41 protein-coding genes (1 of these 41 running past the window's edge) are annotated in these 46,903 nt (G+C 38.3%); 25 read left to right on the top strand and 16 right to left on the bottom strand.

Annotated elements, in window-relative coordinates; all coding sequences use genetic code 11:
• On the top strand, nucleotides 1-171 hold a 171-nt coding region (locus ACSC97_RS01690; RefSeq protein WP_436659000.1), incomplete at its 5' end, for a transposase.
• A gap of 118 nt (nucleotides 172-289) precedes the next feature.
• Here ACSC97_RS01690 and ACSC97_RS01685 read toward each other — a convergent pair.
• On the bottom strand, nucleotides 290-1,450 hold the full coding sequence (locus ACSC97_RS01685; RefSeq protein WP_436658998.1) for a JmjC domain-containing protein: 1,161 nt from the start codon (nucleotides 1,448-1,450) through the stop codon (nucleotides 290-292).
• A 197-nt stretch (nucleotides 1,451-1,647) separates the two neighbouring features.
• Here ACSC97_RS01685 and dnaX point away from each other — a divergent pair, with 197 nt between their 5' ends.
• Nucleotides 1,648-3,669: a DNA polymerase III subunit gamma/tau gene (gene dnaX, locus ACSC97_RS01680; protein ID WP_436658993.1), complete on the top strand. Its 2,022-nt coding sequence runs from the start codon at nucleotides 1,648-1,650 to the stop codon at nucleotides 3,667-3,669.
• Nucleotides 3,670-3,708: 39 nt separating this feature from the next.
• Here the strand turns inward: dnaX and ACSC97_RS01675 are convergent, their stop codons facing one another.
• Nucleotides 3,709-4,149, bottom strand: a complete 441-nt coding sequence (locus ACSC97_RS01675; RefSeq protein ID WP_039047860.1) for an acyl-CoA thioesterase — start codon at nucleotides 4,147-4,149, stop codon at nucleotides 3,709-3,711.
• Entirely contained in the window at nucleotides 4,146-5,306 is a 1,161-nt protein-coding gene (locus tag ACSC97_RS01670) for an iron-containing alcohol dehydrogenase (protein ID WP_004954669.1), read from the bottom strand. The genes ACSC97_RS01675 and ACSC97_RS01670 overlap by 4 nt, the downstream gene beginning before the upstream one ends.
• Before the next feature lie 117 nt (nucleotides 5,307-5,423).
• On the opposite strand from ACSC97_RS01670, the gene ACSC97_RS01665 reads away from it, so the two are divergent.
• From ACSC97_RS01665 to ACSC97_RS01635, 7 genes are all read left to right on the top strand, one after another.
• Nucleotides 5,424-5,936 (top strand): low molecular weight protein-tyrosine-phosphatase, encoded by a 513-nt coding sequence (locus ACSC97_RS01665; RefSeq protein ID WP_004954667.1) that lies wholly within the window; start codon nucleotides 5,424-5,426, stop codon nucleotides 5,934-5,936.
• Nucleotides 5,937-5,940: 4 nt separating this feature from the next.
• Nucleotides 5,941-6,987, top strand: coding sequence for a UDP-N-acetylmuramate dehydrogenase (murB, locus tag ACSC97_RS01660; protein ID WP_336948861.1), 1,047 nt, complete (start codon nucleotides 5,941-5,943; stop codon nucleotides 6,985-6,987).
• Nucleotides 6,988-6,994: 7 nt separating this feature from the next.
• On the top strand, nucleotides 6,995-8,131 hold the full coding sequence (locus ACSC97_RS01655) for a YdcF family protein (RefSeq protein WP_436658990.1): 1,137 nt from the start codon (nucleotides 6,995-6,997) through the stop codon (nucleotides 8,129-8,131).
• Nucleotides 8,131-9,159 carry an alpha/beta hydrolase gene (locus ACSC97_RS01650; RefSeq protein ID WP_004954660.1) on the top strand — a complete coding sequence of 343 codons (1,029 nt, stop codon included), beginning with the start codon at nucleotides 8,131-8,133 and terminating at the stop codon, nucleotides 9,157-9,159. Before ACSC97_RS01655 ends, ACSC97_RS01650 begins: the two co-directional genes overlap by 1 nt.
• Nucleotides 9,160-9,240: 81 nt before the next feature.
• On the top strand, nucleotides 9,241-9,765 hold the full coding sequence (locus tag ACSC97_RS01645) for a DUF4124 domain-containing protein (RefSeq protein ID WP_125298631.1): 525 nt from the start codon (nucleotides 9,241-9,243) through the stop codon (nucleotides 9,763-9,765).
• 46 nt (nucleotides 9,766-9,811) lie between these two features.
• Nucleotides 9,812-10,540: a hypothetical protein gene (locus ACSC97_RS01640; protein WP_436658987.1), complete on the top strand. Its 729-nt coding sequence runs from the start codon at nucleotides 9,812-9,814 to the stop codon at nucleotides 10,538-10,540.
• A gap of 17 nt (nucleotides 10,541-10,557) precedes the next feature.
• Nucleotides 10,558-11,196 carry a hypothetical protein gene (locus tag ACSC97_RS01635; protein WP_436658985.1) on the top strand — a complete coding sequence of 213 codons (639 nt, stop codon included), beginning with the start codon at nucleotides 10,558-10,560 and terminating at the stop codon, nucleotides 11,194-11,196.
• 46 nt (nucleotides 11,197-11,242) lie between these two features.
• Here the strand turns inward: ACSC97_RS01635 and ACSC97_RS01630 are convergent, their stop codons facing one another.
• Nucleotides 11,243-12,913, bottom strand: coding sequence for an FMN-binding glutamate synthase family protein (locus tag ACSC97_RS01630; RefSeq protein WP_436658983.1), 1,671 nt, complete (start codon nucleotides 12,911-12,913; stop codon nucleotides 11,243-11,245).
• A 512-nt stretch (nucleotides 12,914-13,425) separates the two neighbouring features.
• Between ACSC97_RS01630 and hppD the strand changes: the two genes are divergently transcribed.
• Nucleotides 13,426-14,481 carry a 4-hydroxyphenylpyruvate dioxygenase gene (hppD, locus tag ACSC97_RS01625; RefSeq protein ID WP_004954650.1) on the top strand — a complete coding sequence of 352 codons (1,056 nt, stop codon included), beginning with the start codon at nucleotides 13,426-13,428 and terminating at the stop codon, nucleotides 14,479-14,481.
• Nucleotides 14,482-14,531: 50 nt separating this feature from the next.
• Here the strand turns inward: hppD and ACSC97_RS01620 are convergent, their stop codons facing one another.
• The 4 genes from ACSC97_RS01620 to fahA all read right to left on the bottom strand — a co-directional run bounded on the left by ACSC97_RS01620 (nucleotide 14,532) and on the right by fahA (nucleotide 18,124).
• The gene (locus tag ACSC97_RS01620; protein WP_125318121.1) at nucleotides 14,532-15,311 is read right to left on the bottom strand and encodes an IclR family transcriptional regulator; all 780 of its coding nucleotides are present in this window, start codon (nucleotides 15,309-15,311) and stop codon (nucleotides 14,532-14,534) included.
• Between the two features lie 318 nt (nucleotides 15,312-15,629).
• Nucleotides 15,630-16,178: a VOC family protein gene (locus ACSC97_RS01615; protein ID WP_004954640.1), complete on the bottom strand. Its 549-nt coding sequence runs from the start codon at nucleotides 16,176-16,178 to the stop codon at nucleotides 15,630-15,632.
• Between the two features lie 19 nt (nucleotides 16,179-16,197).
• Nucleotides 16,198-16,830 carry a maleylacetoacetate isomerase gene (gene maiA, locus ACSC97_RS01610; protein ID WP_436658980.1) on the bottom strand — a complete coding sequence of 211 codons (633 nt, stop codon included), beginning with the start codon at nucleotides 16,828-16,830 and terminating at the stop codon, nucleotides 16,198-16,200.
• The gene (fahA, locus tag ACSC97_RS01605) at nucleotides 16,817-18,124 is read right to left on the bottom strand and encodes a fumarylacetoacetase (RefSeq protein ID WP_436658978.1); all 1,308 of its coding nucleotides are present in this window, start codon (nucleotides 18,122-18,124) and stop codon (nucleotides 16,817-16,819) included. The genes maiA and fahA overlap by 14 nt, the downstream gene beginning before the upstream one ends.
• Before the next feature lie 355 nt (nucleotides 18,125-18,479).
• Here fahA and ACSC97_RS01600 point away from each other — a divergent pair, with 355 nt between their 5' ends.
• Complete coding sequence (locus ACSC97_RS01600; RefSeq protein WP_004954630.1) at nucleotides 18,480-19,868, top strand: amino acid permease; 1,389 nt, start codon at nucleotides 18,480-18,482, stop codon at nucleotides 19,866-19,868.
• Between the two features lie 180 nt (nucleotides 19,869-20,048).
• Nucleotides 20,049-21,221: an MFS transporter gene (locus ACSC97_RS01595; protein ID WP_436658976.1), complete on the top strand. Its 1,173-nt coding sequence runs from the start codon at nucleotides 20,049-20,051 to the stop codon at nucleotides 21,219-21,221.
• Nucleotide 21,222: 1 nt separating this feature from the next.
• On the opposite strand, the gene ACSC97_RS01590 is transcribed toward ACSC97_RS01595, so the two are convergent.
• Nucleotides 21,223-22,713 carry an amidase gene (locus tag ACSC97_RS01590; protein WP_436658974.1) on the bottom strand — a complete coding sequence of 497 codons (1,491 nt, stop codon included), beginning with the start codon at nucleotides 22,711-22,713 and terminating at the stop codon, nucleotides 21,223-21,225.
• Nucleotides 22,714-22,917: 204 nt separating this feature from the next.
• On the opposite strand from ACSC97_RS01590, the gene ACSC97_RS01585 reads away from it, so the two are divergent.
• A complete protein-coding gene (locus ACSC97_RS01585; protein ID WP_004915526.1) occupies nucleotides 22,918-23,394 on the top strand; it encodes a hypothetical protein in 477 nt (158 codons plus the stop codon).
• Nucleotides 23,395-23,443: 49 nt separating this feature from the next.
• Here the strand turns inward: ACSC97_RS01585 and accC are convergent, their stop codons facing one another.
• From accC to ACSC97_RS01560, 5 genes are all read right to left on the bottom strand, one after another.
• Nucleotides 23,444-24,808, bottom strand: coding sequence for an acetyl-CoA carboxylase biotin carboxylase subunit (accC, locus tag ACSC97_RS01580; RefSeq protein ID WP_436658972.1), 1,365 nt, complete (start codon nucleotides 24,806-24,808; stop codon nucleotides 23,444-23,446).
• A 16-nt stretch (nucleotides 24,809-24,824) separates the two neighbouring features.
• Entirely contained in the window at nucleotides 24,825-25,247 is a 423-nt protein-coding gene (gene accB / locus ACSC97_RS01575; protein ID WP_004915532.1) for an acetyl-CoA carboxylase biotin carboxyl carrier protein, read from the bottom strand.
• 26 nt (nucleotides 25,248-25,273) lie between these two features.
• Complete coding sequence (gene aroQ, locus ACSC97_RS01570; RefSeq protein WP_075696438.1) at nucleotides 25,274-25,723, bottom strand: type II 3-dehydroquinate dehydratase; 450 nt, start codon at nucleotides 25,721-25,723, stop codon at nucleotides 25,274-25,276.
• A 703-nt stretch (nucleotides 25,724-26,426) separates the two neighbouring features.
• A complete protein-coding gene (locus ACSC97_RS01565; protein ID WP_436658969.1) occupies nucleotides 26,427-27,440 on the bottom strand; it encodes an ABC transporter substrate-binding protein in 1,014 nt (337 codons plus the stop codon).
• Nucleotides 27,441-28,031 carry an ANTAR domain-containing response regulator gene (locus ACSC97_RS01560; RefSeq protein WP_004915545.1) on the bottom strand — a complete coding sequence of 197 codons (591 nt, stop codon included), beginning with the start codon at nucleotides 28,029-28,031 and terminating at the stop codon, nucleotides 27,441-27,443. It lies immediately after the preceding gene.
• A 528-nt stretch (nucleotides 28,032-28,559) separates the two neighbouring features.
• Here ACSC97_RS01560 and ACSC97_RS01555 point away from each other — a divergent pair.
• From ACSC97_RS01555 to mobA, 5 genes are all read left to right on the top strand, one after another.
• Complete coding sequence (locus tag ACSC97_RS01555; RefSeq protein ID WP_004915549.1) at nucleotides 28,560-29,912, top strand: MFS transporter; 1,353 nt, start codon at nucleotides 28,560-28,562, stop codon at nucleotides 29,910-29,912.
• A gap of 28 nt (nucleotides 29,913-29,940) precedes the next feature.
• Entirely contained in the window at nucleotides 29,941-32,487 is a 2,547-nt protein-coding gene (nirB, locus tag ACSC97_RS01550) for a nitrite reductase large subunit NirB (RefSeq protein WP_005402691.1), read from the top strand.
• An 11-nt stretch (nucleotides 32,488-32,498) separates the two neighbouring features.
• Nucleotides 32,499-34,118: a nitrite reductase small subunit NirD gene (gene nirD, locus ACSC97_RS01545; RefSeq protein WP_436658965.1), complete on the top strand. Its 1,620-nt coding sequence runs from the start codon at nucleotides 32,499-32,501 to the stop codon at nucleotides 34,116-34,118.
• Between the two features lie 86 nt (nucleotides 34,119-34,204).
• Complete coding sequence (locus ACSC97_RS01540; protein WP_436658963.1) at nucleotides 34,205-36,985, top strand: molybdopterin-dependent oxidoreductase; 2,781 nt, start codon at nucleotides 34,205-34,207, stop codon at nucleotides 36,983-36,985.
• Nucleotides 36,982-37,611, top strand: coding sequence for a molybdenum cofactor guanylyltransferase (mobA, locus tag ACSC97_RS01535; RefSeq protein WP_436658961.1), 630 nt, complete (start codon nucleotides 36,982-36,984; stop codon nucleotides 37,609-37,611). The genes ACSC97_RS01540 and mobA overlap by 4 nt, the downstream gene beginning before the upstream one ends.
• A gap of 42 nt (nucleotides 37,612-37,653) precedes the next feature.
• Here the strand turns inward: mobA and dsdA are convergent, their stop codons facing one another.
• Nucleotides 37,654-38,985, bottom strand: a complete 1,332-nt coding sequence (gene dsdA, locus ACSC97_RS01530; protein WP_436658959.1) for a D-serine ammonia-lyase — start codon at nucleotides 38,983-38,985, stop codon at nucleotides 37,654-37,656.
• Nucleotides 38,986-39,391: 406 nt separating this feature from the next.
• Here dsdA and ACSC97_RS01525 point away from each other — a divergent pair, with 406 nt between their 5' ends.
• The 7 genes from ACSC97_RS01525 (at nucleotide 39,392) to ACSC97_RS01495 (ending at nucleotide 46,630) form a co-directional block, all read left to right on the top strand.
• Nucleotides 39,392-41,674 carry a molybdopterin-dependent oxidoreductase gene (locus ACSC97_RS01525; protein ID WP_436658957.1) on the top strand — a complete coding sequence of 761 codons (2,283 nt, stop codon included), beginning with the start codon at nucleotides 39,392-39,394 and terminating at the stop codon, nucleotides 41,672-41,674.
• A 271-nt stretch (nucleotides 41,675-41,945) separates the two neighbouring features.
• Nucleotides 41,946-42,983 carry a GTP 3',8-cyclase MoaA gene (moaA, locus tag ACSC97_RS01520; protein WP_418133844.1) on the top strand — a complete coding sequence of 346 codons (1,038 nt, stop codon included), beginning with the start codon at nucleotides 41,946-41,948 and terminating at the stop codon, nucleotides 42,981-42,983.
• A 21-nt stretch (nucleotides 42,984-43,004) separates the two neighbouring features.
• Entirely contained in the window at nucleotides 43,005-43,256 is a 252-nt protein-coding gene (locus ACSC97_RS01515; protein ID WP_004638937.1) for a MoaD/ThiS family protein, read from the top strand.
• Nucleotides 43,257-43,258: 2 nt separating this feature from the next.
• Nucleotides 43,259-43,801 carry a molybdenum cofactor biosynthesis protein MoaE gene (locus ACSC97_RS01510; RefSeq protein ID WP_075696445.1) on the top strand — a complete coding sequence of 181 codons (543 nt, stop codon included), beginning with the start codon at nucleotides 43,259-43,261 and terminating at the stop codon, nucleotides 43,799-43,801.
• Between the two features lie 15 nt (nucleotides 43,802-43,816).
• Nucleotides 43,817-44,740 (top strand): bifunctional molybdenum cofactor biosynthesis protein MoaC/MoaB, encoded by a 924-nt coding sequence (moaCB, locus tag ACSC97_RS01505; protein WP_075696446.1) that lies wholly within the window; start codon nucleotides 43,817-43,819, stop codon nucleotides 44,738-44,740.
• On the top strand, nucleotides 44,740-45,969 hold the full coding sequence (locus ACSC97_RS01500; RefSeq protein ID WP_436658953.1) for a molybdopterin molybdotransferase MoeA: 1,230 nt from the start codon (nucleotides 44,740-44,742) through the stop codon (nucleotides 45,967-45,969). The genes moaCB and ACSC97_RS01500 overlap by 1 nt, the downstream gene beginning before the upstream one ends.
• Nucleotides 45,970-46,147: 178 nt before the next feature.
• A complete protein-coding gene (locus ACSC97_RS01495; protein WP_436658951.1) occupies nucleotides 46,148-46,630 on the top strand; it encodes a winged helix-turn-helix transcriptional regulator in 483 nt (160 codons plus the stop codon).
• Between the two features lies 1 nt (nucleotide 46,631).
• On the opposite strand, the gene ACSC97_RS01490 is transcribed toward ACSC97_RS01495, so the two are convergent.
• Nucleotides 46,632-46,903, bottom strand: partial view of a PLP-dependent aminotransferase family protein gene (locus tag ACSC97_RS01490; RefSeq protein ID WP_436658949.1) — the final stretch only. 1,129 nt of this gene lie beyond the right edge of the window; the window shows 272 of its 1,401 coding nt (coding positions 1,130-1,401); the start codon falls outside the window, past its right edge; it ends in the stop codon at nucleotides 46,632-46,634.

The raw sequence follows: 46,903 nt of genomic DNA, 5'->3' as shown, positions 1-46,903 counted from the left end.
AAGCAAATAAATCGGGAAATTAGTAAACGTCGTATTCGAATTGAACACGTCAATGGAAAATTAAAGACCTTTAGAATTCTGGCTACACGTTATCGAAATAGGCGTAAACGCATTGGTTTACGTCTGAATTTAATTGCTGCAATTTACAACATGGAGTTGGTTAAAAAATGATTTTTGCAAGAGGTCTAATAATTTTTACCTTCTAGAAGAAATTATATGATCGTAATCAAGTATTTAAACTTTTGGAATTTTTCCGATCAATATAATCTCATCTAGAGGCGCTGATAGATTAATTTGGAGGGAGCAACATCACAACAGCATTATTTAAAAGTTCAGCAATATCTTCTAAATATTCTGGTTGATTTAGATTTTCATCAAATGCAATGCTTTGTCCATCAGCAATTTGTTTTAGCTGGTTTTCAAATGACTTGGAAATACAAACATTTTCACCATTTGCCCAAAAATCTAAACCATCAGCTTGAGTTCTGTAGAGTAGCTTTGAGGCTGGTTCAAGCATGAGTTGATAACCTGTACCGATAATTTCAATTAAATCTTCTGCTGCGATTTCATCAGGTTCAGGAATGCTATTTGGATAATTTGACTGACTCATATACGACATAATCGCCGCATCAAACTCAGGTGCTTGAGAGAGGTAGTTCAATAATTCAGCTTTTAAATAAGAAAATTCAGTCGAATTTATTTCACCGATATTCGCGGTTTGTTGGCGAGCTACATCTACTAAAGGATTTTTTAATAGTGCATTTTCAGCAAATTTATCACTCACCTGATCAATCATTTCTGAAAGATTTGGCATGCGAAAGCCAAAAGAATACGTTAAACAGTCATCTTCTGCGACACCGTAGTGTGCGAGACCAGGTGGAACGTAAAGTAAGTCACCAGGAGATAGGATTTCATCAAACTGAACATCCATGTCAGCCAATAACTTTAATGGTTGATCAGGAATAAATTGAGTTGATTCATCACACATTTGACCAAGCTGCCAACGACGATGTCCATAGCCTTGAACGAGAAAAACATCATAAAAATCGAAATGTTTACCTACAGATCCACCTCTTGGTGCATAAGACACCATGATGTCATCACGACGCCATTGTGGAATAAATGGAAATTTTTTCCATAATTCAGCAACATCAAAAGAATAGTGATCTACAGCTTGTACTAAGATCGTCCAAAGATTAGGTAGCTTTTGAAAATCACCTTTGGTTAGGGGAGATGATTTGACATGCCATTCATTTGGATCTTTATTTTTTTGTCGAATGAGTCGAGCACTCACATCCTCTTCAAGTGCTAACTCTTTAACATCATCTGGTTCTAATAATCCTATGATTTCTGGTAAGGCATTACGTACCAATAACGGTTTTTTTTGCCAATATTCAGTTAAAAATTGTTCTGCGGTGATACCACCTAAAACATCTAAAGCGTGTGACATAGGATTGAAAGCCAAATCTACAAAAGATGTATATTGTCCTTTGAGTTGATTTTGGTTGCAAGCTTTGATGCGCATGATTGTTTTAACTCAGTAAGACGTGGGGTATGATCAAACTATTTAATCTTGATCAAACAGTTTTGTATTCATTCACAGCGTTTCAAAAACAAAGTATGCTAAAGACGCAATAAGGAGCATACATGTATCAAGTACTGGCAAGAAAATACCGTCCACGTAATTTCAATGAGTTAGTGGGGCAAAACCATGTTTCTCGCGCTTTAACAAGTGCATTAGAACGTGGACGTTTGCATCATGCTTATTTATTTACAGGTACTCGTGGTGTCGGTAAAACCACGATTGCACGTATTTTAGCCAAGTGTTTGAATTGTGAGACAGGTGTGACTTCAACCCCTTGTGAAGTTTGCGCAACATGTCGAGCTGTGAACGAGGGCCGTTTTATTGATTTAATTGAAATTGATGCGGCATCAAGAACGAAAGTTGAAGATACACGTGAGTTGCTTGATAACGTTCCTTATGCACCAACACAAGGTCGTTTTAAAGTTTATCTTATCGATGAAGTGCATATGCTTTCGACGCATTCGTTTAATGCATTGTTAAAAACATTAGAAGAGCCGCCAGAACATGTAAAATTTCTTTTTGCGACAACTGATCCGCAAAAATTACCAATTACAGTTATTTCTCGTTGTCTTCAGTTTACGCTCAGACCTTTGGCTGTCGATGAGATTACAACGCATTTAACAACAATTTTAGATAAAGAAAGTATCAATGCTGATCGAGATGCAATTTGGCAAATTGCTGAGTCTGCTCAAGGTTCTTTACGTGACGCATTATCTTTGACAGATCAAGCGATTGCGTACGGTCAGGGTGCTGTCCATCATCAAGATGTTAAAGAAATGCTTGGTCTAATTGATCGTACGATTATCTATGATCTGATTTTAGCCATTCATCAGAATCAACAAGCTCGTGTCAGTCAGCTATTATTGCAATTTAGACAGCAAGCCCTAGATGTATCATTGGTCTTAGATCAATTGGTTTCTACCTTGCATGAGTTGGCTTTATTACAATATCTGCCTGATTTGGCTCTGAAATATAGTGAAGAAATCAATCGAAAGATTTTGCAACTTTCAAAATTAATTTCGGCGCAAGATTTACAACTTTATTATCAAATTGCATGTAAAGGTCGTTCAGATATTCAACTTGCTGTTACACAAGAGCAAGGTTTCGAAATGATTGTTCTACGTTTGCTCGCATTTAGACCGATGCAATTAAACGAAGTGACAGTCACGACAACCTCTGCCACGCAAATTTTGATAAATGAAACTCAACAGTTCTCAGAAAATGTAAAAGTTGAGAGCCTACTTGCTGTTCAGTCAGAAGTGGTTAATGTTGAACCTGAACCTGAACCTGAACCTGAACCTGAACCTGAACCTGAACCTGAACCTGAACCTGAACCTGAACCTGAACCTGAACCTGCTGAGGTTAGTGGTGTCATGGTATTTGATGCTGCTGAGGGTCAGTTGATAGGGTTAGAAACAACATCGCCTTTAGAAAAACCTGTATCAAATTCAGGCTTAAGTGAAGCTGAAGATTTTCTTGTATTTCCAGTATCACCAGATGAAGCAGCACAAGATTCTTCAGTTTCAGATTTGGATATAAATACTCAAATAACTCATGATTTAGAATTGTTTGAAAATACACCGGTTGTTGAAGATGTTGAGCCTTACAACACAGTAATTGCCACAACAAAGCAGTCCCATGAAAATGAGCCAATATCTAATTTATCTCCTCAAGACATTTTAAAACTTAAAGAACAATCTCTAGAGGGAGAATGGAATTTAGAAAAGTGGGAATATTGGTTTAGAAATAGTGAATTGTCACCTGCTGTTCAAGAACTCGCACAGCATGGATTAATGACTGGTGAGATTAATGGCAAGTCTGTATTTCATATTCCTCAAGAATACGAGGGAATGCTAACTCAGCTTCAACATGCATTAGAAGATGCTTTGAAATCGCAATGGATCAATACGCTATTTTCTGTGCAATATAGGAAGATGGATTCCGTGACGCCTTTCGTTATGCAAGCAACACGGAAACAAAAAGCATTTGATCGGGCCGTGGAACTACTCAATCAAGAGCCTACAATTAAAAGTTTGATAGAAACTTTTGATGCAGAGTTAGCCAATGTTCAGCTCAAGCCCTAATTCAGAAAGTAATAACTAAAGTAAAAATCGCTTTAGTTATTAACTAATAAGTTGATATTGTTCAAGTACGTTTCTCATTTCTACTGAAATAGCCGTACTTTTTCTGCTTTTACGGTCAACGAATACATGCACAAAATGTCCTTGGGCTGCTGCTTCATCCTGATTTTGTTTAAAAATTGCAAGTTCATATCTGAGCGATGAATTACCGATTTTGCCAATCGCAACACCGACTTCGATAATTTCTGGGAAAGAAAGTTCCTGTTGAAAGCTACAGGCTGAATCCACCACTAAACCTATGATTTCACTGTTATGGATATCGAAACCTGTTTTTTGAATCAGTAATGAATTCGCAGCGGTGTCAAAATAACTGTAATAAGTCACGTTATTGACGTGTCCATAAATATCATTGTCCGCCCAACGGGTTTGTATTGGGAAAAAGAACTTGAATTGGTCACGTCGTTTTAAAGTCGGTTTGCTCATGCATAGATCGCCTGATAAATATTGAGTGCATCTTGTTCAGTCATCTCTCTTGGATTGTTCTGTAAGAGTCTTGTTTGAAGCATCGCATCCTTGGCAAGTTGTGGAAGTTTAGCTTCTGGAATGTTCAATTCATTAAGTTTTAAGGTTAAACCGCTTTGGTCAAGATGGTTTTGCATATGATCGATAAATAGATCACATAGGCCATCCGTACAACCTGTACTGCGAGGGTCGAGCAATTGCATTAATTCAGCATAGTGTTGCTTCGCATTAGGTGCATTGAATTTAAGTACTTCAACTAAAACTAAAGCATTTGTATGCCCGTGTGATAAATGAAAATGTCCACCCAATGGGTAGGCAAGTGCATGAACTGCACCGACTGGTGCGTTTGCAAATGCTTGTCCCGCAAGCATTGAGCCAACCAACATGTTTTGGCGTGCTTCCATATCTGAACCATTTTTTAGGACTTTGGCTAAATTTTGATTGAGGAGTTTTAATGCGTTCTTTGCCAGCATATCTGCGTAGAAATTTTTTTTAATATTTGATGTATATGCCTCTATTGCATGCACCATTGCATCAATACCTGTTGCTGCTGTGATGTGTGCAGGTAGACCTTGAGTGAATGTTGCATCCAGAATAGCAACATCTGCGTATAGGATTGGGGAAACAACGCCCATTTTTGTGGTAGCGCCAGTGGTCACAATAGAAATAGGTGTGACTTCAGAGCCTGTTCCAGCAGTGGTAGGTACAAGAATAAGTGCTAAACGTGGTGATTTTGCTTGGTTGATACCATATATCTCACCTAAATTTTGTTGTTGATTCGGATGTGCAAGTAAAGCGATGATTTTTGCAACATCCATGGAGCTACCACCACCGAATCCGATCACAACATCTACTTTTTCTTGTCGCGCAAAATCCACAGCTTCTAACACGATATGTTCAGGGGGATCTGCTTGAATATCTGAATAGATGACAAAGTCCAGACCAAGTTGATCTAAGATGGTTAATATCGGTAAATGAAGTTTATGTTGCAACATGCCAGCATCAGTAACCAATAAAACTTTATGGTACTGATGTTGAGATAGAACATTTTTTAGCTCTTGTATTGAACCTAGCCCTGCAATGATGTTTGGGACAGTTTGAAATTGGAAATGGTTCATACATATATCCTTATTTTTTCATAATAAATACAACATTTTTATATGTGGTGGCTATAGGTTTCAGGACTTAAATAAATTAACATAAGACGCTTGTTAAAGTGTACCAATGAGGTGATTATGCCATCCAAAACGCCATATAAGGTGTTGTGTGTCTGTTTAGGAAATATTTGCCGTTCTCCAACAGCAGAAGCGATTCTCAGACATTATTGTGATGTGCATGGTTTAGATGTGATTGTCGATTCTGCTGGAACTAGCAATTACCATCCAAATAAAGCTCCAGATTTACGCAGCCAACAGCATGCAAGTAAACGCGGTTACGATCTATCGACTATACGTGCTAGACAAATTACATTGAATGATTTTCTTGATTTCGATTTGATCTTGGCAATGGATCATGAGAATTTCAAAGATGTGCAACACTTGAAGACTCAGGCAATTTATCAGTTTGGTTCCAATCAAGTACGTTCAAAAATTGCATTAATGAGTGAGCATGATCCTCAATTTACGCGGCAAGCCATACCTGATCCTTATTATGGGGGAGCGGAAGGCTTTGATCGCGTACTTAATCAGTGCGAATCAAGTAGTTTGGCTTGGGTCAACATTTTAAAAAATCAAATCAGTGCAGGGTAATAGGATTCAACACAATATGCATATACAAGAGCACATTCAGCTTAAATCATTGAATACCCTGAACTTAGATTCTACAGCATCACACTATGTGCAAATCAATCATGCCAACGAAGTCGTTGAAGCTTTAGATTTTGCTAAACAGAATAATCTCAATGTTTTAGTGTTATCTGGAGGGAGCAATATGTTGTTGCCTCAGTATATTCAAGCTCTTGTACTGCACTTAAATATTCAAGGTGTTGAGGTTGTTCGCGAAGATAATCACACAGTTACTGTAAATGTTGGTGCAGGGCAGTCTTGGCATGATTTCGTTTTATATACAACAAAGCAGCAATGGTTTGGTTTACAAAATCTTGCGTTAATTCCTGGGTTAGTTGGGGCCTCACCTGTACAAAATATTGGTGCTTATGGTGTTGAAGTTGGTGAATTTATTGAGTCTGTTCAAGTCTATGATCGTGAGTTAGGGCAATTTACCTCTATTTCCTCTGAGGATTGTAAATTCGCATATCGACATAGTATTTTTAAAGATTTTCCGAATCGTTATATTATCGTTGCTGTCACCTTTAAGCTATTGAAACAAGCTGATTTAAAACTGAATTATGGTGATCTAAAACAAGCTGTTGGTGATGAGCAAAGCGCTGAAAACTTACAAAAGCAAGTTATCTTGATTCGACAAAGTAAGTTGCCTGATCCTAAAGAGTATCCAAATGTGGGGAGTTTTTTTAAGAATCCTGTTCTCAGTCAAATGAGCTTTGACAAAATTGCACAACAATTTCCAAACATTCCTCATTATCCACAAGCAAATGGTAGTGTTAAAGTTGCCGCTGGATGGTTGATCGATCAAACAGGTTGGAAAGGTAAACAATTAGGTTCTGTTGGAATGTTTCACAAACAAGCCTTAGTTTTAGTCAATTATGCTGATGCAACTTTGACTGATGTAAAAAATGCATATAAAGCCGTGCAACATGACGTAAAGCAAAAATTCAGTATAAGTTTAGAACCTGAACCAGTGCTGTATGACGAGCAAGGTTTGATCCAACCACACGGTGAATGAGGAGAATATGGCGAAAGTACATTGGATGGTGAGTTTAGTACGAGTATTTACAATACTTTTTGTACTATTAGGCTGTTTTGTACTTTTTTTATATTCACCATTTTATTCTCAGTTAATTGTCAAAGGATTAAATTACTTTGTTCCTGTAGAAGTTAATCAAGTTGCAGCACAAAGCCAAAAATCTGCTGCGTTGAGTGAGCATGAAACTTTAGAGCCTGGTTCAGATCTATGGATTGCAAGACAAGCTTATTTAAAGCTTATGGAAAAGACCTTTCAATCAGAAAAACCTGAGGATTTGGGTCTAATTCAAGCGCGTTATAAAGTGTTGCAACAGTTAATATTAGAAGAGCAAGAAAAAGAAAATGCTGAAGAACCCAAGCAGGAAATTCCTCTGTTAGCTCAGGCAGTATCATCGGTTCAAGAACAAGAAAATTCTGCAAGCGCAGCAAGTACACCTTTCGATTTTTTGCAATCGGATACAGCCAATACCAAAATACAAATGGAAAAGTATTTAGACTTTTTACAAAGCTATCCTATTGATTTATCTGCTTCTGAGGATTCAGCTGAGCAAACAAATACAGATTTGCTCGAGTTGAAAAAAAATAAAGTTGAGACTAAGACTTCAAGAAATAGCTCTGAGCCTTATGCGATTGTTGTATTGGGGGGTGGATTGACACTAGGCGCAAATGGCAAAGATATTGTGGTAAATAATTACACTCGTTTGCGCTTGGAAAAGACATTAGAAATAGAGAGAAAATATGATTTGCCGATTGTGCTGAGTGGTGTTGAAGCACCGTATATGCAAGCTTGGTTAAATGAACGAGGCATTGAAGCAAAATTACTTGAAAAAAGAAGTATGAATACCTGCGAAAACTCTCGGTTTAGTTCTTTGTTATTACAAAAAAAAGGCGGGGCACCAACGGTACTTTTGATCACGGATGAATACCACATGCCTCGCACACGTCGTTTATTTGCATTAAATGGTATTGAGACTGTTCCAGTGATTGCGCCTATGCCGACGCAATTAACGAAATGGCGTCCTAGTGAGCAAAATTATGATCATAGTCGACGAGCAAACTATGAGATGTTAGCTACAATTCGTGATATGTTGTTTGGCTCTAGTGATTGTCGGGAGATACCATAATGTCAAATATTCCATTTCTAAATCCCACGATCTTAAAGCAACTTGATTTACCTATTCCAAATCGAGAAACCACCCCTCAAGTTCTTGAACCACTAGATTTGACAGTAAGTTTTGAACCAACTAAGCCATTACAAGCATATCGTAAGCTGTATGGTTTGCATTTGTTGGAATGTGAGCATTGGCAAGGTTATGTAGAAATGCCATTGTTTCGTTTACATGTACAGGTCTTTCAACCCAAAATAGAAAAAATTCAGGGTACTGTGTGTTTATTACATGGTTATCTAGAACATAGTGGCATTTACCAACCGATTATCAAAGAAATCTTGGATCAAGGGTTTAGTGTAATTACCTATGATCTTCCTGGTCACGGTTTAAGTAATGGTTCACCTGCTAGTATTCAGAACTTTGATCATTACCAACAGGTTCTTAATGCTGTTTATGATGCAGTTCATCATGCAAAACAATTGCCACGTCCGTGGTTGGGAATCGGGCAAAGTACTGGCGGTGCAATATGGATGCATCATCTATTAGAATTTGCCGAGCGACGTGAAGATCCAATAGTTGATCGTGTATTGTTATTATCACCATTAATACGTCCAGCGAAAACGGCTTGGTGGCATAACTCTGTTGGGTTAGGGATTATACGCCGTATAAAAAGCCAAGTCCCTCGACACTTTCGTCGCAATAATCATAATCCTGAATTTTTGCGATTTGTGCGTTTAAAAGATCCATTGCAACCAAGAATGATGGGAATGGATTGGATTCTTGCGATGTCGAAATGGATGTTGGAAATGGAACAACGTCCAGCTTGTCGTATTCCTGTTTGGCTAGCACAGGGTGCGCTCGATCAAACTGTAGATTGGCGCTATAACATTGAATATATACGTCGTAAATTTAGACTACAAACCTTGTTGATGCTAGAAGAAGGTTCACATCAATTAATCAATGAACGTGCAGATATTCGTGCTGCATTAACAGGTTTAATTCCAGCTTTTTTACATGCTAAGCCAAATCATTATTATTACTAATATTTCTTTTTTACCAATGATTTAGATGATACAATTTTTAACAATATAAAAAATATGAAAATTTAAATCATAGGGGTATGCATGATAAGGGGTGCATCTTGGAGCTTCTTTAGCTCTATTCTTTTATGTTTTTCTACGTCTGTTTTTGCTCAAGATCTATACAAGTGTGTTTCTCCACAGGGCACAACTTATCAAAGTCATCCTTGTGCTGCGAAAACTACTCAAAAAACGGCGTGTATGGGCTCGATTTCAAATGGCTTTGAGCATGATTGCAGGAAGAGTGAGCTTCAGCGGCAACGCACAACTGAGAATGAAAGAAATGCCTACACTCAAGATTCTGCACTAAATAAAACTAAGGTAGCTATAGATCAGTCTTCTGAGTTTCAACGAGGCATTGTGCAATTTCCTGAATGTAAACAGCGAATAGATACCTTACAACGCTTAGCGCGTTATGCTGGTAGACAGATGCAGATCATCGAGAATAGTCGGCAGATGTATGCAGCAAGAATATGTACGGCTGAAGGTAGTATCTATATGAGTTGTAATGCAATCACAAACACATTACTCACCCAAAAAAGTTCAACGTGTCCATTCAAGCGAACTTAAATATTTAGCAACAAATTTTTTGATACTAAGAATATGGGGATATGCAATGAAAGTTGTTTTTATTGTTATAGGGTTTATTTTTATAATTTTTTTTATGCTTAATCGTTGCTCTCATCAGGAGCTACCTGCAAATACTCAAGATGCAAATAATCCAATTGCGCAACGACAGAATATTCTAGACCAAATCGTTTTGTTGCAACCACTCAAACAATATGCCAGCAAAGATTATGAATCTATACAGCAAACGGCAAATGGTGTCGTAAATGTAAATGAGATTGAAGCAAGCGTGAGCAGTACATTGTGGTGGAAGCTTAGAGAAATAATAGAGAAAAAAGCAGATGATGAGGGGCAACGTTTATGGGCGAATGCTTATCTTCAACAACTGTATGATGCCAAACGGAAAGGCGATTGTTTCCCAATTTCATTCCCTTTATATAGTAAAACTTCACCGCAACAACGCAGAGCTTTATTAAGTCAGAACACTCAGCAGCAGTCTAGGGAAGCATTAACTTATATATTGACTCATAATGGAAAGCGTTCGGTTGTTGATCGTATGCAAGCGCCAGAGGCATGGTCTCAGGTTGCTGATAAACTTAGACAAGACTATGGTGCTGAAGCAGATTTAATCAATTCAGGTGAAACTGCTGAGGATAAGAATAAACAATGTGAAGTTGTGGTGAGGACTTTTGAATACATTCTTTCACTACCGCAAGAACAACAAGGTCCTGTGATACGCTGGTTTTTAGATAAGCATATTTCTGTAGGCATTTTTTAATAAGATTGTAGATAAAAATGATTAAAAATTTATTTCTTAAACAGACAAGTTTAAAGTTTCTAGCTGTTGTATTTATTCTTGTAGGATTGGTGGCATGTGGTAAAACAACGCATGAACCAAAGGTGGGGGAATATGGTGAAGCATTGGTTAATTCAGTGCGTCTGACATCTAGTGAACTAGAGCAGCTAAATCAAGCTGTTATTAATAAACCCAAAGATACGTTTGATCGTCCAAGTGTTGCTATTGGTTTTCTTGGGGAATCGAATAAGAATCCTTATCGGTTTGTGATAGTTGCTAACGGTATTGCACCAAATGAAGGTGAGGTCAATTTAAAGTGGATAGGAGGAGTCCAGAGTGAAACTTCTAATGGATATCAACCGCAAATCTTTCAATCAGATGATAAACATAAGTATGAGATGAATGAACCTGTACTGTTAATTGCCAGTTCAGATCCATTTTCCATCAGTGAACAGAGTAATGGTGTTCACTACGATGTTCATGCTGAATTGATGGAGGCATCGAATATTCAGTTTCAATCTGTAGAAGTTCAAATTTGGCAGGGTAAGGGTAGTCTTTATAGTTGGACGTATTATTTAAAATTCCTTGTGATTTTGATGATTCCAATTTTTGCCATATATCGATTAGTTAGCCGCTAAACCATATTTTTTAAACTTGGGCCACTCAAAGAGTGGCTCAATTTCGTTAGAAACTTTTTGCATTAGCCAATTTCCACATACGATAATAGAAATTCTCATCATCGTTTAAATCAGCTTGTAGTAATTCATTTTCTTTTAAGAAGAAATGAATCTGTGCATAATTTTTGATTTCACGATCATTCATACGCTGAGCGAGATGATGTGCTTTGATATCTGATGGATGTTTGAGTCCTGCCGCAGCGATCATTTCTGATAATGCATGCAATGTATTTTTGTGGAAGTTAAACACTCGTTCAGCTTTACTTGGAACATCAATTGCCTTCTGGCGATCTTTATCTTGCGTTGCAACTCCGACTGGACATTGGTTGGTATGGCAACTTTGAGCTTGAATACAACCAACAGCGAACATAAAACCGCGTGCAGAATTGACCCAGTCTGCACCTAAAGCAAATGTACTTGCAATGTCAAAAGCACTAATGATTTTTCCACTGGCACCAACTTTAACTTGGCTGCGTAGACCTGCGCCTACAAGAGTATTATGAACAAATCGCAATCCTTCTCTTAAGGGTGTGCCAATATAATCACTAAATTCAATCGGTGCTGCACCTGTTCCACCTTCTGAACCATCAACTACTATAAAATCAGGAACAATTTTAGTTTCCAACATGGCCTTAACAATACCCATGAACTGCCATGGTTGACCGATACAAAGTTTAAAACCGACAGGCTTACCACCTGATAAATCTCTTAACTTTTGTATGAAATGCATCATCTCAATAGGCGTATTAAAACTAGGATGCTTCGCAGGCGAGATACAATCATGTTCTCTTGAAACTCCACGTATTTGTGCAATTTCTTCTGTGATTTTATGCTTGGGTAATATACCACCATGCCCAGGCTTAGCACCTTGAGATAGTTTCAACTCGATCATTTTGATTTTAGGATTTTTAGCTTGTTGAGCAAATTTTTCAGGATCGAAAAGTCCTTCCGCTGTTCTACAACCGAAATAACCGCTAGCAATTTGCCAAACGATATCACCACCATGTTCTAGATGATAAGGGCTGAGACTGCCTTCACCTGTATCATGATAAAACTTACCCAATTTGGCACCTTTGTTTAAGGCTCTAATGGCATTTGCGCTTAAGCTACCAAAACTCATAGCGGAAATATTCATGATGGAAGCACTATATGGCTGTTTACATTGGTTATTTCCAATCAGTACACGAAATGTTTCTGTATCTGCAGGTGGGCACGGCGCAATCGAATGTACAATAAATCTATAGTTTGGCTCATATACATCGATAATTGAACCAAAGGGCTTATCAGCATTTTCATTTTTTGCACGTTGATAAACCAAACTTCGCTGCATACGAGAAAAAGGTAAGGCATCCTGATCCGCTTCTATAAAGTATTGGCGAATTTCAGGGCGGACATCTTCGAAAAAGAAACGAAAATGACCAATGATTGGGTAGTTTCTTAAAATGGCATGTTTTTTTTGAAGTAAATCATACAATCCAACCATACTTAACATGCTCGTAACCAACCATAAGCCATTTAATAAAGTGTCAGAAATGAAGTAGTAAATACTATGTGGCGTGTAGATTGTTTTAAACCACGTAATGCTAAGTGCAATAAATATGCAAAGAAACCAAATCGAATGTCTAGAGAAGAATGTATTGAGTAATTTATGTCTTATCGCTTGGGCTGGGCTAGCCATAAACAATCATGCCTTTTAATCATTTTTAATAATAGCACCATGCCAAGAACTGATTATGACCTCAAGTAATGAATTGTTAGATATGAGAATTGTTCTCTAGAATGTTTTAATATTCCATCAAATTTTACGCTTTGAAACTTCTTAAGGATGTTTTGATGTGAAAAAGTATCACCAGCTCGTAGCATTTTAAGTAGATCGAAATGATTTTAAATCATTTATTAGTACTGAAAAAAGCATAAAAATTACATATAACATAATTTAATTATGTATTGCATAAATTAAAGCTTTCTTGTAGCATTAATTCATCGTAGAAAACCAAAACAATTTTGTGTTGTTCTGGCTAGTTTTAGGAACGTGAAAAGAACATGGATGATTGAAAAGAATTCTATCTATCCAACTCTTTGATCGATAGTTCACATGATTTGTTAAAGGTAGTTATTGCAACCGAAAATTAACAAAACATGTTGTACAGTATTAAAAACGGATGAATTTATCTAAATAAGGGAAACTAGATGGACATTTTAGATAACCCATTAGAGCTATGTGGATTTGCTTTTATTGAGTTTGTTTCGACGGAAAATGGATTAGATCAAATCTTTGAAACAATAGGCTTTTCCAAAGTCGCAAAGCATAAATCTAAAAAAGTTTATTTATGGCGCCAAGGTAATATCAATATTATTTTGAATTATCAGCCTGAATCTTATGCTTCATTCTTTTATAAAGAGCATGGACCATCAGCATGTGCGATGGGTTTCAGAACTCGTGATGCAGCCAAAGCTTTCAAGAAAGCAATCGAACTTGGTGCAGAACCGATGTATTCACAAGCAGGTCCAATGGAACTCAATATTCCTGCGATTAAAGGAATTGGTGGTATGCCAATCTTCCTTGTAGATCGTGATATTTACGAAAACGATTTTGTATTCTTTGATGATGTTGAGAAAAATCCAAAGGGTGCAGGTCTCAATGAAATCGACCATTTAACTCATAATGTTTACAAAGGACGTATGGAGTATTGGGCGAATTTCTATGAAAAGATTTTCAACTTCCAAGAGATTCGTTATTTCGATATTAAAGGCGAATACACAGGTCTTACTTCTAAAGCATTGACAGCACCAGATGGTATGATTCGTATCCCTTTAAATGAAGATTCAGATAAAGGAAATGGTCAAATCGCTGAATTCCTCGCTGATTTTAATGGTGAAGGTATTCAACACATCGCATTTATTACAGATGATTTACTTTCTACGTGGGATAAGTTGAAAGGGCTTGGTCTTGAGTTCATGACTCCTCCACCTGAAACGTATTACGAGATGTTGAAAGAGCGTTTACCAGAGCATGGTGAGCCAACTGAAGAGTTGAAAAAGCGTGGTATTTTGCTCGATGGCAACACCAAAGACGGTCAGAAGAAACTACTTCTTCAGATTTTCTCGCAAAATATGCTTGGGCCAGTGTTCTTTGAATTTATTCAACGTAAAGATGATGATGGCTTTGGTGAGGGTAACTTCAAGGCTTTATTTGAATCGATTGAACGTGATCAAATTCGCCGTGGTGTATTAGAAGCGAAGTAATTTGCTGCTATGAACAAAAAAGCCAAGAATCAAATTCTTGGCTTTTTTTACTATCTAGTTTGAATGAATTGATTAATTGCTGCGACTTCATTCTTAAACAGTTCAAGTTTTTCACTGCCTTCGTGTAGCGGTAGAAACATTTCACTGTCTAGTGCCACAATACAAAATTCCATCGCTCGTTGAGCATTGAAAATAGGTAAGCCAACGGCATTGATCCCAACAAGTAAATCTCCTTGAGCGATCGCCATTCCATGATGCAAAATCTTGTCTTTCAAAACTAAAAAATCATTCCATGTTTGTGGTTTGATTGCATAGTGGTTCAGTGCAGCTTTAGTCCATTCTGCATCCATTAATGGTTTCACCACAGCTTCAGGTAAATAAGAAGCAAAAACTCGACCCGCTGCCGAATTGACTAATGGCATGATTGAACCGACTTTGGTTACGATTGAAATGGGATGGTTAGATTCAATTGACTGTACAACCAGTGGCCCCTGAGGCGACCATTTACTGATTTGGATACCACAACCAATTTTACTTTGAAGGTTATAGATCAAGTGCTGAACTAATTGCAAAACATCAGTATGTTGAATGCAACTCAAACCTAAACGCCATGCTTGATCGCCTAGAGCGTATTGACCATCTTCAAGCTGTTTCGCATAATTCATACGAATTAAGCTTACTAAATAGCGGTGAACTTTAGCAGGATGCATATCAAGCTTAGTTGATAAATCCTTTAAAATAATCGGTTTATTATGTTCTAACAGCGCGTTTAATACGGATAAACCGACTTCAAGCGATTGAACCCCACCAGATAATTTTTCTTCAATCATCCAACAACCCTTCATTTAAATTTTATCTAGCAGTAATGGTCAAATCTGTATAAATACATCAGAATTTCGATTAAATAATGCCTGAGCATGATGCAAAATTGAAATCATCTTTTTAAATGACTCAAATTAAAGAATTGTATAAGCATACAGTGGTTTGAGCGTAGATCATATTTGATTTTCAAGATGATAGCATGACATTAAATGAATTAAATTTACTCATTTTATGCATTAAAAATCGGCATTGAGCACTTCTCTCAATACCGATTAGATGTCTATTTAGGTCATTCAGAGTTTGATCAGAATATACCTATCAAATTTTTATGCGCCTAATTCTTCCTCATGTAAGAAATGTGTATGGTGTGGCGCACGTTTGGTACGACTCCATTCCTCAAGCATCTCGACTTTCATTTCTTCTGTGATACGGGCAATTTTTGCATCGGCGTGTACATCGTTATAAGTTAACTCTAAACGATGTCCGTTTGGATCAAAGAAATAAATCGAATGGAAAATACCATGATTCGTTACACCTAAAACTTTGACACCATTTGCTTCTAAGTGCTCTTTAGCACGTAATAAAGTTGCTTGGTCTTCAACTTCGAATGCGATATGTTGAACCCATTGTGGCGTGTTTTCATCACGTCCCATTTCAGGTTGAGTAGGCAATTCAAAAAATGCTAATACATTGCCTTGTCCTGCATCCAAAAATAAATGCATATAAGGATCAAAAGCTTTAGTCGAAGGGACGTGGTCTTCTGCGAATGCTAGGATGAAGTCCATATTGAGCATCTGTTTATACCAATCCACGGTTTCTTTTGCGTCTTTACAACGATAAGCAACGTGATGAATTTTTTTAATTTGGAATGTCATCATTAAACTCCTTTTATCCTTATTCCCAATCTGCTTGTTGTTCTGGCGCAGCATGAAGAAAAGCTGGTAGTGTCAGGCAATATTGATAAATTGATTCGATTTTTGGAAATGCCGTAAGATCAACTTTAAAACGCTTGGCATTGTAAACTTGTGGTATTAAGCAGCAATCTGCAAAGCTAGGACGCTCACCAAAGCAGAACTTTCCATTGGAAGCTTGCAACTGTGCTTCGAGACTATGGAAGCCTTCTAAAATCCAGTGCTTATACCAATGACTTTTTTGTTCATCGTTTAAATCAAGCTCATTTTGTAAATATTTCAAAACCCTTAAGTTATTTAATGGGTGAATATCCGATGCAATGGCTTGTGAAAAAGCACGAACTTTTGCGCGTTTAATTAAGTTTTTTGGAAGTAAGCTAGTATCTGGATAGCGCTCTTCCAAATATTCCAAAATACTCAAAGATTGTAAAAATGCTTGGTCTTCGTCTACAAGTGTAGGTACAAGACAGCTTGGATTTAAAGCTTGATATTCAGTACTGCGTTGTTCATTTTTAACTAAATGAATTGCTTCAGTCTCGTAGCTCAAACCTTTTAGATTCAATGCAATACGGACTCTGAACGCTGCTGAACTACGAAAATAACTATACAGTTTCATACTGTTCAACCTCATGCTCAGCGAACGCAAATGTATGTGCGGCTAATATCGTATTCTCAACATGACCAAAACCAACACGAATGCCATCTTTCTCACAGTAACCTTTCATGATGACGCGATCACCATCTTCAAGGAATCCGCGTTTTTCTCCGTTTGAAAGCGTTAGAGGTTTAGTTGTATTCCATGTTAATTCGAGCAAACTGCCATATGAATTCTCAGTCGGTCCTGAGATTGTGCCAGAACCCATCAAATCACCAACTTGAACATTACACCCTGCAATAGTGTGATGTGTCAGTTGTTGAGCCATCGACCAATACATGTATTTAAAGTTAGTCTCACAAATGAGGTCTGTTTCTTTTGAGCGGGGACTTTGAACTTCTACACTGAGTTTGATGTCAAAACTATTTGCAACATTCTCTTGTAAATAGCAAAGCGGTTTTGGCTCTTGAACAGGTCCTTTGACTTTAAACGGTTCAAGTGCTTCCATCGTCACAACCCATGGTGAAATCGCACTCGCAAAGGTTTTTGCGTTAAAAGGTCCTAACGGTACATACTCCCATTGTTGGATATCTCGTGCAGACCAGTCGTTGAGTAAAACCATACCAAAGATATGATCCCAAGCATTTTCGATTGCAATCGGTTGACCGAGCTGTGTAGGTTTTCCGACGATAAATGCCGTTTCTAATTCGAAATCAAGTTTACGAGTCGCAGAAAAAATAGGGCGTTCGTCATTAGGTAACTTGATTTGTCCTGAAGGGCGAACGATATCCGTACCACTCACAATCACTGAGCTTGCACGGCCATTGTAACCGACTGGAAGCTCGCTCCAATTAGGTAGTAGTGCATTTTTAGGATCACGGAACATGGTACCTACATTGGTTGCATGTTCTTTAGATGAGTAGAAATCTGTATAACCTGGTACATGAATAGGTAAATGTAAAATAACGTTATCTTGTTTGATTAAGACACGTTCTTTAAGTTCAGCATTATCTCGTAATAATGGATTCGCAGCAGATAAAAGAGCTTGTAAAGCTTTACGTACGGATTGCCACGAACTTTTACCTGATTCGATAAACTTATTCAAAGTTGGTTGATTAAAATAATTTTCTTTTCCATTAATTTCTAATAACCCTTGTTCAGCAAGCTCTGCCAAATCAAGTACCCAATCACCGATTGCTACACCGACATGCTTTTCACCCTCAGGTGTTTTACTAAAAATACCGTAAGGTAAATTATGAATTGTGAAATCTGATTGAGGGTCAATTTCAATAAATGAAGTAAGTTTTTGAGCCATCATCTACTTTCCTTGTCTTTAATTTTGCTATGTCGTAGCTAAAAAAATGCATTTGAGTTTGATTAATATTATTAAAAACATAGATATAGAAGTGTTTTTAATGAATTTTGAGTCTTAATCAAACTACTAAAGTTTGCTGAATATCTTCCATCATACTTAAAAATTATAATTACGCAATACATAATTTAATTACTTATTTCATAATTATTGTTATTTCTTTGATTTTCTGCTTAGATGCGCACTTACGAGAAAAGTAGATTAAATATTTTTCGATTTCATATAGGCAATAGTGATTAATTTATGATATACGTAATTTAATACAAGAAAATTACGTGACAAGGATGAGAATAATCATATGTCAAAACTTGAGCAAGGAAACCTGAAACACGGTTTAAGCAATCGGCATATCCAACTTATTGCACTTGGTGGTGCAATTGGTACAGGATTGTTTCTTGGGATCTCACAATCAATCAAGCTAGCAGGACCATCAGTCATCCTGGGGTATGCAATTGCTGGATTTATTGCTTTTTTGATGATGCGACAATTAGGTGAAATGGTTGTACAAGAACCTGTAAGTGGTTCATTCAGTCATTTTGCTTATAAGTACTGGGGTTCATTTGCTGGCTTTATGTCGGGATGGAACTATTGGGTACTCAATATTTTAGTTTGTATGGCTGAATTAAGTGCGATTGGACTTTATATCCAATATTGGTGGCCAGAAATTCCGACATGGGCATCCGCACTGGTGTTTTTCCTTTTAATTAACGGTATCAATTTATTGCATGTTAAGCTTTTTGGTGAAATGGAGTTCTGGTTCTCTATCGTCAAAATTCTAGCTATTTTAGCAATGATTGGCTTTGGATCTTATTTGTTAGCCACAGGTACAGCAGGACCTCAAGCTGGCATTAGTAACCTTTGGGCTCTGGGTGGATTTTTCCCATTTGGCGTTGAAGGTTTAGTAATGGCAATGGCTGTGATTATCTTCGCATTCGGTGGAATTGAATTGTTCGGTATCACAGCTGCTGAAGCTCGTGATCCAGATAAAACATTGCCAAAAGCGGTGAATCAAATTATCTATCGAATTCTGATTTTCTATATTGCGACGCTTTTTGTACTTTTTGCATTATTCCCTTGGAACCAAATGGCAGAAGGCGGTAGCCCATTCGTCATGGTATTTGCGTCATTGGATAGTCAAGGCGTAGCTACGATGCTCAATTTCGTTATTTTGACTGCAGCAGTGTCTGTTTATAACGGTACAAGCTATTGCAGCAGCCGTATGTTATTGGGTTTGGCTCAGCAAGGTAATGCACCGAAGTTCTTAAAGAAAATCAATAAAAATGGTATTCCAACAAACGCCGTATTGGTTTCAGCATTCGTAACAGTATTATGCGTGATCTTGAATTATATTTTCCCTGAAAAAGCATTTGGTTTATTGATGATGCTTGTGGTTGCAGCGATTGTGATCAACTGGATTGTTATTTCATGGACACATTTAAAATTCCGTAAAGCTATGCTGGCGCAAGGTGAAACAACTAAATTCCCAAGTATTGCATATCCATTCAGTAACTATTTGTGCATCGTATTTATGTTGGGTATCTTGGTGGTCATGTCACTGACAGCAGATATGCGTATCGCAGTGATGATGATACCTGCATGGATTTTATGTCTAATGCTTGCGTATGCAGTGAAGTTGCGTAAATTGCGCAATGCTGAACCAAATGTGGTTTTGAATCCAGATGTTTAAATAGTACGTTTCATAATGAATTAAAAAAGGACTGAATGAATTTTCGGTCCTTTTTTTATTTGTATATTTTCCAGTTAGAGTTGTTACATCTATTAAGCAGAAATACGTTAAAATTTGAGCCTTATAAAATGAACATGCTAGTTGTTCATTTCAATCGTTAAATAGCAAAAGGCATTTGCATTGTTCCAGTCTTTAAACATTCAAACCCGACTGGGTGGTTTCTATCTGTTTTACTATTCGATAGTTGGAACATTCATGCCGTATTGGAACTTGTATTTACAAGACCAAGGCTTTAATTATCAAGAAATTGGGATTTTGTCTTCTATCGCAATTATTACGCGTTTTTTTGCGCCATTAATCTGGGGATGGATCGCTGATAAGTCTGGTAAGCGAATGCTATTGGTTCGCATTGCAACTTGGATGGAAGCTTGTATTTGGTTTGCAATTTTTGTGATTCCAAACAGTTTTCAATCCGTTGCTTTGCTGATGCTGATCTTTAGTTTTTTTCAAAATGCGATCTTGGCTCAATTTGAGGGTGTCACTTTATTTTGGTTGGGTGAAAAAAGAGCGGAACTATATGGAAAAGTAAGGAAGTGGGGCTCTGTCGGTTTTATTGTAGGTGTTTTTGTGATTGGTGCGTTGTTGGAAATTATTCCAATTTCTATGTTGCCGATTTTGCTTTTAACTGTTTCATTTCTTGCATTTTTATGGTCTTTTAGTATTAAAGAGCCTATACATGCGCCGAGCTCACAAAGGAAATTAGAGTCACTCATTCCTGTATTAAAAAAGCCGACCGTTGCAGCGTTTTTTACGATTGAGTTTATCTTACTGTTTTCTCAGGCACCTTTTTATAGCTTTTACAGTAATTTCTTAAAAGAAATAGGATTTAGCACGACTCAAATTGGCAGTTTATGGGCAGCAGGTGTGATCGCTGAGATTGTGATGTTTGCTGTAGCGCAAAAGTTGTTCTTCACACGGTTTTCATGGCGTTCATTAGTGGCAGTGTGTCTAATTTTGACCAGTTTGCGCTGGTTTTTGGTTGGTGTTCTTACAACCAATTATTTCGGGCAGTTTCTAGCTCAATGTCTTCATGCATTTAGTTTTGGTTTATTCCATTTAATTGCAATGAAAGTGATTTTCCAAAACTTTTCACCTGAGCAACAAGGTCGCGGGCAGGCACTATACAGTACGATGTGGGGACTTGGAGTAGCTTCAGGAAGTTTACTGGCAGGGCATTATTGGCAACAATTAACTGGCGCAACAATTTTTTTATATGCAAGTGTAGTCGTGTTATTCGGATTATTGCTGATCTATTGGCTGCCGAATCGGGTGGAAACAGCAGCCAAAAGTTAATTTAAATTTTAATATTTTGATACTGAGGCATCCAAGGCTGTGCTTGTTCTAATTGTGCTGCCAGCTGCAGTAATTGATCTTCACGTCCGAAAGGCGCAATAAATTGACTTCCTAAAGGCAAACCATTTTTATTCCAATATAGCGGCACGGACATAGCAGGTAAGCCCGTGACATTTGCTAATTGAGTAAATGGAACCCAGCTCAAATTATCCTGAACCATTTTATCGACGAGTTTTCCTTGTGCTAAATAATGTGCTTTTCCGACTTTGAGCAAAGCTTTTAAAATCGGCTTCTGCCAAGCAGGAGTAACAATTTCTCCATTTTTAGGAGCAACAGATGCTGTTGAGGGGGTTAGATACAGATCATATTGCTCAAAGAACAAGTTCATCTGTGTACTGTAGCTTCCCCAATTATTTAAAGTATGAATATATTCGGTTGCACTCGTTTTTGCTCCAAACGCTGCTAAAGCCACCGAATCAAGTTCGAAATCATCATCGGTGGTATCCGACATTAATTTGATCTGTGCTTGCATGTATGAGAATTGACTGAACCATGTAGTAATAAAATCTTTTGCGAGTTCAAGTCCATTAATTTGTGGTCGATCTTCAACAACAATATGCCCAAGTGATTCTAATAGTTTTGCTGTATGTTCAACGGCTTGAATCGCATCTTTCGATACCTTGGTTCCGATTGGGGATTGGGTATTAAAAGCAATTCTTAATTTCTTAGGAGCTTGTTGAATAATATCTATATATTTTTGTTCAGGTGATTGAATCCTAAACAGAGAGCTTTGTTCTGGCCCATGTACAGCATCAAGCATTGCTGCGCTATCTCGGACTGATTTAGACAAAACATGCTGCATTGCAGCACCATGCATCGCTTCACTGTATTGAGGTCCCCAAGGAGTTCGTCCTCGGCTCGGTTTTAATCCAAATAGTCCACAATAGGATGCAGGAATGCGAATAGATCCACCACCATCACCAGCACCAGCAATAGGAACAATTCCTGCTGCTACAGCAGAAGCAGACCCTCCCGATGAGCCGCCGCTATTATGTTTTAAGTTCCATGGATTTCGGCATGCACCCCAAGCTTCAGGTTCAGTAATTCCTTTGATTCCGAACTCTGGGGTATTCGTGCGACCAAAAGTGATAATCCCCGCATTTTCCCAACGATTGATAATTTCTGCATTAAAGTCAGGCGTATAGTTGAACTTCTTTAGTGAATTGCTTCCATATGACGTTGGAACACCTTGGTATTCTTGAAATAAGTCTTTAACTAAAAAGGGAACACCAGCAAACGCCCCGTGACGCTCTTGCTGAGCGCGTTGTTTGGCTTGTTCATACATTGGAATGATAATGGCATTAAGTTTAGGATTTACCTTTTCATTACGCTCTAATGCAATCTTCAAAAGTTCAGAAGCATGGATCTCTTTATTTTTGACTAATGCGGCTAGTCCGAGACCATCATATTGTACATATTCAGAAAAATTCATGGCTTTTATCCCTAAAGCTAACTCTTTATAAAGTAAACAATATCTATTTTTTAAATATCTAGAATACCCGAAATAAATCGGATAACAATCAAATAAAATCCATATAAAAAATATTGTGTTTATATGGTTATGATTGGGTGATTTTAAATAAAAATATGCTAAGTTAAGCCTATGCGACGTTAAGATGACGACTTTATTAAATCTATGAAAAATATTTATATTATTGGATTATTATGGGCTTGCTCGACATGGACTATGGCGGATACAGTCGTAACTGATAAAGCAACAACGGTACAACAAGCTGCAAAAGCAAATGCAATCCGTGTAACTACTCGTCCTGAAATTATGGGGTTGTGGGGAATGGAAATTCCAAATAATAAGAAGTGTACCGAATACTACAATTTTCGAGGAATGAGCGATGTTGTGATTAAAAGTGGTAATGAGTGGTCATATGGCTTATATGATTATCAACCTTCAGAAGATCACAAAGAACGATTACCAGCTTTAATTTTGCAAATCAAATATGACAATAACGAAACTGATTGCTCAGGACAAAAACAGGATCAGACAGGTGAGGTTTCTCAATACTTCGTGAAATGGTCAAACGAACATACGATTGATTTCTGTGCTAATGAGAAAGGTGAGAAGTGTTTTGCGACCTTGCGTCGTGTGTTGCCATAATTTGTAGTTGATATAAAAAAGCCTCTTAATTTCCTAAGAGGCTTTTTTATTATGCTTTCTCAGCTCGCGGTTCAAGCTGCTTTAACAAATGTTTTTCTAAATAGTGAATATCCATTGCTTGTTCACAAAAGTTTTTATCTTTTAAGATTAAATCTTTGTGTAATGGAATATTGGTTTTGATGCCTGTCAAAATCATTTCATCAAGTGCTTGACGCATACGAGCTAAAGATGTTTCACGGTCTTTGCCATATGAAATTAGTTTTGCAATCATCGAGTCATAGTATGGTGGAATGCTATAACCCTGATAAATATGAGAATCTAAGCGAATTCCTGCGCCGCCTGGTGCATAAAAACTTTCAATTTTACCAGGTGATGGTAGGAATGTAGTTGGATCCTCTGCATTGATACGGCATTCGATCGCATGACCTTTCACTTCAACTTCATGCTGTTCAATATCTAGGCCAAGACCTGCAGCAATTCGAAGTTGTTGTTCAATGATATCAATTCCAGTCACCATTTCAGTAACAGGGTGTTCCACTTGAACGCGTGTATTCATCTCGATAAAGAAGAATTCACCATCTTCAAACAAGAACTCAAATGTCCCAGCACCACGATATTGCATTAACTTACAAGCATTTACACAAGCTTCAAGAATATCCGCACGCGCTTGTTCAGGTAAGTTTGGAGCAGGTGCTTCTTCTAGAACCTTCTGATGGCGACGTTGCAATGAACAGTCACGATCATATAGATGAATCGCATGACCATTACCATCACCTAGTACTTGTACTTCAACATGACGAGGCTTTTGCAGGAAACGTTCCATATAAACTGTATCGTCGCCAAACCACATCTCAGCATCACGTTGAGCGGCTTGAACAGACTCAAGTAATGTGTCGACACGTTCAACAATACGCATACCACGACCACCACCGCCAGCTGCCGCTTTCACAATCAATGGGAAACCGATCTCGCGTGCTTCAGCCAATGCATTGTGAATGGTAACAGCGTGATCACAGCCAGGAACAGTAGGTACGCCAGCTTTTTTCATTGCAATAATCGCGGAGACTTTATTCCCCATCAAACGAATATGCTCAGGTCGAGGACCAATGAAAATGAAGCCTGAGTTTTCAACAATTTCTGCGAATTCAGCATTTTCTGACAAGAAGCCATAACCAGGGTGAATCGCATCAGCACCTGTAATTTCTGCGGCAGTAATAATTGCAGGAATATTCAGATAGCTTTCGCTACTTGTACCTGGTCCAATACATACAGCTTCATCGACAAAGCGTAAATGCATTAAATCTTTATCTGCGTCTGAATAGATACCGACAGTTTTAATACCAAGTGTTTTACAAGCCCGAGTTATTCGTAAGGCGATTTCACCACGGTTTGCAATTAATACTTTCTGCAACATAGAAATCCCCAACTTATTAAGCGCGGTAGCGGAAAAGCGGTTGGCCGAATTGGATGACTTCACCATTTTTTACAAGAATTTCTTCAATCACACCGCTCTTGGTTGCTTCGATCGGGTTCATGATTTTCATTGCTTCGATGATTCCGAGTGTTTCACCAGCAGAAACGGTTTGACCGACATTAACAAATGGTGCTTCACCAGGGCTTGCAGCTGCATAGAACACACCAACCATTGGTGATGTTTCAACAGCACCACGAGGAGTTTTTGCTGCTGGAGCCGCTGGAGCTGCCGTTGTAGGCGCAGCCGCCACAGGTGCAGCAGCATACACTGGAGTAGGGCGAGTCAATGAAATAGATTGATCTCCTTCCTTAACTTCAATGGCTTGTAAGTCAGATTCAATCATCAAATCGATGAGTTTCTTGATTTTACGGATATCCATGAGTGCATGTTCCTACAATGTCTAAATTAGTTAGAAGATTGAATTTTTTCAATAGCGTAATCGAGTGCGAAGGAATAACCCTTAGCACCTAGGCCACAAATTACGCCAATGGCTTTATCGGATAGAAAAGAGTGATGTCTGAATGCTTCACGAGCGTGAACATTGGACAAATGAACTTCAACAAAAGGGATTGCAACACCCAGTAACGCATCTCGCAAAGCGACAGAAGTGTGGGTGAGCGCAGCTGGGTTAATGATGATAAACTTTACACCTTCAGTTTGTGCTTGATGAATACGATCAACAATTGCACCTTCCCAGTTGCTTTGGAATGTTTCTAATGTAAGAGATGAATCTTTGGCTTGAGCAATTAATTGTTTGTTAATATCGTCTAGCGTGAGATAACCATATACTTCTGGTTCTCGCTTACCTAGCAAGTTCAAATTCGGTCCGTGAATCACCAAAATGGTTGAGCTCATTTAGCCTGCTCCAATTTTAAAATTGCAAATTTAATTTGCAAGATGTCTGCAAAGTTTGCTTATTATGGCACAAAATTCTGCAATTTTTTTATAATTTCTTTTACTGAGTGAAGAAAGTTGCATGCCAAGCATGGTGCATATAATGAAAACTTTGCAAGGAAATCGCAATGTTAAAATATGACAAAAAAATAGGTTTATTTATTTTTAAAACATTTTAAACCGAACTCACCCGAATCGTTCATGAGATTTGTGTAACTGATGAGTCAATCACTTAAAAGTCTTATTTTGATCATAACTTAAGTGAGTGAAAGTGTTGGTTTTTTAAACATGATTGAGGCGAGAGTTAAACATGTCTTAAGATTAAAGCATTGTTTTAAAGGGATTTGTATTGTGCTTTTGTCTACTGCAATCGAGTATGAGAAAATAGCTTTTTGATATTAGAAAATTATGAAAGCTTATAAAGTGTTCATTTTGGAAATAGTATTTCTCTCAGACAATTAAGTAGATTCGTATAAATTGTAAGTTGGCAAAAATGATGAATTTTCACATTTGTTATGGCAGTTAATGACATCAAAATGTCCGAAAAAGATATCTATTGCTTCGATAATATACTTCGTACTTAAGAGACAACTTTCGATTGGCGTAGTATCTCTTATGGGTCTTTCAAAGCTGTCTTTCGATTGAAGACAGCTTTTTTTTGTCTTTAATTTACTGATGCTGTTTTATAAATCTGAGGCAGTAGACAATTTTGAGCGAGCTCAGTAGATATTTCGGATGATGATTCTAAGGCATTCCATTGCTGCATTTGCTCAAACAACCATTCAAAGTCAGTCACGTTGGGTTGTGCATCATTTTCAATCAGATGGCGAACTATATTTTGTATGGCATGATATTTCTCCACATGCACTTCTTCAGAACATTCAAACTGAATAATATCGAATTCGACTAAAAGGTCCCAAATTGGCGCAAAGTCTTCAATCGATTTAAGCTCTTGCTGTGCTTTGATTAAAGCTCGAGTGAGTGCGATTAATGTACTCGGATGCTGTTCTGCCCAATCATGTGTCACAGCAAGCACTTTATCTGCGACATTTGGGATAATTTGCTGACTTGAACATACAATTTGTCCTAATCCTGCGAGTTCAGCTTGGGTATTCCAAGGCTCACCTACACAGAAACCATCGACTAAATGAGTGCTTAGTGCTTCAACCATATACGATGGCGGTAAGGTTTTTACTTGAATGTTTTTTGCAAGTTCCCTATCTGCCAAAGCAAGCCATTCTTTTAAACAATAATGATGGATAGAATGTTGAAACACATGCGCGAGTGAAACAGGATGATTTTCTTTAAGATAATCTACTAACTTTTGAGCAGATTGTTCCGCAGTATCGTCTTTTTGAATCTGTAATTGATAACATAGTTTCTGACTCAGGCTAATAAAAGCACGGCTCTCGCTTAAAACTAATGGTGTTTGTAAGGGAATACCAATCTGATCATTGCCAATTGCAGCAGCAGGTAACATAGCAGATAAGCAATGTGCAGCATCGAGTAAACCAAATGCCAGTCGATCGCGTAAACTTGCCCAAGATGCTTCTTTGATCAGGCGAACATCTAATCCTTCTTCATCAAAAAAACCGCGTTGTTTAGCCCAAAGCAGTGCTACGCAATCAAGTAAAGGAATATAACCAAGTTGCAATTCTGTTTTTTCTAAACTGCTCATTTATTCATCCTTTAGTTGATTGTTTAAAAGCTCTTGTGCATCGAGTAGACGACGTGCCATTTCACCGATTGTCATACGATGACTCATCGCATTTTTTCTTAATAATTGGAATGCTGTATCTTCAGTGAGACCGTGAAGTTGCATCAGTAAAACTTTCGCTTTTTCAATATCTTTTCGATCTGCGAGTTTTGTTTTCGCATCCTTTAGATCACATTCAAGTTTTTTATGCTTTTTATATTGCTCAATCGAAATGTCCAGAATGGTATGTAAACGACTTGGATCGATACCATCAACAATATAGGCAGTGATGCCTGCATCAATTGCTTGTTTGATGGTGTCTTTGTCAGTGTTTTTAGTAAAGAGTACAGTGGGTAGGTCAAAGTTACTTACACAGCTTTCAATAACGTCACGATGTGGATGATCCATATCGAGCAAAATGACATCTGCTTGAAGATGTTCCAATTTGAAAATATTCAGGTGATCAAGAGTAAAGCAAGCAACAACATCAAAATCATGTTCAATTAAACAAGTTTTGATGTATTCAGCTCGGGCTTGATCATCATCAATAAGTGCGATTCTGAGTTTCGGCATAAGTATAAAGATCAAACGATAAGTGTGTGTGCATTTAAGACGGTGCACGATGAATGTTGTTTTCAAAGCAAAATTGGTGCCATTGGAGTTATTCTTATTCGGTGCAATCGCTCCTTTAGCATCTACATTATGCGCTTTATTGTATCGTTCATTGATTTTAGAACCAAAGAAAATTTAGAACTATGTTTTAAAACTATAAAATGTATTGTTTTGGTGCGTAAAAAGAGTTCTTTTGAAGCAGAAAGAATTGTGCTTTAAAACGGGTCATCCTCATAAAGCCCTATTTTGTATAGGGGTAAAATGTAGTGCTTAAGCTATTTTTATTTATAAAAATCATTATAAAACAATTATTAATATAATATCTTGCTTTGATTTATTAAAGTTGGCATAGCATTTGCTAAATATTTATTGAGTCAAAGACGACTTTCCAAAAAATTGTAAGACGGCCAACGATGTCCGATCTGATCGGTTTGTTCACACAGAGTGCTGTGTCAACAAAGCAATATGCGTTCAGTATGGGAGATGGCAATGTCTTTAGATTTATCGGCAAAAAAAGCCACATCAATAAAGTTATTTAACTTTTCTGCACCAGCGATGCGGGCATTCCACATGAGTTGGCTTGCTTTCTTCGTTTGTTTCTTTGCTTGGTTTGCATGTGCACCTTTAATGCCAGTCATTGCAGGTGAATTTCATCTGACTAAAGATCAAATCGCAAATATCAATATCGCAGCAGTCGCAATTACCATCTTAGTCCGTTTGATCGTTGGTCCTTTATGTGACAAGTACGGACCACGTAAAACATATACCGCTTTGTTGATTATCGGCAGTATCCCCGTTTTTGGTGTCGCTTCTGCAAATAGTTATGAATCATTTCTGTTCTTTCGCTTATTAATTGGTGCAATTGGTGCGAGTTTTGTGATTACGCAATACCACACTAGCATCATGTTTGCTCCAAATGTCGTGGGAACTGCAAACGCAGCTTCTGCTGGCTGGGGTAATGCTGGTGGTGGGGCAACACAAGCACTCATGCCGTTATTACTATCTGCATTGGTGATGTTTGGTGTTGAGCAAGCATTTGGTTGGAGACTCGCACTAATCGTTCCAGGTGTCATGATGGTGATCGTAGGTTTCCTTTACTGGAAGTTTACTCAAGATTGTCCTCAAGGTGATTTCAAAGAGTTACGTGCTCAAGGTGTGGTTGTTGGTAGCGATAAAAAAGGTGGTCTAGCAATCTTAATGCATGCTGCACGCAACTACCGCGTATGGATTCTCTTTTTCTCATATGCAGCTTGTTTCGGTATCGAAATCTTTATCCATAACATCATTGCGATGTACTACGTCGAACACTTTAGTTTCGGATTAAAAGAAGCTGGTTTAGCAGCAGGTATCTTTGGTTTGCTCGCATTATTTGCCCGTGCATTGGGTGGGATTCTTTCAGACAAAGTTGCACTCAAAAAAGGCTTGGATGGTCGTACTAAAGTACTGTTTGGATTGATCCTTGGCGAAGGGCTTTTCTTAATGTTGTTCTCGCAAATGAATGGACCTGTACTCGCTATTCTCGTAATGACGGTATTTGCATTATTCACACACATGGCATGTGGTGCGACTTATGCGCTTGTTCCATTCATTGATCGTGAAGCGCTAGGTGGTGTTGCAGGCATCATCGGTGCAGGTGGAAACGTTGGTGCAGTGGCAGCAGGTTTCTTACTGAAAGGTATGTTGGATATTCAAACTTGTTTAATGGTTTTAGGTGGCTTAGTGGTCATTGCTGCGAGTTCGGTCATGCTTATCCGATTTTCGGTAGAGCATAAAGAAAAAGAACAACGTTTATTTGAACAAGCAATTTTAGAACGTGGCTCAGAACAAAACAGCGCAGCTTAATCTCAGATTAGATTTTAGGAGAAACACAATGAAATTAGTGATGATTGGTCACGGTATGGTGGGTCATAAATTCATCGAAGCCATCTTAGAGAAAGCTGATGATGAATTAGAGATAACAATTCTTGCTGAAGAACCACGTATTGCATATGACCGCGTACATTTGACTGAATATTTTTCAGGTAAATCAGCGAAAGATTTATCACTTGCTCGTTTCGATTTTGCCGATGCTCATGGTATCGATTTAAGACTAAATACCAAAGCTATTGCAATTGATACAAAAGAACAAACCGTGACTACTAGTATGGGTGATGTCATCAGTTACGACAAACTCGTACTGGCAACTGGTTCATATGCTTTCGTTCCGCCAATTGCAGGTAATGATCGTGAAAATTGCTTTGTATATCGTACCATTGAAGATTTAGATGCGATCCGTGCTGCAAGCCTAAATGCGACATCAGGTGTGGTGATCGGTGGTGGTCTACTCGGTTTGGAAGCGGCTAAAGCTTTACGTGATTTAAATCTTGAAACACATGTGGTTGAATTTGCTCCACGTTTGATGGCGGTTCAGATCGATGATTTGGGCGGTAAAGTATTACGCCGTAAAATCGAAAACTTAGGTGTAAAAGTTCACACACAAAAAGCAACGCAATGTATTGAAGCTGGCAATAATGCTAAGCATGTAATGAAATTTGCTGATGGTAGTGAGCTTGAAACGGATGTGATTTTATTCTCTGCGGGGATTCGTCCACGTGATGAGTTAGCACGTTCAAGCGGTTTAGCGCTTGGGGAGCGTGGTGGTATCAAGATCAATGATTACTGCCAAACATCTGATGAAAATATTTACGCAATTGGTGAATGTGCGCTTTGGGACAATAAAATCTATGGTCTCGTTGCGCCGGGCTATGATATGGCGCGTATTGCAGCCAAGCATATCTTAGCTGAAGAAACACATTGTTTCGCTGGTGCTGATATGAGCACTAAGTTGAAATTGATGGGTGTAGATGTGGCATCGGTTGGTGATGCTCATGGCATGACACCGAATTCGCTTAGCTATTTCTATGCTGATGAAGATGCATTAGTTTATAAGAAAATCGTCGTAGATGCAGATAAAACCAAATTACTGGGTGCAGTACTTGTTGGTGATGCAAAAGAATATAACGATCTTTTACAAATGATGTTGAATGGTATCGCATTGCCAGAAACACCTGAAAGCTTAATCATGCCAGGATTTGCTGATTCTGGCGCGAAAGCAGGTGGTAGCGGTGTTGATTTACTTCCAGACAGCGCAACGATTTGTTCATGTAACAATGTATCGAAAGCAGATATTTGCCAAGCCATTTGTGATGGTTCCACCTCTTTAGGTGCTTTAAAGAAATGTACTAAAGCAGCAACAGCATGTGGTGGTTGTGCGCCATTAGTTACTCAAGTTTTAAAATCTGAGTTACAACGTCAAGGTGTAACGGTTAATAACCATGTATGCGAACACTTCCCATACTCACGTCAAGAGATCTATCACTTGGTGCGTGTCAATGAAATCAAAACATTTGATGATTTGATTCAACAACATGGTCATGGTTTAGGTTGTGATATTTGTAAACCAATGACAGCGAACATTTTGGCATCGTGCTGGAATGACTTTGTATTGGAGCCAACGCACGCAGGTCTACAAGACAGTAATGACTACTATCTAGGAAATATCCAAAAAGATGGTTCTTACTCGGTTGTTCCGCGTATGGCAGGTGGTGAAGTTACTCCAGATGGTTTGATTGCTGTAGGTCAAATTGCTAAAAAATATAACCTGTATACAAAAATTACAGGTGGTCAACGTGTTGACTTATTTGGTGCTCAACTGCACGAGCTACCATTTATTTGGGAAGAGTTGAATGCAGCAGGCTTCGAGTCAGGGCATGCTTACGGTAAATCATTACGTACAGTGAAATCATGTGTGGGTAGCACTTGGTGCCGCTACGGTGTGGATGATTCTGTTGGTTTAGCAATCGAATTAGAAAACCGCTACAAAGGCTTACGCTCACCGCACAAACTAAAAATGGCTGTGTCAGGTTGTACGCGTGAATGCGCTGAAGCACAAGGTAAAGATGTCGGTGTAATTGCGACAGAAAAAGGCTGGAACCTTTATGTATGTGGTAATGGTGGAATGAAGCCGCGCCATGCAGAGCTTTTAGCTTCTGATCTTGATACCGAAACTTTGATCCGTTATATCGACCGTTTCTTTATGTTCTATATCCAAACTGCGGATCGTTTACAACGTACGAGTGTATGGCGTGACAATATGGAAGGTGGTTTAGATTATCTCAAAGCTGTGATTGTGGATGATTCTTTGGGTCTTGCTGAAGAGCTGGAAAATCGTATGGCACACGTGATTGGAACGTATCAAGACGAATGGCGTACTGCAGTAGAGAATCCTGAGATTCGTAAACGCTTCCAAACTTACATTAATGCAAGCGCTGAAGAGCAAGCTGATCCATATATTCAATTTACCGAAGTTCGTGATCAGATCCGTCCATTAAATGAAGCTGAACGTTCAGTTGATCGTATCCCGATGGTAGAAGCATAAGGAGAATCAAAATGACAAATCTAAAAGACATGAATATGCTTCCAGAAAATCAATGGGTCGATGTATGTAACCTTGATGACATCACGCCAAATACAGGTGTAGGAGCACTTATTGCGGGGCAATCCGTTGCTTTATTTCGCGTAGGGAACGAAAAACGTATTTATGCATTAAGCAATAAAGATCCATTCAGCCAAGCGAATGTTATGGCGCGCGGTATTATTGGTGATTTGCAAGGTGAGCGTGTTATTGCCTCACCGATTTACAAACAACACTTCAGTTTAGCAACAGGTCGATGCCTAGAAGATAAAGATCAAAAGCTTTCTGTTTTTCCAACCAAAATCGAAAATGGTCGAGTTTGGGTAGGTACTGTTCCGCAAAAAACTTATATTACCAATAATGGTGTTTCTCAAGAAAAACTGAAGCTCGTTTTGATTGGTAATGGTTTGGCTGGAATGCGCTGTCTAGAGGATTTACTCGACATGGCACCTGATCGTTATGATGTGACGGTGATTGGTGAAGAGCCTTGGGGTAACTATAACCGTATCATGCTTTCACCAGTGCTTTCTGGTGAGAAAACTATTGATGACATTATGTTGCATCCACATGCATGGTACAGCGATAAGGGCATCAAATTTATTGCTGACGATCCTGCTATAAAAATCGATCGTACTCGTAAAGTAGTGCATACACAAAAAGGCGAAAGTGTCGATTACGATCGTTTGATTATTGCAACAGGTTCATCTCCATTTATCCCACCTGTACAAGGCGTAGATTTGAAAGGTGTGATCAGCTTCCGTGATATTTATGATGTCAATACCATGATTAAATATTGCGAAACGAAGAAAAATGCTGTGGTGATTGGTGGTGGTTTGCTTGGCTTAGAAGCAGCTTACGGTCTCAAGCAACGTGGCATGAATGTCACTGTTCTTCATTTGATGGATCGCATTATGGAGCGTCAGCTTGATGGTCGTGCGAGTCGTATGTTGCGTCAAAGTATTGAAGAAAAAGGGATTAATATTATCACTGAGGCAAATACTGAAGCATTGATTGGTAAAGATGGTCATGTTAACCAAGTACGTCTGAAAGATGGCACAGTGTTGGATGCCGACCTTGTCGTATTTGCTGTAGGTATTCGTCCGAATATTGCTTTGGCTCAAAGTGCTGGTTTACGTTGTAATCGTGGTATTTTGGTCAATGATACGATGCAAACATTTGACCCAAGTATTTATGCAGTAGGTGAATGTATTGAGCATCGTAATCAGACTTTTGGTCTTGTAGAGCCATTGTGGGGACAAGCATTTATCTGTGCAACACACTTGGCAGAACACGGTAGTTTAACTTTCAAATCACCAACCGTTCCAACTCAGCTTAAAGTGAGTGGTGTTGATGTATTCTCGGCTGGAAATTTTGAACCGAAAGAAGATTACGAAGACATTATCCTGAATGATGAAAAACGACAAATTTACAAGCGTATCATTATTCAGAAAGATAAAGTCATCGGTGCGGTACTGTTCGGTGATACTGAAGATGGCATGTGGTATGCGGAATTGATTGCAGATCAAACACCAATTTCAACATTTAGAAATAAATTGTTATTTGGTAAGGATTTTGCAATGAAGAAAGCAGGTTAATCATCTTTGGGGTTTAGGTTCCTCGGTGCCTAAACCCAAACAGAACGTGAAATTCAGGCATAGATGAAATAGGTGAAGGGGCAGTCATGAACAGTATTCAAAATTTAGAACACAGTCGCTCCGATCAAGCAGAAACAATCATTACAAAAACAACGTGTCCCTATTGTGGGGTTGGATGTGGTGTTGATGTAACGGTAAATCATAAAGCACAAGGAACAACGGTTCAGGTTGCTGGTGATTTTGAACATCCATCTAATTTTGGACGCCTTTGTATTAAAGGCAGTAATTTGGCGGATACTCTAGGATTAGAGACTCGCGTTTTGCATCCGATGTTTGGTCGTAAGAACCATCGTAAGGTAACGACATGGGATGCAGCCATAGAAAAAATCGCAGATCAATTCCAAACTTGTATCGATCAACACGGTCGTGACAGTGTGGCATTTTATGTATCAGGGCAGCTATTGACTGAGGATTATTACGTCGTCAATAAGTTTGTGAAAGGCTATCTAGGTACAGCCAATATCGACACCAATTCACGTCTGTGCATGTCTTCAGCAGTTGCAGCGCATAAGCGTGCTTTTGGTGAGGATATCGTGCCAGCAAGTTACGAAGACTTTGAATTTACCGATATGGTGGTGTTGGTGGGTTCAAATACTGCATGGTGTCATCCTGTACTTTACCAACGCATCATGCAGGCTAAAAGTAAAAATCCAGATTTATTCGTTGTTGTGGTTGATCCCCGTTTTACTAGTACATGTGAACAAGCAGATTTGCACCTTCCAATTTTACCTGGACAAGATGTCGCTTTGTTCAATGGTTTATTACAGTATTTATATAAGAATAACTTTATTGATCAACATTTTGTCGATACACACACAGAAGGTTTAGACACTTTACTAGAATCTAGTCAGACTGAAGCTGATTTTGACTCAGTCGTGAAACGTACGGGAATTTCAGCAGAAAAGCTAAAATTCTTCTTCGAAAAATTTGCAACAACTGAAAAAGTTGTGAGCTTATTTTCAATGGGTGTGAATCAATCTTCTCAAGGGGTGAATAAAGCCAATAGCATCATCAATTGCCATCTTTTGACAGGGAAAATTGGTAAGTTAGGTGCTGCGCCATTCTCAATGACAGGTCAACCGAATGCCATGGGTGGCCGTGAAGTGGGTGGTTTAGCCAATATGTTGGCAGCACATATGGACATCGATAATCCATCACACCAAACACTTGTACAAAACTTTTGGAACAGTCCTGTGATTGCCAATCAAGCGGGACTGAAAGCAGTTGACTTATTCCAAGCTGTAGAGTCTGGGAAAATTAAAGCCATATGGATTATGGCAACCAATCCTGTGGTGAGTTTACCTGATGCGGATCAAGTAAAACGCGCATTGAACAAATGTGAATTTGTCGTGGTTTCAGATATTTGTGCTGATACAGATACCACAGCTTATGCGGATGTGTTGCTTCCCGCGTTAGGTTGGGGTGAAAAAGATGGAACTGTGACCAACTCAGAGCGCCGTATTTCACGTCAAAGAGCTTTTTTACCTGCTCCAAAGCAAGCAAAAGCAGACTGGTGGGCCGTTGCTGAAGTTGCGAAAAAATTAGGTTTTTCTGGTTTTGATTTTAACAATGCATGTGACATCTTTAATGAACACGCAGCCTTATCTGCGTATCACAATGCAAGTTTGGATCAACGTGATCAAGTTGAAAACTTTCGTTATTTCAATCTAAAAGGACTAATGAATTTGTCTTTGGATGAATATGATCATTTACGTCCGATCCAATGGCCCGTTTGGGAAAAAGGTCAAAGTACTGCGGTTGAGCAGTTATTTGATCAAGGCTTGTTTAGTCATAAAAACAAAAAAGCAAAACTGATCCCGACAGTGGCAATTGATCCCGTTCATGCAATTTCTGAAGATTATCCATTGGTGTTGAATACAGGACGTATTCGTGATCAATGGCACACCATGACACGAACAGGTTTATCAGCAAATCTGACCACTCATCGAGCTGAGCCATTTTGTGAAATTCACCCGAATGATGCTTTAAAATTTGGTATTCGTGATAAAGCATTGGTTGAAGTGAAGTCACAATGGGGCAGTTGTGTTCTGCGTGTCACTTTGGCTCAAGGTGTTCGCCGTGGTCAAATTTTTGCACCGATTCATTGGACTGAGCAAGTTGCCTCTGATGCTCGTGTCGGAAAAGTAGTTAATCCAGTTGTAGATGAAATATCAGGCGAACCTGAGTTTAAACATACACCTGTTGCAATTCAGCCATTCCATACGACATGGCAAGGTGTTTTGTATGTCAGAGATGGGTTTGAACAACAAATCAAAACCTCATTGCAAACATGTGCATGGTGGGCAAAAGTTAAAATAGCCAAAGCAGTTCGTTTCGAAATTGCAGATCGTCACAACTTTGATCAGACTCAGAAGAATTTAAAAAGTTTCTTGCCTTTTGTAGATGAAACTTATGAATGGTTGAGTATTGAAGATGTTTCAGCGCAAATGAGTCATAGCATCATTTTAAAAGATGGTATTTTGATTGCCAGTCTCTATATTGCGCCATCGGATATGTTGCCTGATCGTGATTGGGTTGCGAGTTTATTCAAACGTGAGCGTTTAAGTGCATTACATCGTAAAGCACTGCTTGCTGGTATGCCGATGTCAGCCGCGAATAATGATGGACCATTGGTATGTAGCTGCTTTAAAGTAGGTAAAAATAAGATCATTGAAGCAATTAAAACGCAGAATATTACTCATGAAAAACAAGTGACAGCATGTCTAAAAGCGGGTGGTAATTGTGGTTCTTGTTTACCTGAGATCAGAGGTTTGATTAAAACCTGCCAGTTGGAGGCGGAAGCATGAAAACAGATTTTCCCGCTACAGATCTCGTGATCTTGGCGGGAGGGCAGGCACGACGAATGAATGGGATGAACAAACTATTGCAACAGTTTGATGATCAGATTCAATTGTCAAAAATTTGTCAACGCTTTAAATCGGAAGTTCAGCAGATATGGGTCAATAGTCATCGTGATAGCTCGATCTATAAAAGTATAGAGCCGACTGTTGAATGTTTTTCTGATGATCAAAACGGCTTTTTAGGGCCGTTGATGGGAATGAAAAGTGCATGGTCGCGTGTACAAGCAGAATATGCATTATTTATTCCTTGTGATGTGACTTATATCCCAAATCAAGTGCTTGCAAAGCTGCATAGGGCTTTAGAGAAAAATCCGCAAGCATCAGTTGCGTATGTAAATATCAATGGCGATGCCTTGTATCCATTTTGCTTGTTAAAAAGAGCGAGTTTGTCGATATTAGAAAACCAGCTCGCTGCAAATAAATTAAGTTTAAGAGAAACTTTTAGGCAACTACACGCTCAACACGTTGTCTTTCAAAAGCAAAGCCTGTTTTGTCATAGCATCAATTCATTGGATGAGCTTCAACAATACAAGCAGATGAAAGCTTTTAAACAGATGTTTGTTTCAAACTGATCGGTTAAAAAAGCTTTCTTATTTAGATGTTTATATGGATGTTTAGATTATGGATTTTTGCAAATAAATTTCCATTTCTTCAACTGGAACCATACCACCACCAGTTGCCCAAACAATGTGATTAGCATTATTCATTTGTTGCGCAGTCAGTTGATGCATAGCAGCATATTCTTGGTGCTGACTGATTAAGATTGGACCTAACATTCCAGCTAAGGCTGATGGTTCCAGTTTTAAATTTTCAGATTGATTGAGTAGCCCCAATAATTTATACATGCTTTGATCATCCAGTGTGTAGAAAGCATCGAGTAGTCTCTGCATCGCTCGACCCACAAATCCAGATGCACGTCCTACTGCTAAGCCATCTGCTGCGGTAATGTTATCAATGCCTAGGTCTTGTACTGAGATTTGATCATGTAAGCCTGTTGCTACACCTAGCAACATGCATGGTGAATGAGTTGGCTCTGCAAAAATACAATGTACGTGATTACCCAAAGCCATTTTTAGTCCAAATGCAACGCCACCAGGGCCACCACCAACCCCACAAGGTAAATAAACAAATAAAGGATGGTCATGATCAACCGTAATATTTTGAGATTCTAATTGTGCTTTTAAGCGTTCACCTGCAACGGCATATCCTAAAAATAAAGTGTTTGAATTTTCGTCATCAATAAAAAAGCAATTTGGATTTTTTAATGCGGCTTTACGACCTTCTTCAACCGCAACACCATAATCCTGTGCGTATTCAATAACGGTAACACCATGTGATCTTAATTTATCTTTTTTCCACTGACGTGCATCTGCCGACATATGCACAGTGACATCGAAGCCAAGTTTGGCACTCATGATACCAATCGAAAGTCCTAAATTTCCTGTAGAGCCAACGGCAATACTGTATTGACTAAAAAAACCTCTAAATTCTGCACTATCTAATTTTGAATAATCATCTTCAATTGTTAATAAACCTGCTTGAAGGGCAAGTTTTTCAGCCTGATAGAGCACCTCGTAAATACCGCCACGTGCTTTGATCGATCCTGAGATTGGTAAATGACTGTCTTTTTTGAGCCATAATTTTCCAGTGATATCTTGTTTGAAATGAGCTTCAAGCGTTTGCTGCATCTTTGGAATCGAAACCAGTTCAGACTCAATAATTCCTTTGCTTATCTCAGTCTCAGGAAATACGGACATCAGATAAGGGGCGAAGCGAGCTAAACGATCACGGGCATCATCAATATCATTTTGATTAAGACCAACAAAAGGTAGCCCTATTTCAAGGGTCGTAAAATTTGGATTCAACCAAATTGTTTCTTTAAGCTGAATGAGATCATCAACAACAGGGTGCTGTTCAACAAGGGCTTCAATTTGTTTCGAGTTCATTGGATTATTCATAAGATCTTTCTATTATGGTGAGGAATCGTTAAAGAAATTCCATTCTTTTTAGATATTCATGTATTAAAGGGATTGGATCAATAAAAATTATATTTTTATGACAATAATCTTGGTCATTTATCAGAACTCTGCTAAGTCAAGTCTTAGCTTTATTTCGATTGATTGTACTTGATCTTTTATCAAATAAGTTCTATTTTAGAACTAACAAGATTTTAAGTGATTGTCCAAAAAAATTATTATGATTTAAGATCATGTTTGGGCAATTAAAATTCAGAAAAATAATCGTGATAAGTGCTTATCGTGCTTATTTCATCATTTGTAATTTGAACCTTATTCGCTTTTAAAAATCAAAAGATCTTTGGTGAATAAGACTGTAAATCATAGGGAGAATAAAATGCCAATGGCGACTAGCGCTGCAAGACAGGATGTGACTGCTTGTATTTTATGTTCGAGAAACTGTGGTTTAAGTGTTGAAGTCGAAAACAACCAATTTAAGAAAATTAAAGGTGATGATCAGCATCCGTTTTCACAAGGTTACATTTGTCAAAAAGCAGCACGTTTACAGCATTATCAACAACATGCAGATCGTTTAACTCATCCCTTAAAGCGACAAGCTGATGGTTCATTTCAAGAAATTTCTTGGGATCAAGCGATCCAGGAAATCGCAGATCAATTAGTAAAAATTCGTGATGTACATGGCGGAACAGCATTTGCATCGGTTGGTGGTGGTGGACAAGGCAATCATCTAGGAGCGGCTTATGGTCGCCAACTATTGTATGCAATGAAAAGCTTTTATGCCTATAACTCACTTGCTCAAGAGAAAACTGGTGATTTCTGGGTAAATGGACGTTTGTTTGGCAGTCAAGCCTGTCATACTACTGAAGATGTGGAACATGCGGATTATGTTTTATTTATTGGAACCAATCCGTTTCAAGCACATGGTATTCCAAATGCTCGTGATACTTTAAAACATATCAAGAAAGATCCAAACCGAACAATGGTGGTTTTTGATCCGCGTGTTACTGAAACGGCTAAGCAAGCTGATATCCATGTGCAATTAAAACCAGGTACAGATTCCTATTTGATGTCTGCAATGATTGCGATCATGTTGCGCGAAGATTTGTATGACCAAGCATTTATTCAAAAGCATACGCATGGGTTTGAGCAAGTTAAACAAGCATTTTCAGCCATCCCAATTGAGCAATTTATTGAGAAGGCAGATGTTTCAGTTGAATTGATCTATCAAATTGTGCGTGATTTTGCCAAAGCTAAGCGTGGTTGTGTTCGTATTGATTTAGGGATTCAGCATACTTTAAACACAACATTAAACGGATATTTGGAAAAACTACTTTATTTACTCGCAGGGCATTTTGGTAAACAGGGAACGAATAACTTACATACTATGTTTATTCCGATCTTGACCAATACTGATGAGCGTAATCCTAAATATCGTCGTACGGTTCATCATAAGATGTTTCCAATATCAGGTTTTTTTCCACCCAATATTTTACCTGACGAAATTTTAAAAGCAGGTGATAAGCGAGTACGTGCAGTCTTTGTAGATAGTTGCAATCCATTGCTCACCTATCCAGACACCGCAGCTTATGAACAGGCATTCCAGTCATTGGAGTTGCTAGTTGTGGTTGATGTTGCGATGACAGAAACAGCGCGATTAGCCCATTATGTATTGCCAGCGCATAGTCAATTTGAAAAGTGGGAATTTACGGGCTTTAATTTGGAATTTCCACAAAATGGTTTCCATTTACGTCATCCGCTTTTTAAAGCTCAAGGCAATACGCTGCCTGAATCGGAAATCTATACTCGCCTACTTGAAGCCATGGGTGCTATTCCAAAACAGTTTCCTTTACTGAATAAGATCGCGCAAAAGGATTCCGCTAAAACAGCATATCTAGGTTATTTTGCTGCACTTGCTGCCAGTTTTGTGAAAAATAAAAAGTTAGTCCCATTTTCGGCATCTATTGTTTATCGAACACTTGGGCAGAGATTACCAAATGACGCCGCATCAACGGCTTTATTATTGCCTTTGTGTATGCAGTATTCGGCTCAACACTATAAAGCAGTCAAACAAGCAGGTTATAAAGGGAATCGTTTAACACTAGGCGTAAACTTATTCCAAGCGATATTGCAAAAACGTTCAGGCGTAATTCTCTCTAAACACAACTATGATGATGTCTGGGATTTGGTTGCTTATAAAGATAAAAAGATTCATTTAGCAATCCCTGAAATGTTGATTGAGTTAGCACAACTGAATCAACAAACTCAAGGTACAAGTGATCAGTTTCCATTTGTCTTATTGGCAGGTGAGCGCCGTAGCTATAACGCAAACCAAATCTACCGTGATCCAGCATGGCGTAAGGTTGATGCAGAAGGTCGCTTGAGAATGAATCCTGAAGATGCAATTTATTTTGGCGTAGAGACTGGTCACTCATTGCAGTGTATTTCAGAACATGGGCAGATTGCAGTGGTTGTGGAGATCCATGAGGGAATGCGAAAAGGGGTTGTTTCGCTGCCACATGGCTATGGTTTACGTTATAACGGGGGGCAGGCGATCGGACCTGAATTGAATCGATTAACTTCGTTAAAGCATTGCGATCCTTTATCGAAAACCCCATATCATAAACATGTGCCTGTACGACTAGAGAAGCCTGCGGCATAGTTGATAGATTGAGTTGATTTGCACTATTTTATTGCGTTTAAATTTATATATGTTTTGAAATAGTGCAATTCCATTTAACCATAATCAGCTATAAATCATCAGATTTTGCTCTAGTATTAAAATGATAAGTTCATTCAACGAAACACAGACTATATGATTGATGAATTTTAGAAATTGGAATAATAATTGCTTAAGTAAAATTCTCATATGTTCAGGAAAATAGATACGCACACAACTTGTGCTGAACAAGATGAGAAAATTCACAATATGAGTGCATATGATGAAGCATGAAATACCTGAAACGAATTTACCGATCTTACAAGATCAGTATGGTCGTATTAAGCGTAAGTTACGTATTTCGGTGACGGATCGTTGTAATTTTAAATGTGTGTATTGTATGCCTGAACATCCTGAATGGATGAAAAAGCAAGATTTATTAAGTTTCGAATCCCTTTTGGTTTTTTGTACTTATATGGTGAAACAAGGCATTGAGAATATTCGTATTACAGGTGGGGAACCTTTAATGCGACAAGGAGTTGTTCATTTCATCCGTGATTTGCAACAACTAAAAAAAATTGGTTTAAAACGTATTTCAATGACGACTAATGGTCATTACCTAGCGAAGTACGCTGATCAATTAAAAGCTGCTGGTTTGGATGATTTAAATATCAGCCTCGATAGTCTTGATGCAAAACAATTCAAAGCACTAACCAAGAAAGAACTTAATCCTGTACTAGAAGGAATAAAAGCCGCTCAAAAAGCTGAAATCCCTTTTAAAATTAATTGTGTTTTAATGAAAGATCACAATGATGATCAAATTCTACCGATGGTGAAATGGGCAAAAGATCAAAATATTCCATTACGTTTTATTGAGTTTATGCCGCTAGACGGTGATCAACATTGGACAAAAGATGCTGTAGTGAGCGAAGCAGAAATATTAGCGCGATTAAAGCCTCATTATGCTATTGAGCTACTTCAACAAAATCATGAACCAGCACGCCAATATCTATTAGATGATGATTATCGAATTGGCATCATTTCGACGATTACCCACTCATTTTGTGGTGAGTGCGATCGTATTCGTCTAACTGCACAAGGTGAACTATTCAATTGTTTATTTGCTCAACAAGGTTTGAATATCAAAAACGATTTGTTGAACACCATTAAACAACATGTTGGTTTATCTGAAGTGTCATATCAAATGTTAGATCAAAAAATTAAACCTTATATCTGGCATAAGGCCAAAGGTTATCACGCGATACAAAACCAACAAGTACGTAAAATTAGTATGCACATGCTTGGAGGTTAGATTGAAAAATATGGAGAGGGTATGCAAACCATAGAAATTAAAATAGAAGCTTTTGGAGAGATAGAAAGATTACTACCCAAACCACTTCAATTTGAGTTTGCTAAAGAAAGTTTAATTTTAGATGTTTTAAATCATATTGTAGATCGTTATCCAGATGCTACAAAGGCTATGGATAAATGTGCTTGCGCGATAGGTGAAGATATTGTGACACGTCAGACCGTACTAAATTCATCATGCACAGTGGTGCTTTTGTCACCTGTTGCTGGAGGTTAGAAATGCGTGAGTTTTCAAGAGTTCAAGATCAAGCATTAAGTTTAGATATTTTTGATCCTATTCAGTCATTTCCTGAATGTGGAGGGATTGATGTTTTTATAGGAACTGTGCGAAACCATCATGAAGGAAAATCGGTAAAAGCACTTAAATATACCTCTTACACACCTGTCGCAGAAAAGATGATTCGTGACATAGAACAGGAAATTAAAGATAAATATCAAGTTTCTTATGTTCGAGTGATTCATCGTATTGGTTATTTGGATGTGGGTGATACCGCAATTATTGCAATTGCGTATGCTGCGCATCGCCGTGAAGCATTTCAAGCTTGTGAAGAGGCTGTTGAACGAGTCAAGCATGAAGTTCCAATTTGGAAAGAGGAATTTTTCACAGATGGAACAAGCCATTACGTTGAAGGCTGTTGTATTCGAAAAGATACTACTGATAATCTTCAATCGAAAAAGCACTTGAGTTCTCCTTTATCAAAAGCAGAATCAACAACGCATCAGCACCATGAACATTGTGCACATGACCATACACACGATTAAATTTAGGAAGTAGAGATGAAAAATGTTGGGATGAAACCCGAAAGTTATCGTGTAGCTGAAGCACAAGCTGTCTTACATGCACCTGCACATTGTATTCAACTCCTACGTGACGGAAATACTGAAAAGGGTGATGCGCTGAAAACTGCACGTATTGCAGGTATATTGGCAGCGAAACGAACGGATGAGCTGATTCCACTTTGCCATCCATTACCGATTTATCGTGCCGATGTTGAATATGAATTAAATGATGATCATGTCGTAATTTTAACCACTGTAGAAACGATTGGTCCTACAGGTGTTGAGATGGAGGCACTTACAGCTGCCAGTCTTGCCGGTTTAACGCTATATGACATGTTAAAACCACATTGTGAACCAGAAGAACTTTGTTTAGATCAATGTAAATTGCTCAAGAAAAAAGGCGGAAAATCACATTTCAAACGTACATTACGTCAACCTGTTTCTGCTGCAGTGATTGTTCTCTCAGATACTGTGGCAGCTGGTCGAAAACCTGATACGGCAGGAAAGTCAGTTGTTGATACTTTGACAGAAGCTGGTTTTGATCCAATTCATTATCAAATTCTGCCTGATGAATCTGATCAATTAAAGGATCTAGTGTTAGAGCTAAGCAAATCTTATGCATGCATTATGACTGTCGGTGGTACAGGAATCGGGAAGCGTGACATAACGGTAGATACGCTTGAGCCATTGTTAGAAAGAAAATTGGATGGTTTGATGGAGGCGGCGCGTTCTTTTGGACAGAAACGTACGCCATATGCGGCTATGTCACGTGGGGTGGCTGGTTTTATTGATCGTTCGTTAGTAGTGACTTTACCTGGTAGTCGTGGCGGCGCAAGTGAATCAATGGCTGCAATTTTGCCAGCCTTGGTGCATATTTTTGATGTTTGCCGTGATTTTCCACATCCAGGGGGATATGAGTAATGTCAGGATGTGGTGCTGAGAAAGGGTTGATCAGTATTGATGATGCTTTGGCGTTGATTCAGTCAACGCCTAGCGCATTGACGGTTGAGCAACTGCCATTAACCGAGTGTCTGAATCGTTATTTGGCTCAAGATGTGTATTCAGAGGTCGATTTACCCACTTTTTCACAAAGTGCTGTGGATGGGTATGCAATATGTTCATCCTCTGAAAATCTTCAAGATTCAGTATTTGAAGTTATTGGAGAGATAAAAGCAGGAAGTGATCTTGATCATCAACTTCTGCAGGGACAAGCCATACGTATTTTTACTGGGGGTAAGGTTCCAACTGGAACGACACATGTCGCTAGACAAGAAATTGTAAAGATCGAATCAAATAATAAAATCCGATTAGTCGAACATATTCAGCAACAAGCAGATATTCGTTTTGCAGGCGAGGAAATTCAATTAGGTCAGAAGATTGCTGAATGTGGTCAGAAAATTAATATTGGTGCGCTTGCAGCATTGAGTATGATCGGTGTGCGAAGTATTGCTGTATATCGACTACCTAAAGTCGCTGTGCTTGTCACTGGTGATGAAGTTGCTGAAACACCAGAAGATTTAAAAGCTGGCAAAGTTTTTGACGCAAATGGGCCTTTATTGAAAGCATGGTTTGAAGATTACGGCATAGAGGTAAATATTCTGCACATTGCAGATGAGTCTCAACGTGTTACTCAATGTTTTAACCAATTAAAACAACAATATGATGTGATCATCACCACAGGTGGTGTATCTGTTGGGGACTATGATTTTGTCCGTCCTTGTTCATTTGACGCAGGTTTCGAACAAATATTTTGGAAAGTTAAACAAAAACCAGGTAAACCACTTTTCTTCGCCCAATATATTGAAGATGAGCATCGCTGTTTTTTACTTGGATTGCCTGGAAATCCAGCTGCAGTTTATGTTTGCATGCAAATCTATGGCAAGGTTTTATTAGATGCATTGCAAAATCAAGATCAATCAGCCAATTGGTTTAGTGGAACATTAACACACGAACTTAAATCTGATGCACGTGAGCGTTTTTTAAGAATGCAGGCTTATTACGAACATGGACAATTAAAATTAAAAAGTCTAGCTAAGCAACAATCACATATGCTCAGTAATTTAATGCAAGCCAATTGTTTGGTTCGAGTTCCTGCAAATACTAAACTTGAGATTGGACAAGAATTAACAGGTGTATTTATAGTGACTTAATTTTTTGATTACATTATGTAACTAGATTTATTTTTTAGGTGCTGTTGACGAGTTCTGATATTGCATCTAATGAATAAACTGGTTTAGTGTAATATCAGTATTGTTGTTCTTATAAATAATACGGTTCAAGACATGGATGGTGTCTTTTAATACTTTAAAAAATAATTAGGTGATAATAATGAAATGGGAAGAAATCGGTGAGCAACCATGTTCTGTTGCTAGAACACTTTCGGTTTTAGGTGATCGTTGGACAATGTTGATTCTACGGAATGCTTTTATGAGTATACGCCGTTTTGATGATTTCCAGCGCAGCTTAGGGCTAACACGTCATGTGTTATCAGAACGTTTAAAACGCCTCGTAGAGCATGAAATTTTAGTTAAAGTTCCTTATGTAGAACGCCAAGAGCGGTTTGAATATCAACTTACTGAAAAAGGACTAGACTTGTATCCAATCATTCTTTCGATGGTACAGTGGGCTGACAAATGGATGGATAAAGGGTTAGGTAAGCCGATAGAATTTACACATAAAAATTGCGGCAAGAAAATTAGCCCCAAAGTGGTTTGTTCTGAATGCGAAGAGCCTATTCATGTAAAAGATGTAAGAGTTGCAGCGGGACCAGGATATTTCGCGTTCGTGGAGCAAAAGAAGAAGACAGCTTAATTCAAGTTTCTTCTTGTTCTATCTCATGTTTTATTACGTGAGATAGAACTTCAAAAATTTTAGGGTTTAAGCACTGTGCGACGTTAAATCTAATAAAGTTTTTGTAATTTTGATTTTGACTGAAAGCGTTACCAGGCGCTAAAACAATACCCTCTTCAAGACATTTTTGCGCAATTATTGAGCTATCTAGATTTTCATCTAATTCACACCATAAAAAAATTCCTGCTTGAGGTTTTATCCAAGGCCGAATACCTAATTGTTCTAAGTTTTTTA

This window comes from Acinetobacter sp. P1(2025), assembly GCF_051390655.1.
GTDB lineage: Bacteria > Pseudomonadota > Gammaproteobacteria > Pseudomonadales > Moraxellaceae > Acinetobacter > Acinetobacter junii.
This window is presented reverse-complemented; position numbering and strand designations above follow the sequence as displayed.

Bases quoted from the DNA above. Each gene is read 5' to 3' on its own strand.
- accB (WP_004915532.1), bottom strand. From the start codon at position 25,247: ATGGATATCCGTAAAATCAAGAAACTCATCGATTTGATGATTGAATCT.
- dsdA (WP_436658959.1), bottom strand. From the start codon at position 38,985: ATGAACTCGAAACAAATTGAAGCCCTTGTTGAACAGCACCCTGTTGTT.
- moaCB (WP_075696446.1), top strand. From the start codon at position 43,817: ATGAAAAATGTTGGGATGAAACCCGAAAGTTATCGTGTAGCTGAAGCA.
- ACSC97_RS01560 (WP_004915545.1), bottom strand. From the start codon at position 28,031: ATGCCGAAACTCAGAATCGCACTTATTGATGATGATCAAGCCCGAGCT.
- hppD (WP_004954650.1), top strand. From the start codon at position 13,426: ATGGACATTTTAGATAACCCATTAGAGCTATGTGGATTTGCTTTTATT.
- ACSC97_RS01600 (WP_004954630.1), top strand. From the start codon at position 18,480: ATGTCAAAACTTGAGCAAGGAAACCTGAAACACGGTTTAAGCAATCGG.
- ACSC97_RS01515 (WP_004638937.1), top strand. From the start codon at position 43,005: ATGCAAACCATAGAAATTAAAATAGAAGCTTTTGGAGAGATAGAAAGA.
- ACSC97_RS01540 (WP_436658963.1), top strand. From the start codon at position 34,205: ATGAACAGTATTCAAAATTTAGAACACAGTCGCTCCGATCAAGCAGAA.
- nirD (WP_436658965.1), top strand. From the start codon at position 32,499: ATGACAAATCTAAAAGACATGAATATGCTTCCAGAAAATCAATGGGTC.
- ACSC97_RS01495 (WP_436658951.1), top strand. From the start codon at position 46,148: ATGAAATGGGAAGAAATCGGTGAGCAACCATGTTCTGTTGCTAGAACA.
- fahA (WP_436658978.1), bottom strand. From the start codon at position 18,124: ATGGCTCAAAAACTTACTTCATTTATTGAAATTGACCCTCAATCAGAT.
- ACSC97_RS01630 (WP_436658983.1), bottom strand. From the start codon at position 12,913: ATGGCTAGCCCAGCCCAAGCGATAAGACATAAATTACTCAATACATTC.
- mobA (WP_436658961.1), top strand. From the start codon at position 36,982: ATGAAAACAGATTTTCCCGCTACAGATCTCGTGATCTTGGCGGGAGGG.
- maiA (WP_436658980.1), bottom strand. From the start codon at position 16,830: ATGAAACTGTATAGTTATTTTCGTAGTTCAGCAGCGTTCAGAGTCCGT.
- ACSC97_RS01640 (WP_436658987.1), top strand. From the start codon at position 9,812: ATGAAAGTTGTTTTTATTGTTATAGGGTTTATTTTTATAATTTTTTTT.
- ACSC97_RS01675 (WP_039047860.1), bottom strand. From the start codon at position 4,149: ATGAGCAAACCGACTTTAAAACGACGTGACCAATTCAAGTTCTTTTTC.
- ACSC97_RS01665 (WP_004954667.1), top strand. From the start codon at position 5,424: ATGCCATCCAAAACGCCATATAAGGTGTTGTGTGTCTGTTTAGGAAAT.
- ACSC97_RS01615 (WP_004954640.1), bottom strand. From the start codon at position 16,178: ATGACATTCCAAATTAAAAAAATTCATCACGTTGCTTATCGTTGTAAA.
- ACSC97_RS01650 (WP_004954660.1), top strand. From the start codon at position 8,131: ATGTCAAATATTCCATTTCTAAATCCCACGATCTTAAAGCAACTTGAT.
- ACSC97_RS01525 (WP_436658957.1), top strand. From the start codon at position 39,392: ATGCCAATGGCGACTAGCGCTGCAAGACAGGATGTGACTGCTTGTATT.
- nirB (WP_005402691.1), top strand. From the start codon at position 29,941: ATGAAATTAGTGATGATTGGTCACGGTATGGTGGGTCATAAATTCATC.
- dnaX (WP_436658993.1), top strand. From the start codon at position 1,648: ATGTATCAAGTACTGGCAAGAAAATACCGTCCACGTAATTTCAATGAG.
- ACSC97_RS01590 (WP_436658974.1), bottom strand. From the start codon at position 22,713: ATGAATTTTTCTGAATATGTACAATATGATGGTCTCGGACTAGCCGCA.
- ACSC97_RS01555 (WP_004915549.1), top strand. From the start codon at position 28,560: ATGTCTTTAGATTTATCGGCAAAAAAAGCCACATCAATAAAGTTATTT.
- ACSC97_RS01635 (WP_436658985.1), top strand. From the start codon at position 10,558: ATGATTAAAAATTTATTTCTTAAACAGACAAGTTTAAAGTTTCTAGCT.
- ACSC97_RS01565 (WP_436658969.1), bottom strand. From the start codon at position 27,440: ATGAGCAGTTTAGAAAAAACAGAATTGCAACTTGGTTATATTCCTTTA.
- ACSC97_RS01645 (WP_125298631.1), top strand. From the start codon at position 9,241: ATGATAAGGGGTGCATCTTGGAGCTTCTTTAGCTCTATTCTTTTATGT.
- ACSC97_RS01500 (WP_436658953.1), top strand. From the start codon at position 44,740: ATGTCAGGATGTGGTGCTGAGAAAGGGTTGATCAGTATTGATGATGCT.
- ACSC97_RS01670 (WP_004954669.1), bottom strand. From the start codon at position 5,306: ATGAACCATTTCCAATTTCAAACTGTCCCAAACATCATTGCAGGGCTA.
- ACSC97_RS01510 (WP_075696445.1), top strand. From the start codon at position 43,259: ATGCGTGAGTTTTCAAGAGTTCAAGATCAAGCATTAAGTTTAGATATT.
- ACSC97_RS01685 (WP_436658998.1), bottom strand. From the start codon at position 1,450: ATGTCACACGCTTTAGATGTTTTAGGTGGTATCACCGCAGAACAATTT.
- ACSC97_RS01585 (WP_004915526.1), top strand. From the start codon at position 22,918: ATGAAAAATATTTATATTATTGGATTATTATGGGCTTGCTCGACATGG.
- ACSC97_RS01620 (WP_125318121.1), bottom strand. From the start codon at position 15,311: ATGATTGAAGAAAAATTATCTGGTGGGGTTCAATCGCTTGAAGTCGGT.
- accC (WP_436658972.1), bottom strand. From the start codon at position 24,808: ATGTTGCAGAAAGTATTAATTGCAAACCGTGGTGAAATCGCCTTACGA.
- ACSC97_RS01655 (WP_436658990.1), top strand. From the start codon at position 6,995: ATGGCGAAAGTACATTGGATGGTGAGTTTAGTACGAGTATTTACAATA.
- aroQ (WP_075696438.1), bottom strand. From the start codon at position 25,723: ATGAGCTCAACCATTTTGGTGATTCACGGACCGAATTTGAACTTGCTA.